A 57,671-nucleotide genomic window follows, 5' to 3' on the forward strand; every position below is an offset into this window, starting at 1 on the left:
CGAAATCCGCACATACCGCGCCCTCGGGTGGGGTGAGTCCATAGCGGCCGCTCATCTCGGCGAAGTCGTAGACGGCGGCGACCACCCGCTCGGTCTCTGTGACATTTTTCTCAACGGGTGACCGGACGGCGGCGAGCACGATGCCACCCAATACGAGAATCGCGACCACCGCTGCCAGTACGAACGGCATCACCGACCGGGTCGGGTCACCGGCCGCGCGCTCGATGGGTCCGGTCGGGTCGGCGGCCTCCCCGGACGGTATCTCGGGTTGCGCATCGTTCATGACGACGATGATCCATGGTGCCCACGACGGACGGATTCGCCACCCCGATAGAATCGGTCCTGATCGCGGCCCTGCTCCGAGGCAGAGCGCCGTGATGGCACGGGAGTGCGGCGCCGCCATACCGATGGCCGGCCGTAGTGGCCGCGCCCGCGTGGCACCGCAAAGGTGCGTATCAGCCGCGCGTCAACTTAGCCTAAGCTAATAAAAGACTGCTCGTGCTGAGCCAGCTCATCAGATCCTTTCGACCGACAAGGGTGCGCGTAACAGATGACCGAACAGATTGAGGCGACCCGCCCGCTCCGGATCGCGATAGTGGGTGCCGGCCCCGCCGGGATCTACGCCGCCGACGCGTTGATGAAATCCGATGCCGAGGTGAGCATTGATCTGTTCGAGCGGATGCCCGCCCCGTTCGGGCTGATCCGCTATGGCGTGGCCCCCGATCACCCCCGGATCAAGGGCATCGTCTCGGCCCTGCACAAGGTGCTGGACAAACCACAGGTGCGACTGCTGGGCAATATCGACTACGGCACCGATATCACTCTCGAAGATCTGCGCCACTTCTACGACGCGGTGATCTTCTCCACCGGCGCCAATGCCGACCGGGCGCTGCCCATCCCCGGTATCGATCTGGAGGGTTCGTTCGGCGCCGCCGATTTCGTGTCCTGGTACGACGGACACCCCGATGTGCCGCGTACCTGGCCGCTGGACGCGGAGAAGGTGGCGGTGCTCGGCGTCGGCAATGTCGCCCTGGACGTGGCGCGGGTGCTGGCCAAGACCGGTGACGAACTGCTGCCCACCGAGATCCCGCCGAACGTGTACGCGGGTCTGAAGGCCAACAAGGCCGTCGAGGTGCACGTATTCGGCCGCCGCGGCCCGGCCCAGGCCAAGTTCACCCCGCTGGAGCTGCGCGAATTGGATCATTCGCCGACCATCGAGGTGATCGTCGACCCGGAGGACATCGACTACGACGAGGGCTCCGAGGCGGCGCGGCGGCATTCCAAGCAGGTCGATATGGTCGCCAACACCCTCGAGCAGTGGGCTATCCGCGACCAGGGCAACCGCCCGCACAAGCTGTTTCTGCACTTCTTCGAATCCCCTGCCGAGATCCTCGGGGAAAACGGCAAGGTCGTCGGACTGCGCACCGAGCGCACCCAGTTGGACGGCACCGGCAATGTCAAGGGCACCGGGAAGTTCACGGACTGGGAGGTGCAGGCGGTCTACCGGGCCGTGGGCTACCTGTCGCAGAACATCTCCCAGCTGCCATTCGACGAGCAGGCCGGTGTGGTGCCCAATGAGGCCGGGCGCGTCCTGATCGATGAGAACGCCGACGGCTCGGCCCGCTATATGCCCGCCACCTACGTCACCGGTTGGATCAAACGCGGTCCCGTCGGCCTGATCGGCCACACCAAGGGCGATGCCAACGAAACCGTGGCCTGCCTGCTCGACGACAGCCCTCGCTTCACCCCTGCCACCGATCCCGACCCGGGCTCGGTCGTGGCGTTCCTGGAAGGCAAGGGTATCCCCTACACCACCTGGCAGGGCTGGTACCGCCTCGACGCCCACGAGCGTGCCCTCGGCGAGCCGGAAGGCCGCGAACGGGTCAAGGTCGTGGAGCGCGAGGACATGCTGCGGGCCAGCGAGCCGCACAAGGTCTAGACAGTTCCACGTCTCCGTCATGCGTGAGTCCGTCGGCGGTTCGCCCATCACCCGGGACGGGGACGGTGGGCGAACCGCACCGGTGGGGGCCGGTCACGCCGGCCCCGACCGCGCCACCGCTGGTGGTGTCATCAAACGCTGAGGCATCCTGTACCCGTGTTCGACGCCCATGTGCACATCATCGATCCGCGGTTCCCGCTGATCGAGAACGAGGGCTACCTCCCCAAGCCGTACACCATCGCGAACTACCGGCGGCGTATGTCCCGCTTCGAGTTGAGTGGCGGCGCCGTGGTCAGCGCCTCCTTCCAGGGCAACGACCAGAGCTATCTGCGAGCCGCGCTCGCCGAATTGGGGCCCGGTTGGGTGGGGGTGACCCGGCTCGACCTGGACGCCACGGATGAGGAGATCCTCGACCTGCACCGGGCCGGAGTGCGCGCGGTACGTTTCAATCTCAAGCGCGCCGCCACCGATATCGCGACCATGACCCGGCAGGCTTTGCGTGCCTACGATCTGGCGGGCTGGCATGTGGAGATCTACGTCGACGGGCAGATGCTCGCCTCACTACAGCCGGTGATCATGAAACTGCCCAAGGTGTCGATCGACCACCTCGGCATGTCGGACGAGGGTCTGCCGTATCTCCTCGATCTGGTGGACCGCGGCGCACGGGTGAAGGCGACCGGCTTCGGCCGGGTCGAGATGGATGTGGCCACCACCTTGAGCCGTATCCACGCCGTGAACCCGGAAGCCCTCATGTTCGGCACCGACCTCCCCGGTACCCGCGCCCACCGGCCGTTCCGCGACCGGGATGTACAACTGATCTGCGATGTCGTGGGCAGCGATATGCACGCCGTCCTGGAGGACAACGCCCGTGCCTTCTACGGTCTGCCCGCGATCGAGCGGCCCATCGAAGATCCGAACCCTACGCTGCCGCTGCTGCTTCCACCGATCCCCGACGAGGGACCGAGCCCGAACGACGGCAATACCCGGCCCCTGCCGATCGTGGAATAACGACCGCCGGCACCGGATATCGGGCGGCTATGCGGCGATTGCCCCCACCAGCCATACGCCGCCGGCCAGCAATGCCCCCAGCAGCTCGACCAGCATGGACAATCCCACACCCTTGATGGCCTGCTTGCTCGACTCCCAGGCCTGCCGCTGCTCGGGCAGCCGCTGCAATTCCGAAAGATAAACCCCCACCACGAATCCCACGAACAAACCGACAACCGGGATCAGGAAGAACCCGACTATCCCGGCGATCCCACCGAGCAGCAGTGTCCGATTCGGCACCCCCGCCTCTTTCAATTTCCGCCCCGGCCAGGTGTATTTGACCACCCCCGACACGGTCAGCAGCACGGTGGCTATGGCGAACACCGTCCACGCCACGGCCCCACCGGTGAGAAAAGCCCATACCGCGATCGCCCCGAAGATCAGGATCACACCCGGCAGAATCGGTACCACGATCCCGGTCAACCCGACCAGAATCACCAGGCCGACGACGACCTCACCCCATACGCTCACGTTTCCTCCACAGTCGACGCTGCCCGCATTCTTCCGTATGTGGATGAGCGAAGGCGAGTTTCGGACCGAACCCTGGATCGCCAATAGAGTGACGTCATATTTCTGGCAGTAGGGATCTCGGGTGACCGGTGTGAGGCCTTCCGGCCTGGCCTGCGCACCCGGCATGCCCCCTCCTCGATCGAGAAGTTGTTCCACTCGAGCCCATTTCTCAGCATTCACGATCCAGAAGCAGCCGAGCCACCAGGGCTCGGTGATCGGAGCCCGGCAGGTCCACCGTTTCCGTGGTGATCGCGCAGGCACCAGCGGTGAGAATGTGGTCGATGCCGACCACGGGCACCGGCCACTTGCCGGTCGGATAGGTGGGCAGGTGTCCGGCACCCGCCTGTTCGGCCGCATCGTCGAAACGCCCGGACAACAGGGCCCGGAACTGCGAATGATCGTAGGTGGCATTGAAGTCGCCGCCGACGATCGCCGGTCGATCCGCCGGGGTCCGTTCGAGAATGTCGTGCAACCGGGACAACTCGTCGGCCCAGACACGGGGGCGAGCGATCGGTGGGACCGGATGAAAGGCGTATATCGCGACCGGCCCGATATCGGGGATATCGGCCGTGGCCGATATCTGGTTGAGAACGAAGCCGTCGTATTCGACGGTGTCGGACAGCGGGTAGCTGCTCCAGATCCCCGTCCCGGTCGCGGTTCTCCCGGGGCGCAGATACCGGTGGGGCAACAAGCGATCGAGTCCCGCCCGGTCGAGGGCCTCGACCGTCGCCGGGGTGAGTTCGTTGACGGTGAGCACCGTAATATTCCGGGCCCGTACCTCCGCGACGAGCGCCGCTGGATCGGCCCCGTCGAACAGGAGGTTGGCCTGCATCACCGTCACCGCGTTCCCGTCGTCGCCGGCCGCACGGCCGAGGTAGAGCGGGGCCTGGGTCCAGAACGCGGCGACGAATACGGCGCTCGCCACACCCACACCGACCCATCGACGCAGCACGGCGAAGATCGCCGTGCCGGCGAGTGCGGCACTCATCAGATACGGAGCGACCGAGGTGGCGGAGACCACAATGGGAAACAACCACGGGACCGCGGTGGGAAGCCATTGCGGACCGAAGTGCAAAACGATTCCCACGACTCCGGCCAAGGTGGCGATCCGGGCAAGTACGACGACCACTTCGGGCCGAATCACCGTCCACTTCACATCCGACAGCCAAACACGGCCGCGCGCCGATCGTGGGTTCCGGGTTCCCGCCGGTGGATAGGGAAACTCGTGTCGAGAGTTCGGCTTTCCGACCGTCAGAACAGGGTCGGCTCACCGAAACCGGGGGTGCGTTCGATGACCAGTAGCCGCAGTTTGGTATCGACACCGCCCGGCGCCGAGAAACCGTGCAGGGCGTGATCGGCCGACAGTACCCGGTGGCACGGGATGATGAGGGGGATGGGGTTACGCCCCAGTGCCTGCCCGACCGCCTGGGCCGCGCCCGGTGCGCCGACCCCTTCGGCCACGGCGCCGTAACTGAGGGTACGTCCGGGGTCGATGGCGCGCGTGACGGTGTACACCGCGCGATGGAATTCGGGCACACCCGCCAGGTCCACCGGGATCCAGCGCAGATCGTCCAGGTCGCCGGCCAAGTGGGCCCGGACACCCGCGATCGCCTCCGCGCGCGATCCGGTCGCGGGTTCCGGACACAACCGAACGCCACCCTGGGCCGCAGGTGTGTCCGGATTGCTACCGGGGAGATGAAATCGCACGACGATTTCGTCGCGCCAGGCCATGGCACAGCGACCGATAGCGGTGTCGAACGATGTCAGATCAATGGGAGTGCCCGCCCTACCCGGCATATCGACAGTCTGCCGCCGAGCACCGACAATCCGAACAGGAGCCCCCGTCCCTCGCGGACGCCGTGGTTATTGTCGTACTGTCAATATGTTCGCAACAGGATCGACGACGAACCGAGGTAAGGCGTGAGCACACCATCCACCGCCACCAAGCAGGGCCCGCTCGCGGGCATTCGGGTTATCGAACTGGCCGGGATCGGGCCGGGGCCGCACGCCGCGCTGCTGCTCGCCGACCTCGGCGCCGATGTCGTCCGCGTCCAGCGGGCCGGACAGCTTCCCGGTGGTATCGATCGGCCCCAGCTGCGCGGACGCACGATCGTCGAGGCCAATCTGAAGGACCCGGCCGATGTGGAGAAGGTACTCGGCCTGGTGGAGAAGGCCGATGTGTTCATCGAAGGCTTCCGGCCCGGCGTCACCGAACGGATGGGTCTGGGTCCCGACGCCGCATTGGAACGCAACCCGCGTCTGGTCTACGGACGGATGACCGGTTGGGGTCAGCACGGCCCGCTGGCCGATCGCGCCGGCCACGACATCAACTACATCAGCATCACCGGCGTCCTGCACGCCATCGGCCGCAAGGGCGAGCGTCCGGTGCCGCCGCTGAACATGGTCGGCGATTTCGGTGGCGGTTCGATGTTTTTGGTGTTCGGCATCCTCGCCGCCCTGGTCGAACGCCAGACCTCCGGTAAGGGCCAGGTCATCGACTCCGCCATGGTGGACGGCGCACTCGCCCTCTCGCACATGATCTGGGGTATGCGCGGTATGGGCGCCTGGTCGGAGGAACGCGGGGTGAATCTCCTCGACACCGGTATGGCCTTCTACGACACCTACGAGACCGCCGACGGCAAATACATGGCCGTCGGCGCCATCGAACCGCAGTTCTACGCCCAGCTGCTCGCCGGGCTGGAAATCGACCCCGAAGGTCTACCCCACCAGCTCGACCCGGCCGCTCAGGACAGCCTGAAGAAACTGTTCGCCGAGAAGTTCCGCAGCAAAACCCGGGACGAGTGGACCGAGATCTTCGCCGGAACCGACGCCTGTGTCAGCCCGGTGCTGACCTTCGAGGAGGCCACCCACAACGAACACATCGCTGCCCGCGGCTCGCTGCTCGAACTGGAGAACGTCACTCAGCACGCCCCGGCGCCTCGGTTCTCCCGCACCCCGAGCGGCACACCCACCCCGCCTCCGACGGAAGCGACCCCGATCGAGAACGTCTGGGCGGACTGAGCCATACCCGAACGGATATACGTCACACCGTCTGCACGACCGGGGCGGGTTTGCTGTCCAGGGCATCGATCAGTGTGCGGATATCGTTCGGATCCGAAGTCCGGACGATGGCCCCGAGACTTGCCGCCATAACAACGACAGTGGCGTCCACCATATCCGCGGTCCCGGCCTTATCGCAGTGCTCAATAGCAGGTAAGCGGCTGTAACGGCTCGGCGGCGCGCGGGCCGAGGCCGGCATAGGCGGCGGCGATGGCGGTGACCGCGCGCCGGAGATCGGCCTCGGGATGGGTGTAGGGAATGCGGAGGAACCGCTCGAAGGAACCCTGGACCCCGAAACGCGGTCCGGCCGCCAACAACACACCGTGATTGGGGGCCGTGGCGGCCAGAGAGGTGGAAACCGGGGCGGGCAATTGCACCCAGACCGACATCCCACCCTCACCGGGACAGACCCACCAGTCGGGGAGCTCGGTGGCCAGCGCGTCGAGGAGAGCGGTGCGTTGGGCACCCAACTGCTCACGACGGCGAGCGAGTATGGGTTCGGCGTTCTCGAACAGATGGGTGGCCGCCAGTTGATCCATGAGCGGGGTGCCCAGATCGACAGTGGAGCGGATACCGAGCAGCCGGGTGATCAACGAGCGCCCGGCACGTATCCAACCCACTCGCAGACCACCCCAGAACGATTTGGAGGCCGAACCGATGGTGATCACCTCATTGCCCTGGGCGAAGGACGCCACGGGGGGCGGCGGGGGCGCGTCGGTGAGACTCAGATCCGCCATGGATTCGTCGACGATGAGCGTCATGCGGGTCTCGCGGGCGATGGCGACCAGTTCGGTGCGGTCGGCGGCCCCCATGAGCAGACCGGTGGGGTTGTTGTGGTCGGGTATCAGATAGGCCAGGGTGGCCGCCGTCTGCCGGGCGGCGCTTCGAATACCGTCGAGATCCCAACCGGCGTCGGGATACTCCGGACGCAACGGCACCGGAATCGGGCGGGCCCCCACATCCCGGATGGCCTCGATGGCATTGGGGTAGGTGGGGTGATCGATCAGCACCCGGGACATCGGAGGGGCCAGGGCATTGAGCAGCAGGCGCAGACCGTGCTGGGCACCGAGAGTCACCACGATCTGGTCCGGGTCGGTGGGTAGTCCGCGACGGGTGTAGCGGCGGGCGAGCGCCTCCCGTAGGGCGAGCACACCGACCGGATCCATACCGTGACTGCCCAGATAGGAACGAAGTCCTTGCAACGCATACGAATACGCGTCCGACATCTCCGGCGGGGCGGTCATGGCGGCATAGGTGAGGTCCACAGCCGGCTGCTCCGGTTCGCCTATGCCGACCAGGAGACTGCGGGTGGCCTTGCGGCCGTCGTGCTGCACCGCCGGAGGCAGAGCGACCGTACTGCGCGAGCCCTGACGGGTGATGAGATAGCCGTGCTCCCGCAGTAGCGCGTAACCGGCCGTCACGGTCGTACGGCTCACGCCGAGAACGCCCGCCAGCTCGCGTTCGCTCGGCAGCGCCACTCCCAGGGGCGCGCGACCGTCGTGGATCAGTAGCCGGATACCTTCGGCCAAGGCCAGATAGGCGGGGCGTCCGGCCTTACGGCCGACGCCGTTGGCCGAGGGTTCGTCGAGATTCCGCCAGTGGCCCAGATCGCGGGCCAGTCCGGTTGCGCTGATCGCTCGCAATGCCATCGGTCCAGTATTGGGCCAGTGGCTATTCAAAAACAAGTCCAGTTGTCGCATGCTGAGGATATGACTTTCCTCGTGACCCTGGTGGCATTGGCCGTATTCACCACTTTCGCCTATTACTACCTGCGGGAATCGCGGATCCCCGAACTCATCGAGCGTTACCGGCCCCGGGAACCGATTGAGGCGGCAGCCGAGTCGTACTACGACGAAATACGCCGGTACCGCGATCTGAGCGCGGCGAAGCGGTATGCCGAATCCCGGCGCTACGACACATCCGCAGCGCCCGCAGTCGAAGAACCCTCCCAACAGGCGAGCTGATACCAGTCCAATTTCTACAACTGGACCGGTATCGAATTCACCCGGTCACTCCAATGGGTGTTTCCGATAGAAGTCACACGCCTCACCCGAGAGGTATCCGTCGCGGCAGGCGAAGTAGGCCTGAATACAAGAATTCGTATCGCAGCCGAGTTCGACCAGCTCGTCCCGGATACGGCGATCACGATCCTGCGGGCTCTCGGTAGGCGAGAGGGCCGCGGCGACCGTGACGGATACCGGTTCGGTTCGATCCGACCCGCCACAGCCGGCAAGTACGGCGGAAAAGGTCAGTAACGCGGCGGAAAGGGTCGTTGCCGCGGTTCGGCGGGCGGAATGGACCATGGTCACCTCCTGAACCAGGTGTTCGACGCCGGGCCGGTGTATCCGATACCCCGCCCGACGACGGTACCGCGGCCCTCGCGCCGACCACCCGCCCGGCCGCCGACCGGCTCAGGCGAGAACGTCGTGCCGAACGATGGTCTGGTCCCGACCCGGACCGACCCCGATACAGGAGATCCGAGCCCCCGAAAGCTCTTCCAGGCGACGCACGTACGCCTGCGCATTGGCCGGCAGATCCTCGAAACTGCGTGCCCCGGAAATATCCTCCCACCAGCCGGGCATCTCCTCGTAGATCGGCTTGGCGTGATGAAACTCGGTCTGGGTGGTCGGCATGTGCTCCACCCGCCGGCCGTCGATCTCGTAGGCCACGCAGATCGGTACCCGGTCCAGGCTCGACAGCACATCGAGCTTGGTGAGGAAATAATCGGTGATCCCGTTGACCCGGGTGGCGTAGCGGGCGATCACCGCGTCGAACCAGCCGCAGCGCCGGGCGCGTCCGGTGGTGACACCCACCTCCCCGCCGGCCTTGGCCAGGTAGGCGCCGTGCTCGTCGAACAGTTCGGTGGGGAACGGGCCCGAACCCACGCGGGTGGTGTAGCACTTGAGAATGCCCAGAACCGCATTGATCCGGTTGGGGCCGATACCCGCGCCGACCGCGGCCCCGCCAGAGGTCGGATTCGAGGAGGTCACATACGGGTAGGTGCCGTGGTCCACATCGAGCAAGGTGCCCTGCGAACCCTCCAGCAGCACGGTCTCCCCACGTTCCAGCGCCTCGTTCAGCTGCAACCGGGTATCTGCGATCCGATGCGCGAACTTCTCGGCCTGACCGAGGACCTCGTCGACGACCTGCTGCGGGTCCAATGCCCGCCGGTTGTAGATCTTCACCAACACCTGGTTCTTGAACTCCAGGGCGGCCTCCACCTTCTGGGTGAGGATCTTCTCGTCCAATACATCGGCCACCCGAACTCCGACCCGGGCCACCTTGTCCTGATAACAGGGTCCGATGCCGCGTCCGGTGGTGCCGATCTTCTTGTTGCCCAGGAAGCGTTCGGTGACCTTATCGATGGCCACGTGGTACGGCATGATCAGATGCGCGTCGGCCGACAACAGCAACCGCGAGGTGTCGACGCCGCGTTCGTCCAGTCCGGCCAACTCCGTGAGCAGCACACCCGGATCGACCACCACACCATTACCGATGACATTGGTGACGCCCGGGGTGAGTATGCCGGAAGGGATGAGGTGCAGCGCGAAATTCTCGCCATTGGGCAGCACCACCGTGTGGCCGGCATTGTTACCGCCCTGGTACCGCACCACCCATTGGACGCGGCCACCGAGCAGGTCGGTCGCTTTGCCCTTGCCCTCGTCGCCCCACTGGGCGCCGATGAGGACGATTGCCGGCATGGTCGTGTCTCCTACGGTTCGACGCGCAACACCTCCCGTGCTGCAGCTACCTGCCGTAACGGGGAGGAAGCCGGAAGCACAGTCTAGCCCACCCTCCGGACCGGGCCCGGTTACGGTGTTCCGGTGAGCCCACTGCGGGTGATGCCTCGGCATGCCCTTTAGACTGGAGGTCCACAGGCTAGGAGGGTATGCGGCAGGTTGAGTAACCATGTTCTCCGCTGTGCCGATGCCCCGGTACCCATCGCCCTCGCGGCACAGTCGGCCACTCAAACGGATGCGATCCCGAACACCGACCAGATCGACGAACTGCTGCCGGTGCTGTCCGCCGACAGCCTGCCCCGGTTGATCGTCCTCGGCTCCGATGCCGCGCTGGCGGCCGTGTTGACCCATCTCATGCGCACCGAACGGCTGCACGTCGAGGTCGGCTATGTACCACTGGAGAAGACCTACGCGTCGCGGGCGTATCAGCTCGCCACCGGCAATACCGCGGCCAAGCGGGCCCTACAGGGTAAAGCCGTGCAGGCGCCACTGATCCGCGACGACACCGGACGGGTACTGGTGGGCCGGGCCAAGATCACCGGTCCCGACGGCGGCCCGTTGGAAGGCGAGGCGTACGTGGACGACACACGGCTGTTCTCCGGTCGGGTTCCCGCCATGCTGGTCTCTCCGTCCCTGGAGCAACCCGGGGTGCGGGCGGCCATACCCCGGCGGTTCCGGCGGCGGCGGTGGATCGCGGGACGGGCGGCGCAGCTGGGCACCCCCGGCGCAGTGATCACCCGGGACGGAATCACCGCCGAGCGGCCGGTGCCACGGTCGAGTTTCTATCGACACCACGAGCCCTGGCTGCTGGTCCGATGAGTTTTCCGGGGGCGGCGTCACGGCGTGGGGCGGTGCGGCCGAGCCCGGTCTTCCTGCTGGTGCTCGCCGTGACGGTCGCGGGTGGGGTGGCGGCCTGGGATGCCGAAATCGATTCGATCCGGGCCAAGGCGGCGGTATTCGTCCTGGTGGTCGCCGGCTGGATCGTCACCTTGTGCCTGCACGAGTTCGCGCATGCCTATACGGCGTGGCGGGCCGGGGACCGCGAGGTGGAGTTACGCGGATATCTGACCTTGAATCCGCTGAAGTACAGCCACCCCCTGCTGTCGATCGTCCTGCCGATGGTGTTCATCGCCCTCGGCGGGATCGGGTTGCCGGGCGGCGCGGTGTACGTGCACGCACATCTGGTGCCGGCCCGAACACAGCGTCTGATCAGCGGGGCGGGTCCGGCGGTGAACGCACTGTGCGCGGTGGCGTTGCTGCTGGTGGTGCGGATGTTCGGTAGCGCCGCGGAACATCCGGTGTTCTGGTTCGGCTTGAGCTTTTTGGCATTTCTGCAGATCACCGCGACGCTGCTGAACCTGTTGCCCATTCCCGGATTGGACGGGTACGGGATCGTGGAACCATCGCTGAGCTACCCGACCCGGCGTGGGCTGGAGCAGTTCAAACCGTTCGGCATGCTGATCCTGTTCGCCCTGCTGCTCACCCCCGCGATCAACCAGGTGTTCTTCGATGCCGTCTACACGCTCTACGAGCTGTCGGGGGTACCGGCGAACTGGTCGCGCTACGGCAGTTACCTGACCCGATTCTGGGCCTGACGCCACGGCAACGGGCACCGCGCGCCCGCCCCGATGGCGCTCACTTCTGCGGGGTGACGTAAGGGGTGGGGACCGTCGGCGGCAACAGCGCGAGCGCCGAAATCCGCTGCACCCCGCAGACCTGCATGAGATCCACCAGGGTGGAACGGATCTGGGCGAACACCACATGCGCGGAAAGTCCGGCACCCTCCACCAATTCCGGTCGCGCCTGCTTCGCCACCGAACGCAACACCCGCGCGGCCTCGGCGCGGTCGGGTTGCTCACCAGGGTCGGCGAGCACCATTTTGCGAACCACCCCGACGGCGTGGGACAGCTGCTTCACCTCCTCTATCAGCCGCGGATCGAGGATTTCGTCATCACGCACCAGAGTGAGCGAACGCCGCAAAAGCACCCTGACATTGCGGACGGCATTGTCGAGCGGATCCGCGGCCGAACGCAACGTCTCGAGGCGGCCCCGGGAATTCCAGTACAGCGGGGCGATCCGGCTGATCTCCCGACCGCCATCCAGGGTTTTGCGCAAGGAGTCCAGCTGCGACTGGGTACCGCGGGCTGCGGTCAGGGCCTGGTGGATCTTGCTCGGATCCTGTTCGAGCAGGCCGTCGGCACAGTCGGAGAGCGCCGTGGACATGGTCTGGAGAATGGCGCCGGCCTGGTCACGGGCACGGCGCACGGGGTGCAGCGGGATCGCGGCAACCACAACCACCCCCACCAGTCCGCCGATGAGGGCGTCGATCATTCGGCTGAAGCTGCCACCCGTCTCCGGTGGCATGAGCGTGGCGACCAGGACGGCCGAGCCCGAGGCCTGCATAGTGATGACGCTGCCGCCGTCCAGGAACACCGCCAGCGCCGTGGCCACCGCGACGACCAGCGCGATCTGCCAGGTCCCGGTTCCGGCGTAGGTGATGAACACATCACCGATGCCGATCCCCACCGCGACACCGACCACCAACTCCACCGAGCGCCGCAACCGCGCACCGAACGAGATTCCGATCGAGACCACCGCCGCGGTGGGCGCGAAGAACGGCAACTCGTGGCCGACAACATGTCGGGCCAGGAACCAGGCCAACGCGGCGGCGATCGAACACTGCAGAATCGGCAGCGCCGACAACCGTAATCGGGTCCAGGAGCGCCGCAACCGAGTGGCACTCCAGGTCCCGGTGAAAGCTGAACGGGATTTCGGAGTGGTCAAGTGAAACGTTTATCGGGTCAGTCCAGGCCGAGCTCGCTCGCGGCTCGGGGATCGCAGTCTTCCAGCAAATCCAAGCAGCGAGCATATTCGTCGGACTCGCCGATCGCACGGGCAGCCTTGGCCAGCGCCGCCACACTGCGCAGGAAGCCCCGATTGGGTTCGTGGTTCCACGGCACCGGGCCGAACCCCTTCCACCCGTTACGCCGCAGCAGATCGAGACCACGGTGATAGCCGGTGCGGGCGAAGGCGTAGGCGGCGATGCTATCGGAATTGACCGGGTCGTCGGCCTGTTCGGCCCGGGCCAGAGCATCCTCGGCCAGTTGCGCCCAGGCGATCGAGGCCGCGGGATGGTCGGCCGCGACCCGCACCGGATCGGTGCCGTCGTGCAGTGCTTCTTCCACGTCCTGAAGTTCTGGCAGGAGTACCGGTTGAGGGCCGAGCAGGTCACCGAACGAGGTCATGCGGTTCATTGTGCACCGCCGATCCGGATGCTCGATAGGCTGGCTGTCTACGTGATCCGTGAACTGCCGAACGAGGGGTTGTGGTGTCCCACCCGAACGACGACAAGAACCCGAAGCGTGCCTCGACCGATCGAGAACCGTCCACGCCCGACGACCAGCGCAGGGTCCCGTCCACCGAGCAGGAATCGGCCATCGACACCCCCGAATCCGCTGCCGAGAAGCCGGATACGGACACATCCCCTTCGGATCGCGTGAGTGGAAGAACCGAGGGCGAGACCCCCGTTCCGCCCACGGCCGGCACGGCGAACGACGACACCGCATCCGCACCGACTCCGGAACCGAAGTCGAGCGATGACGTCGATACGGAACCCAGCGCGGGCTCCGACGAAAGTCACGACGCCGCGGACGGGCACGCGGGCGAGACAGGGCCCGGGACCGAGACCGGGTCCGAAACCTCGACCGAAACCGAGGCCGAGCGGGAGGGCAGGTCCGCGACCGAGACCGGGTCCGTCGCCCCCGGCGTGGGAGACGATACGGAGGCCAGGGAGCAGGGCGGTGATGTGGGTGTTGTGCAGGACGCCGAGACCGGCTCCCGCACCGGAAAGTCGGCCCCGGAGTCCGAGGAACGTCCCGCGTCGGGGGACAGTGCCGATAGCGACGGTCCCGACAGCAGTGCCTCCCCCGCCGCCGAGAAGAGCGACTCCGACGATCCCGTTACCGACGGGGAGCCGAAGGCCGAGCCCGGGCCTGTGACGGACACCTCCGATACCGAGACCGCCGGCGAGAACGGTATCGAGACCTCGGACGCGGAGAAGAAGCCCGATACCGCGGAGAGGGGGTCCACCGGCGGGAACGAACAGGACGGCACCGCCGCCACCCCGACGGCCGAGGAGACCACCGAGCCCACCGAGGACGCCACAACCACCAAGGCCACCGAGGACGGCCCGGATGTGGAAACCGCGCCGAGCTCCGATACGCCGGAGAACGAGGACGCGGCCGAGGCATCGGAGTCGACGAGAGCGATATCCGCCCCCGTCGAGTCGGGGACGCAAACCGCTGTCGCGGCCGAACCGGAGAAGACATCCGCCACGGCCGGACCGGACGAAAAGACCCCCGCCGCACCGCCCGCCCAGGTGGCCGACGAAACACCCACCGAACGCGTCGACCTGGCCGAGGTCGCGAAAGCCGGTAATCGGCGCGCCGGCGATCAGGGCACGGCCGCCGACAAGGCTCGCTCCTCCGGTACCGCGCCCGATCCCGTCCATCCCGCTGCCACCGGACCGGATGCGAAGACCGAACGTATCTCTCTCGCGCAGGGGCCGGGCGGCGTCGCACCGGGCCGGAGTCCGGAGAACTCGCCCACCGAACGCATCAATATGGCCGATCTGAAGAAGACCGCGCCGAAACCGGGCCGGCAGCAACCGGCGGGAGCCCCCCGCCCGGCCGATACGTCCGGCCGAGGAGATGCCGGGCCGGATGCGAAAACGGTGAAGATCCCCGCCCCGCAGCCCTCGGATGACCAGCCGACCACGGCCCTGCCCACGCAGAAACCCGAGAACTCACCCACCGAACGCATCAACTTGGCCGATTTGAAGAAGTCCGCGCCACCCGCTGCGAAGGCTCCGGACGGCACCGACCGGGTGGATGCGAGCACGCGCCGGCCATTGGCCAAACCACCGAGCACCCCCCGTTCGGCGACGGGACCGAAGCAGCCCGGCGCTCAGGGGCCGGATCAGCGAGGGCCGCGTCCGGGTGGCGGACAGCCACCGGCGCGTCAGCCTGCTCCCCCGCGGCCCGTGGGTGGGGCGCCCTCGCCCGCCGATACGAAACGAACCGTCGCCGATCGGCGGGTCGAGGCGCCGGGACTCGCCGCGCCGCAGCGCGTGGAACCCGCCACGACGCCGGCGGCTCCGGGACAGCCCAAGAGGTGGCTGATCGCGGTGGGTGTGGCCGCGGCGCTGGTCCTCGTCCTGATCGTGGTGGCCGTCCTGGTGGGGTCCGGGGACAATTCGCCACAGGCGCAGATCAGGGCGGCGATCGGTGACTACACCCGCGCGTTGACCAATGGTGATCTGGCGGCATTGCAAACGAGCACCTGCGGTGCGCTGCACGAGTACTACCAGGGCATGTCGGAAGAACAGTTCGAGGGTGTGCACCGGCAGGCCAAGGACGAGGGTTCCCTTCCGGTGGTGACCGGTGTCGACGCCATTCAGATCACCGGGGACACGGCTTTGGCCCAGGCCACCGTGAAAGGTGAGAACGGTCAGGAGGACTCGGCGCGGACCTTCGATCTGCAGCGGACCGAGGACGGCTGGAAGGTGTGCGAACCGGCCGGCGCCACCCGGTAACGAGCGGTGCCTCTCGTTCCGGTTCGATCAGGGTGACGCCACTCACCTGGTCACCGGTCCGAGAGGCCAGTACGATTGCGGCTGATCATGGGCTCCGAACAAGCATCTCCATCGTCGACCGACAAGACAGTGGCGCGGTCGGCGACGCTGCCCGGGCGCCGCTTCCGGGTTCGTGACCATTACGAGGTCGGCCGCGAGAAAATCCGCGAATTCGCTCGGGCGGTGCGCAACGACCACCCCGCGCACCGCTACGAGGATGCCGCCCAGCGGCTCGGCCATCCGTCCCTCATCGCCCCGCCGACCTTCGCGGCGGTGATCGGAATGACCGGTACCCGGTCACTGCTGGACACCGTACTCACCGAGTACGACCTGGCCCAGATGGTGCAGACCGATCAGGTTTTCCATGTGCATCGGCCGATCGTGGCGGGCGATGCGATAGTCAGCGAGATCTCGATCGAGTCCATCCGCCAATTCGGCGAGGGTGATTTCATCCACGCCCCGTTCGTCCTGCGCAATCAGCGCGACGAAGTGACCGTGGCCGGTTCGACAACCCTGGTGGCCCGGCGAAACGCACGGGTCGATCCGGAGCTGGCGGCCGCCATCGAAAATGTTTCGATGCCGGGCCGTCCCATCGAAGAACGGGTGCGGCTCGACGAGGTCGCCCTCTTGGAGGAACTGGAGCCGCTACCGGCCGGCACACCGCTGCCGGTGCCACCACGTCTGCCCGTGCGGACCATTCCCGTATTCGACTCCCTGGCGGTCGGTGACCGGCTCCCGGTGCGCACGGTGCGCTTGACCCGCGGAGATCTGGTGAACTACGCGGGCGTTTCCGGCGATACCAATCCGATCCATTTCAGCGATCACGTGGCGCGGCCGGCCGGCCTGCCGGGAGTGGTCGCGCACGGGCTGCTGACCATGGGGTTGGCCGCCGGCACGCTGACCGACTGGTTGGGCGATCCCACCGCAATCGAGAAGTTCAGCGTGCGCTTCGCGGGCTTCGTTCCCGTCCCGGCCAACGAGGCGGGCATCATCGAATTGTCCGGACGAATCAAATCGCTCGATCCCGAGCACCGAATGGCGACGATCCTGCTGGACGGCAGGTCCGCCGGTCGCAAATTGTTCGGTCGGGCCATCGCCGAGGTGCGACTGAGCTGAATCCCGCGATACCGCCCGACCGTATCGGTCCGATTCGTCAGAGCAGTTCGGCGCGCATCAGATAGACGTTGTAGTCACTCCAGGTACTGATCGTGAAGTAGAGCTCCCGGTCCGAGGACCACGGGTGGATGAAACCGCCGTACAGTTCCGGGTAGTCGAGCACACTCACCGTCGGTGTACCCGGGGACCACACTCCCTGCGGAGTGTCGGACTCGCGGAGCACGATCGCGGCCTTGGCGGTGTCGAGATAGCTCATCTGCCACACTCCACGACTCGCGTCGTAACGAACCGAGAGTTCACCGGCGGGCCCGTCGACGATCGGTGTCGCGGCGGCGGCTCCCCCGACCGGGGTCCACATGCCGTCGCGCCAATACTGGTAGGCCCTGGGATCGAGAATCTCGTCCTTGGCCACCCGGGCCAGGGCGACCGAACCCAGCCGGGTATTGGGGGTTCCGAACAGGTACACGTGGTCACCGTGCGGCACCATGGCGCCGACCTGGAAATTCGCCAGGCCGAAGATATTGTCCCAGCGGGCGTACGGGTCCTTGACCCAGGTCTGCCCACCGTCGTCGGAATAGGCGATACCACCGTAATTGGTGTAGAAAGTGCCGGGGATGCTCTGCCAGGTGCGGATCGACATATAGCTCAGATACTGCCGCCCGTCGAGCGCGAAACCCGAGGTGGGGATGGTGGTGATCTCGATATTGTCGAGTTTGCGGCTACGTAGTATCTCGGCGGCGTGACAGGGGCCGTCGGTGACCATCCGGTCGTAGTTCATCCCGTCGGCGAGTTCCCGATCGGTGCTGAAAGCGAGCACATTGCTGCGCCAATCCCCACCCATACCGCCCGGCGGATGAAAACCGCGACCGACGGTATCGCCGAATGCGATCGCGATCTCACCCGGCGCGCTCTCCCACATGATGCCCAGGTCGGTGCCGTACACCTGCCAGCGTTTATCGGTTCGGTTCACCGAATGCGCCCCCGTCTGTTTGGCGACCTCCCGCACCGCGCCGATCCGGGGTGCGGGACGCGGCGCGGCCGGGGGCGCCGCTTCGACATCAGGTGCGACCCGCGGCGGCAGAGGCGGCATCGGGTCGGGATTCGGCCCCGGCAGTGCAAAATAGAAAGGCTTGGGGTTCAATACGATTTCGGGCAGACCGAGACGATTGGCCAGGCTCGGCGCGGGCGGCGCCTCGGTGGTGAGCTCCGGGCAGGGGTCGACACACGGATCCGCCGGCAGAGTCATCGTCGTGCGCACCGGTTTCGGTTCGGGTGGTTCCGGTGGGGCAATCGTGACAACGGGATACGGGATCGGCACCTCGAGTGTTTTCGGAATCAACGACTCGTGCGTGGGTTTCGGGTCGGTCGGGCACGGCCCGATGCCCACGGTCCCGGCCGGCGGCGGAACCGCATCGGCCCGCACCGGTACCACTTGATGAATGCCACCGGCCCCCAACACCACCGCGCCCAGCGCGGCCACCACCCGCCTCACCGTCATTGTGCCCCTCGGTATTTCGTAATACCCGGTACAGCCCTGCACGGCGCAGGTTCACGCCGAGGACAAACCCTACCCGAACGCCCCCACCGCGCCGGGGTTTTCCCGCCGTACGCGCGGCGCGATATCAGTGCGCGGCTCGGAACTCGAGTATCGTCGCGCCGATCCGGATCGAATCACCATCGACGAGAACGGCGGGTTCGTCGATGGGCCGCTCGTTGACATAGACGCCGTTGGCCGAATGCAGATCCTTGATCATCAGGCCGACCCGGCCGGGAACGATCTGCGCGTGATAGCGACTGACCTTGGGGTCCTCGAGCACCAGATCGTTATCGGTCATCCGGCCGATCCGGATACCGGTGGGCGCGACCACGACCACCCGGCCGTCCGGTAGCAGCAATCGCCCACTGCGGACCACCCGTGGTTCCTCGGTGACGGTCTCGTCCATTGCCGCGGCGGTGCGCCCGATGCGCCGCAATTCGCCGGTGTCGAGCGGTTCCTGCCGCAGCACCCGCTGTTCCAACTCGATGAGGTCGGGGCCCGGATCGATACCGAGTTGATCGGCCAGGACCGTACGCACCCGGCGGCAGGCGTCGAGGGCGTCGGCCTGCCGCCCGGACAAGTACAGCGCGGTGATGAGCTGCCCCCACAGCGGTTCCCGCAAGGGGTGCTCGGTGGTCATCGCGACCAGTTCGCCGATTACCGAAGCCGGCCGACCACAGGCGATTTCGGCATCGATCCGGGCAGACGCGGCGAGCAACCGCTCCTCGTCCATGGCGGTGGCGAAAGCATCCGCGAAGCCGAACCCGGCCAGATCGGCCAGGGCTCGACCATCCCATTCGCGTAACGCGACGGCGAACAGCTGCGCGGCGTAGACGTGATCACCCGCCTCGGCCGCCCGGATACCCGCATCCCGGGCGGCGCGGAACCGGCCCAGGTCGCAGGCATCGTCGTCGATCTCCAGCCGGTAGCCCGACGACTCGGTGCGCAGTACCGCCGCCGCGTCCACACCCGCATTGCGCAGCGCCTTGCGGATATTCGAGACGAACACCTGCAGACTGGCGGCATAGGAATCGGGCGGGTCCTCGTTCCAGACCATATCGGCCAGCGCAACCGAAGACACGGCGCGCCGCCGGTTCACCGCCAATGCCGCTATCAGGGCCCGTGGCTTCGGTCCGCCGATCGCGATCGGCAGACCGTCGACGAACAGCCGAACGGGCCCGAGCACCCGCACCTCGAGACGCATTCAGGTACCGCGGAGAGAACTTATCGATCAGGCGCTGATCGAACGCCCCGCCGATTTCAGGTCGTTGCACGCCTGCACGACCCGCTCGGCCATCGACAACTCGGCCTTCTTCAGGTAGCTGCGCGGGTCGTAGGTCTTCTTGTTGCCGACCTCACCGTCCACCTTCAACACACCGTCGTAATTGGTGAACATGTGGGCGGCGACCGGGCGGGTGAACGCGTACTGGGTGTCGGTGTCGACGTTCATCTTCACCACGCCGTAGCGCACCGCATCATCGATCTCCGACTTCAGCGAGCCCGAACCGCCGTGGAAGACGAAATCGAACGGTTTGGCGTCGTCGGACAAACCGAGCTTGGCAGCGGCCACCCGCTGGCCCTCGGCCAGCACCTCGGGGCGCAGCACCACATTGCCGGGCTTGTACACACCGTGCACATTGCCGAAGGTGGCAGCGAGCAGGTACTTGCCGTTCTCGCCGGTGCCGAGCGCGTCGACGGTCTTCTCGAAGTCCTGCGGCGAGGTGTAGAGCTTCTCGTTGATCTCCGCCTCGACACCGTCCTCCTCACCGCCGACGACGCCGATCTCGACCTCGAGGATGATGTCGGCCGACTTGGCCAGCTTCAGCAGTTCCTGGGCGATCTGCAGGTTCTCGTCGATCGGGATGGCCGAACCGTCCCACATATGCGACTGGAACAGCGGGTTCTTACCGGCGTTGACCCGCTCCTGGGAGATCGCCAGCAGTGGACGCACGAAACCGTCCAGCTTGTCCTTGGGGCAGTGGTCGGTGTGCAGGGCGATGGTGACGTCGTATTTGGCGGCCACCACGTGCGCGAACTCCGCCAGCGCCACCGCGCCGGTCACCATGTCCTTGACACCCTGACCGGAACCGAATTCCGCGCCACCGGTCGAGAACTGGATGATGCCATCGCTGCCCGCGTCGGCGAAGCCTTTGATTGCCGCGTTGATCGTCTCCGACGAGGTGCAGTTGATGGCCGGGTAGGCGAAGGAGTTCGCCTTGGCCCGCCCGAGCATCTCGGCGTAGACCTCCGGAGTCGCGATCGGCACTGTGAAGACCTCCGTGTAGTGCTGCAGTGTTGTCCGTGCGGTCGAGCGACGCCACTGGTCACAATGCGCTCCCTCTTCGGCGCGACGCTCGGCTGCGGTGTTGTCCGTGCGGTCGAGTCACGCCTGCGTGGTCACGCTGCGCTTCCTCCTTCGGCACCGACGCTCGGACACGGACAAATGTCTGTTTCCGCACTTACCCTAAGGCAGGCCGCTTCCATCCGGTACCAGGGGCGCGACCGCGTCGGTCGAGAGTGTCCGGAGGATGGGATGAATCCGGTGCCGCGCCGGGCCGGACGAACGATGAACCGGTACTGTGGGCCGGGTGATTGCGCTGGCAGCCTCCGACGCGGTGACGAGCAATCTGGCTCTGACCGAACTGCTCGACCCTATGCACCTGCTCACCGAGACCTGGCTTAAGAATGCCGTGCTTCCGGCCATTCTGGTGATCGTCTTCATCGAGACCGGTCTGTTGTTCCCCCTGCTCCCCGGTGACTCGCTGCTGTTCACCGGCGGTCTGCTGTCGGCCCAGCCGAATCCCCCGGTGTCGGCGTGGGTGCTGGTGCCCGCGGTCGCCGTCGTGGCGTTCGCCGGCGACCAGTGCGCCTACTGGATCGGCCGGTCGATCGGGCCGCGGCTGTTCCACAAGGAAGACACCCGCTTCTTCAAGAAGCACTACATCACCGAGACCCACGAGTTCTTCGAAAAGCACGGGCCGAAGGCCATCATCCTGGCCCGGTTCGTGCCGATCGCCCGCACCTTCATGCCGGTGCTGGCGGGGGTCTCGCAGATGAGCTACCGCCGCTATATCGCCTTCGACATCGTGGGTGCGGTGTTGTGGGGCGGTGGCGTGACCGTGCTCGGCTACTTCCTGGGCAATGTCGCGTTCATCCGCGATCATGTGGAAGGGATCTTCCTGCTCATCGTGTTCGTCTCGCTCCTGCCCGCGATCAGTGCCGTCGCGCGCAAACTGTTGCGGCGAGACGGCGCGAAGGGCCCCGACGCCGCATCCGATGTCAACCAGGATCTGATCACGACCGCCGAGCTGCCGATGGTGGGTGACGCGAGAGAACCGCTGCCCAATACTCGGCCGTTGCCGGCGGTGAACGCCGAGCAGCCCGGGATGACCACCAGTGAGACCTCTACCCGGTAGTGCTGGCATCGACGATATCCTCGCTCCACTGCATGGCAAGTTCCGAGATCCGGACCATGGGGAGTTTCGAACCACTGCTCTCCGCGGGGCCCGCACTGATCTGGACGGTAGTACTGACCTTCGTCTTCCTCGAGTGCGCGTTCATCATCGGGCTGTTCCTGCCCGGTGATTCGATGCTGCTCACCGCGGGAGTCGTGATGGCCTCACACAGCACCGGCGAAACCCAGGTTTGGCTGCTGTCGGTGGGGACCATGCTCGCGGCCATCGCGGGCAATCAGGTCGGCTATGCCGTGGGACAACGCACTGGTCACCGTCTGGCGGCCCGGCGTAACGGGCGCATTGTCAATACCCACAATCTGGCCCGGGTGAGCGAATTACTGCAACGGCACGGTTTCGTCGCCGTACTGATCTCCCGCTGGATTCCGTGGGTGCGGACCCTGTGCCCCATGGTGGCGGGTGCGGCCGATATGAACCATCGCCGGTACACCGTGGCCAGCGCCATCGGGGCGATCATCTGGGCACCGGTTCTCCTGCTGGTCGGGTACTACGCGGGCAACTTCATCCAGCGCGTGTCGTGGCTGATGCCGGTGGTGATGGGGCTGATGGTGCTCGGCCTGGTGGTCGGTACGGTGATCGGGATCCGGCGGTATCGGCAGGAGATGTCGCAACCGACCGAGGACTTCGATCTCGACTCGCCTCAACTGGCCGAACGCTGACGCTGGGCGGCGCGGATCACAACCCCGCCGCGTCGACCAGTTGGGCGGCCTCCATGAGCATCCACCCCGACAGCTGCACCGACAGATCGCGGGCCGGCGATCGTGAGGAGGTGACCGACCCGCCCGGGGACAGCTCGCCCGCTCCCGCACTCCCGGTGGGCAGTGTGGCCGGACGGGACCAGTCGTGGCCGAACAGCGGCTCGCCGTCCACCTCCAGGCGGTTCGCCCAGGCGGCGGCCGCCGATTCCAGGACGATCCGGGCCGCGATCCGTCGGTCGCCCACCCGATCGTGGCCGTCACCGGGAAGCATGAGCGCGACCTGCGCGAGATAGCGGATCAGGATTCCGTTGAACAAACCGCCGTCGCCACCGCCACCGCCACGCACCACACCGTCGACGGTCAGGTGCTCTTCCACGGCGTGGAGCAATCGGTGTACCCGGTCGGCGTGCCGGGGCTCCCCGGTACGCACCGCCAATTCGGTTTCCAGCCCCAGCACCACCCCCTGGCAGTAGCTGTAGATCGGGCGTTCGACCACACCGGAGGGCAGGTGGATACCGTCGAAGATCAGGCCGGTATCGGGATCGCGCAGCGTCTCATCGATCCAGTCGGCCATTTCGACGGCTCGTTCGCGGCGGCCGAGCCGGGCCAGGGCAATACCGGCGGGACCGTTGGCGGGCGCGTTGTAGAAGTCCGCACCGACGCGCCACGGGATACCACCGCCCTGGGCGGGGGCCCAGGCGTGGTACAGGGCGCGCTCCAACGGTCCCAGCCCGCCACGCGCCGCATCGGCCCCCTGGATGCGCAAGACGCGTTCCAGCGCCAGGGCCAGCCAGGCCATATCGTCGTAGTACCGATTGGTCCAACCCGTGAGGTTGCGAATGCGGTGGCCGCGGACGATGGCGGCGATACGCCGCCGCCGCGCCGGTGTCGGCACCCGGATCGCGGCGTCGACGGCGCAGTCGATCAGATGTGCCTGCCACCAGTAGTGCCAGGTCAGGAAGAATCGTTCGCGCCGGGTCGGCGGCCAACCCACCACCGCCAGCGCGGTGCCCGGCAGACCCCACAGGGCTCGCAGATGCCGGGACAGTACCGCGGCTTCGGCCATATCGGCGCGTTCGGACCATACCGCCGGGGTCTCGGCCGACGGTTTCGGCTGTCGCGACGTGGGATCGGACCGCGGTATGTCGAGGTCGTCGCTCCGCGAGGTCATAGGGTTATGGTGCCAGGAAAGTCCGGTTCCATGCCGCTCGATTGTTACGAACTCGACGCGGAATCGTTCGCTTGCCGGCCATCGTGTCCTCGGCCACGCGAAAAGGGAGCCAACCGGCCGGGGAGGTCACGAATAAATTGTCAATATGGGTTAACACAGGGCGCGCCCGTTGTGTCGCGGACCGGACCCCGTTCGACAACCGTTCACCACGCGGTGGTCAGATCGGCATGTTGGCGAATCCAGGTGTGCATGGCGATGCCTGCGGCCACCCCGGCATTGATACTGCGAGTGGACCCGAACTGGGCGATGGACACCGTGAGCACGGCCGCTTCCCGGGCGGCCGCCGTGACGCCCGGGCCCTCCTGGCCGAAGAGCAGCAGACAACTACGCGGCAGTCGAACGGTTTCCAAAGGGACCGAACCGGGGACATTGTCCACCGCGACCACCGTCAAATCGCGCGCCCGGGCGAAGTCGAGCAGGGCATCGATATCGGGATGGTGGACTATGTGCTGGTACCGATCGGTGACCATGGCGCCGCGACGGTTCCAGCGCCGTCGACCGACGATATGCACCGCGGCCGCGGCAAAGGCATTCGCCGTACGCACCACGGTGCCGATATTGGCGTCGTGACCGAAATTCTCGATGGCGACGTGGAAGGGATGTCGGCGTCGGTCGATATCCGCGACGATCGCCTCACGAGTCCAGTAGCGGTAGGCATCCACCACATTGCGGCGGTCGCCCTCGGCGAGCAGTACCGGGTCCAGGCGATCGTCGTCCGGGGGTTCGGTGCCGTATTCCTGCACCCACGGACCCACCCCATGGGGATGCTCCCCCCATTCGGTGGGTCCGGGCCCAGGTTCGACGGGGTCATCCGGTTCCGGCCGTTGTTCCGCGTCGGCGGGCGGTCCCGCCTCCGCCGGTACTGATCTGCTCACTCCGACGATGCTAAAACGTGTTCGGTGCCCAACCGGCGGCGGACGTCGCTCCCACCGGCCCGATTCACCAGCTGGGGTCGGCGCTGGGGGAATCCAAACTTCCCAGGGCAGGGAAGAGGAACACCAACCAGACGACCATAGCGATAACGGTCAGGATCAGGAAAAACGAGCCGATGATCCCGCAGACATACCCCACCATGGCCAAGTTACGGCCCCCGACCGTACCGCCGGATGAGTCGATCTCGCCGAGCACCCGCTTACCCATCACCCAGGCGAACGGCGCGACCACCTGACAGAACGCCATACCGAGCACACCGAGAATCAGGACGGTAGTGGCCTGCGGATGGTCGGGCGGCGGGCCATAGGGAAGATGACCGTACTGGGGCGGAGGGTAATTCATTCGACGATAGTAGGTCAGCGCGGCTCGGCCGCTCGATCCTTGCCGCGAACGTGCGCAGCCGGATCGGCGAGCAGGTACTGCGCCGCGCCGTAGGTGCCCAGAATGACGGCTTCGGCCACTCGGCGGGTCCGGGCGCCCCGAAGGAACAGTCGACGCATCACGATCAATCCATCCGAAACCGTGAACAGCAGCGAGCCCAACCCCACCCGACTTCGCGGATCGGCGCTCGGCAGATTCACCCCGGCGACCCGACGCGCCCCAGGAGCCAGATCCGGATCGCCGGCCAGCACACCTGCCGTTCCCAAGGCGGCGCCGTAAGCGGTGAGCGGCGCGGCGAGCGCGGGGGCCCGGGTCCGCAACAGCGCGCCCGCGCCGAGCCAGGCCAGCACCCGGGGAAGGGCGACCGCCGCCCGAGGCCGGCCACCATGCCGGGACCACAGCACGCCGTAGCCAACCTGCATCACCGCGAAGGACGACGCGCCCGCAACCAACCGACGATCGTTGTCCGGCTCGATCAGCAGCACATCACCAACGGTGGCGGCGCCGAGCGAACCCAGCAGCAGCGTCCGGTCGGTGGGCTCGAGCTCGCGGCCGGCGGTGGCGACATCGGCCGCCAGCAGCGGCATCATCAGCGGTTTGGACACCCACTGGATCCGGTTACGACCGGTGAGCGCCGCCAGTACGGTCACCGCGGTGGCCACCAGGAAACCGACACGGAACGGGCGCATATCAGAAACTCGGCTCGGCGGGGGCGGGCGGCAGCGTCACCACCTGCCCGGCGTAGCTCAGACCGGCGCCGAAACCGAGCAGCAACGCCAGCTGACCGCCCTTGGCCTTACCGGTGACCAGCATTTCTTCCATGGCCAACGGGATCGATGCGGCGGAAGTGTTGCCCGTGTTCTCGATATCGTTCGCCATCGGGATATCGTCGGCCAACCCGAGATTCTTCTTCATCAGCTCGTTGATCCGGGCATTGGCCTGATGCGGGATGAATACCTCGATCTCATCCTTGGAGACACCGGAAACCTCGAGGGTGCTCGACAGCGCCCGGGGCAGTGTGACCGCCGCCCACCGGAAGACCCGGGGACCTTCCATTCGCAGCGCCATCCGCCCCACCGGTTCCACCTCGGGATCGGTGCCCTGGAGTTCCTGGGCCCGGTGCATGTATTCGAGGAAGTCGATGTCCTGGGCGATGGCCTCGGCGTTCTCACCGTCGCTGCCCCACACCGTCGGAGAGATACCGTTCTCCTCGCTGGGGCCGACCACGACCGCACCCGCACCGTCGCCGAAGATCATGGCGGTGCCGCGGTCGGTGGGGTCGAGACCGATGGTCATGGTTTCGGCGCCGATCACCAGGACGTACTCGGCCGAGCCCGCGCGGATCAGATCGGCGGCCACACCGAGGCCGTAGCCGAAACCGCCGCACCCGGAGGTGAGATCGAAGGCCGGGATACCGTTCATCCCGAGGTCGGAGGCAATAATGGGCGCACCGTGCGGGGTCAGCTTGAGCCAGCTGGAGGTACACAGGAGCAGCATGCCGATCCGGGACCGGTCGATACCGCTGTTGGCCAGGGCCCGTTTCCCCGCGGCCGCCGCGATCGACCGCAGCGTCTCGTCGCCGCTGATCCAGCGCCGGTTACGGATACCGGTTCGCTCGTAGATCCATTCGGCGGTGGAATCCAGCACCTGGCACACCTCGTCGTTACTCACGACGCGCCGCGGCCGGTAGGCCCCGATACCGAGCATTGCGACGTTGTCATGCCCCTTTTTGCCGGCAATGCTCACCATGAGCCCACGACCCTTCACAAACCTGAAACAAACAGCCACCAGGCTACCGAGGACGAAAAACTCGACCAAACCTCAGCCCAGAGCCAAATCCTTCAACCCGAGGATAGAGCGGTATTCCAATCCTTCCGCCGCGATGACCTGGTCGGCGCCTGTTTCCCGGTCGACCACCGTCGCCACCCCGACCACCGTCGCGCCCGCGGCCCGCAACGCACGCACCGCCGTGAGCGGAGAGTTACCGGTGGTGGTGGTGTCCTCGACGACGAGCACCCGTCTACCCGCCACATCGGGCCCCTCGATCTGCCGCTGCATACCGTGCGTTTTGGCGGCTTTACGCACTACGAAGGCATCGATCGGACGTCCGGGCGCGTGCATCATGGCCAGTGCGACCGGATCGGCGCCCATGGTCAACCCGCCCACCGCGGCGAAGTCCCAGTCCGCGACCAGTTCGCGCAGCAGCCTTCCGATCAGCGGACCTGCCCGGTGATGCAGGGTCGCGCGACGCAGGTCGACGTAGTAGTCGGCCTCCTTACCGGACGAGAGAGTCACCTTGCCGTGTATCACGGCGAGTTCGCGCACCAGCGCGGCCAAGCTGTCCCGATCGGTTGCTGCCTGGTCGATCATCCGTGTCCTTTCAAGCATGAGCCCGCCTCGCTCGCGCCGGGGTTCCGACGAGCCGTCACCGCCCCTCACCAGCAGAATACGGTGTGCGGCGCAATGGGCACGGCTTGCCCCACGGGCGTCGAGTTCGGCGCTCGGTCGATATGGAAGCGCAGGTGGATCGGCCGCGCGGATAGGGCGGAACTACCTCGGCACCGGCCCCTGGTACGGCCGGAAACCGGGGTGGAAGGGGCCACCCGGCCGGCGCCGGTCCTCGTCTCGGGGACGCTCGGACGCGGTGGAGTCGTCGTCGGACGAACCCATACGGTCCGCGCCGGAGGCGGGACGGTCGCTCAACCGTGAGGAGGGTCGGTCCTCGGCGCGAATATCGGGAACCAGCGCCAGGTTGGGCCGACGAGGCTGCCCGGCATCACCCCGACCGTCACCGCCGACGGAATCGTCCTCACCGCGGAATCGCAGACTCGGAGTGGGCGGCGCGGGCCGCTTCTCCACGAGCCCCTGGTCCTCGTCGGAGTCGCGCTCCCGGGCGGGCAGGGGCTTGTCACCACGCCGCGGCGGGGGTGCATCCCGCTCGTCGTGCTCGGCGGAGCGGACGCGGGCCCGCGGATGCGGTCGAGGCGGCTCACGGTCGGCCGGCGGATCGGCGACGGGCGGCAGTACGTGCAGCAACCCGGACAGCCGCAGGACGATATCGATCCCGGTCTCCCAATCCTTGGCCGCACTACCGACCGGGAGCATGCCCAGCGTCCAGTTGCCCTCGCTCCAGAGCATCTGCACGGTATCGGGCAAGGATTCGATGAATGCGACCATCCGCTGGTCCACGGCGTGCCGCGCGATCTCCGGATTGGTGGCGAAGACGACCCGGTCGCCGATGGCGCCGAGCAGTTCCAGATCGGCGTCCTTGGGCGGGGATGCGGTCTTCAACCGCATATCCACGTCGATATCCGACCCGATCTGCCTGCGCACGGCGACCAGCGTCGCGGAATCCTCCAGATCCAGCAGGACGAACTTCTCGCCCTTGCGGATACCGGTCACCACGTCGACCGCCGTCAGATAGCCCAACTTGGCCAGCGCTCCACGCCGCCACGTCGAGGCCAGTGCCGGTTCCACCGACACGTAGGTGTATCCCTGGGCTTTCGCCCACACCTGGCGCGCATGACCGGTCCGCTGCCGCTGGCGCCGGTCGAAGTACAGCAGGACAATCGCACCCACCAGGGTGATTGCCGCCAGCCCGAACCACATTGCCGTCATCGTCGCCTAGCCTAACGGTGCAACCGGGCATCGGCCGTCATTAGCCCGCGCATGGCCGGAGCGAATACGGAGCCAAGGGTGGACGGGGCCCGTGTCATCGTTCCCCTCCGGGCACGGCGGTACTGATGATCACCTTCGCGGTGATCGAACCGTCAGGAGCCTTGTCCCCCTGGACGAGGATCAGATCCCCCTCGGGGAGGTCGGAAACAGCGGTGCCCGACAACGAGATCACCTGGGTGTCGGAGTCGGTGTGCACGACGACATCCGATCCGCCGAGCGAGCTGATGGTCAAGGTGACCCCGTCGTTGGCGGTGATGGTGCCCATCGTGGTGCCGGAGGGGACGGGCTCGTCCAGACCGGGCACACCCGGAAATCCCGGCGCGGTCGGTTGCCGCCCACCCGGGTCCAGCGGACCGGTCGGCACCCGACGGGTGGGTACGGTGCTGGTCCCCCGGCCGCTCGCCACCGTGGCGGAATCGTCGCCGCCGAACAGAAGACCGGCGGCCACCCCCGCCAGTCCGATCAGCACCACGGCCGCGAGCCCGAGCCCGATCCACATCCCGGTCCGGCGCCGGGGTGGTCGGGGCGGTTCTCCCTGCGGCTGCCCCGACCAGGCGCCGTCGGGGTAGCCGGTCGGGTACGACGGCTGCCCGTAAACGCCATAGGTGTCCCATCGGCCGTCGTAGGGCGGTAGCTCCCGGGTCGGGTTCGGCCCCTGCGCCCAGGCGTCGTAGGGGCCGTCGATGGGATAGGCGGTGGTCGGCGCCCCGTATGCCATCGTGGGGTCGTCGGTGTGCGACGGTTCGGCGTCCCATTTCCCCGGCCGACCCAGGTGTTCGGTCGGGGTCTCGTCCGGCCGGGCCCAGGGATCGTTCGGGTTGGTCATATCTCCCACAGTAGGTCGTCACCGGGCACGGAGTGCGGAACCCGGCCACTCCGTACCCGAGCGACGAGACCTCGGGAGAACTTCCCGGGTTCGGAATTCACTTTCCGACCTTCAGACTGTCCCCATCCGGGGTTACGGTGACCTTCACCGTGTCGCCATCGGTGATATTGCCCGCCAGCAACTCCTTGGCGAGCGTATCGCCGATGGACTGCTGGATAAGCCGACGCAGTGGACGGGCACCGTAAACGGGGTCGTACCCGCGCACCGCCAGCCAGAACCGGGCCGAAGAGCTGACATCCAACCGCAGTCGCCGCTGCGCCAACCGCTGCTGCAACTGCTCCAGCTGAATATCGACGATCTGTTCGAGCTGCTCCTCGTTGAGGGCGTGGAACATGACCACATCGTCGAGGCGGTTCAAAAACTCCGGTTTGAAGGCCGCCCGCACCGCATTCATCACGAACTCGTCGTCGCCACCCGCGCCCAGGTTCGACGTGAGGATGAGGATGGTGTTGCGGAAGTCGACCGTGCGACCCTGGCCGTCGGTGAGCCGACCCTCGTCGAGAACGGCGAGCAGGATGTCGAACACGTCCGGGTGCGCCTTCTCGATCTCGTCGAACAGCACCACCGTGTACGGCCTGCGCCGGACCGCCTCGGTGAGCTGACCACCCTGGTCGTAGCCGACATAGCCGGGCGGGGCGCCGACCAGCCGGGCCACCGAGTGCTTCTCGCTGTATTCGCTCATATCGATGCGCACCATGGCGCGCTCGTCGTCGAACAGGAAGTCCGCGAGCGCCTTGGCCAGCTCGGTCTTACCCACACCGGTGGGTCCGACGAACATGAACGATCCGGTCGGCCGGTTGGGGTCGGCGACCCCGGCACGCGCCCGACGCACCGCGTCCGATACCGCCTGCACGGCCGCGGTCTGCCCGACCACCCGGCGGCCGAGTTCGGTCTCCATCCGCAGCAATTTCTGCGTCTCGCCCTCCAACAGCCGGCCCACCGGGATACCGGTCCATGCGGAGATCACCTCGGCGATATCGTCGGGGCCGACCTCCTCCTTGAGCATCACCTCACCGTCGGAGGCCGCACCGGACGCCCGCTCTGCCTCGGCGAGCTGCTTCTCCAGCGCCGGGATACGGCCATAGCGCAGTTCGGCCGCTTTGCCCAGGTCGCCGTCGCGTTCGGCCCGCTCCGACTCGCCGCGCAGCGATTCCAGTTCCTCTTTGAGAACCCGAATCTGGTCGATGGCCTTCTTCTCGTTCTGCCAACGAGTCGTCAGCTGGTTCAGCTTCTCCCGGCTATCGGCCAGTTCGGCGCGCAGTTTCTCCAGCCGCTGTTTGGACCCCTCATCGGTTTCCTTGCTCAGCGCCACCTCTTCGATCTCGAGTCGACGCACCGCCCGCTCCACTTCATCGATCTCGACCGGGCGGGAGTCGATCTCCATCCGCAGTCGGGACGCGGCCTCGTCGACCAGGTCGATCGCTTTGTCCGGCAGGAACCGGGAGGTGATGTAGCGGTCGCTCAGACTCGCCGCGGCGACCAGGGCGGAGTCGGTGATGCGCACACCGTGGTGCACCTCGTAACGCTCCTTGATCCCGCGCAGGATGCCGATGGTGTCCTCCACCGACGGTTCGCCCACCAGCACCTGCTGGAAGCGGCGTTCCAGGGCCGCGTCCTTCTCGATGTGCTTGCGGTACTCCTCGAGGGTGGTGGCGCCGACCAGACGCAACTCGCCGCGGGCCAGCATCGGCTTGATCATATTGCCCGCGTCCATGGCGGATTCGCCGGTCGCGCCCGCGCCGACAATGGTGTGCAGCTCGTCGATGAACGTGATGATCTGGCCGGCACCGGATTTGATCTCCTCCAGTACGGCCTTGAGTCGCTCCTCGAATTCACCGCGGTACTTCGCGCCCGCAACCATGGCGCCCAGGTCGAGGGTGATCACGGTTTTGCCGCGCAGCGATTCGGGGACGTCGCCGGCGACGATGCGCTGGGCCAGGCCCTCCACGATGGCGGTCTTACCGACACCGGGCTCGCCGATCAGCACCGGGTTGTTCTTGGTGCGCCGGCTGAGCACCTGCACCACCCGACGGATCTCGGTATCGCGTCCGATCACCGGATCCAGTTTCCCGGCGCGCGCGGCGGCGGTGAGGTCGGTGGAGTACTTTTCCAACGCCTGGTAGGTGCCTTCCGGGTCCGGATTGGTGACCCGGGCACTACCGCGCACCACGGTGAACGCCTCCCGCAGCGTCGTGGCCGTGGCGCCGTGCCGGGCGAGCAGCTTGGCCACGTCCGTATCGCCGTCGGCCAGTCCGACCATGACGTGCTCGGTCGAGACGTACGCGTCACCGAGCTCGGTGGCCAGTCGCTGCGCCGCGGTGATCGCGGCGAGCGCTTCCCGTCCCAGCTGCGGGGCGGTGGTGGCGCCGGTGGCCCGGGGCAGCCGGTCGATGAGCTCTTGCGCCTCCCGCCGGACAACGGTGGGGTCGGTGCCGACGGCCTTCAGCAACGGACCGGCGATACCTTCGGTCTGGTCCAGTAATGCCACCAGTAGATGTTCCGGGCGGATCTCCGGGTTACCCGCGGTCGAGGCGGCCTGCAGAGCGGCGGTGAGCGCCGCCTGGGTTTTGGTGGTGGGATTGAAAGAGTCCACGGAGCACCTTCCTGCTAGTCGATGTCGGGTCGGCACGGTGGCGGCTGTGCGACCGAGCGCACGAGGTGGCTCGTGCCGTTCTCATCTGTCCAACGTTCGAAAGGTTGAGTCTGTTCCACTCAAGTTTGCCATTTCGGTCCGCATATCGGGCATCGCGGTCCCGAACGAACGCCATCTCCGCTACGGTGGCCGGACCCGATCACACCAACCGGTCGCCGCCTATACCCTCAATGAGGCCGATCCAAACCCAACACCTGCACATATCACGATTTTCGGCAATACTTATCAGCGGAGGACGACCGGTAACGGATACGCCCTTCGGGCAGATTCGAGGGAAAGGAAGCTCCACGCCGTGGATGCGCGTTCGGCAGCGCTGGTCCGCGCCAATTTCCAGTCGGTACTCGATGCACCGAATGGACCCGAGCGGTTGGTCAGTGCGTTTTATGGCTACCTGTTCGCCGAGCATCCCTACCTGCGGGAGCTGTTCCCACCCGCCATGGATATGCAGCCCAAGCGGGTGGTCACCGCCATCCAGTACATGCTCGACCACCTCGAGGACTGGGAGCGGGCGCAGAAATTCCTCGAACAACTGGCCCGTGACCACCGCAAATTCGGGGTCGAGGCCGCGCACTACGATATGGCCGGCCGGGCGCTCTACGCCGCCTTCCAGACCTACAACGGCTCCGACTGGACCAGTGAACTCGCCGAGGGCTGGCGCGATATCTGCCTGCTGATCTCCGCCGCCATGGCCATCGGCGCCAATTCCGACGACTCCCCGCCCTATTGGGAGGCGACCGTGGTCGGGCATCGGCACGTGCTGGAGGATCTGGCCATCGTCCGCCTGCAATCCGACGAACCGATCCCCTACCTGGCCGGTCAGTACGTACCGGTCAGCGTGCCCCAGCGGCCGAAGATGTGGCGATACCTCTCCCCGGCCATCCCCTCCAATCCATACGGGGAGATCGAATTCCATGTGCGCAAGATCCGCGGCGGGTGGGTGAGCCCGGCCATCGTCAACGAGACCAAGGTCGGTGACCGCTGGTTGATCGGCGGCCCCCTCGGCGGACTGCAGGTGGACCACGAAAGCGGACGCGATGTGCTGATGATCGGATCGGGCACCGGAATCGCCCCGCTGCGTGCGCAACTCATCGAGATGGGGCGACGCGGTATCAACCCCCGGGTGCATTTCTTCATCGGGGGTGTCTACCCCTGCGACCTGTACGACGTGGAGAACATGTGGCAGCTCTCGCAGAGCAACCCTTGGCTCACCGTTGTCCCGGTCTGCGAGCACAAGACCAACCCGTGGTGGTATCCGCATCCGACCACCGATGCTCCCTACGGCATGCACCGCCGGCTGGTCGGTAATCTCGGTGCGGTCGTGGCCAGTTTCGGCGCCTGGGCGGACCGGCAGATCCAGATCGCCGGTTCGCCGAAGATGATCGCCGATACCCGGCGTGCCCTCCTCGCGGTCGGCACCCCGGAATCGATCATCAGCTCCGATCCGGTCTGACACCGGACCGAAAACCACGGCCGCCCTGGGAATCCGACCCTGTGAGAGAGGTATGAGCATCGACCCGCACACCTTCGGCGACGGAGCGCCACCACAGGAATGGACCTCCACCGTCGTGGGACACCACCGGTTGCGACACGATCTCGCGGTGATCCGCCTGATCGGTGAATTCGTCCCCTTCGTGGCGGGACAGTCCGTCGAGGTTCGGGTGCCGCAGTTCCCGGAGCTGCGCCGCCGGTTCTCCCCCGCACTTCCACCCTCGTTGGACGGGAAATTGGAATTTCACGTGCGAACGGTGCCGGGCGGCTGGTGCAGCGGCGCCATTGTCGCCGATACCGCCCCGGGGGACGAGTGGATCATCAGCGCGCCGGCCGGCATGTTCAACATTGATCCCGCGGGTGACGAAGTGGTGATGGTCGCGGGCGGAACCGGTCTGGCGCCAATGCGTTCGCAGATCCTGGAACTGGCCCGTCACGAATCCCCGCCGAAGACATATCTGTTCGTCGGCGGCTCCTCACCGCGGGATCTGTACGCCGGCGATATGCTCACCCTCCTGGCCGCCGAATTGCCCTGGCTCACCGTGGTTCCAGTGGTGGAGCACCTCGAGGACCCCGATTGGACCGACGAGTGGTATGAACTCTCCCGAGTGGATATCGGCTTCGAACCCGATGATCTGCTCCAGGGCACCCTGGCCGAAGTGGTCGGCTCCTACGGCGCGTTCGACCGGCATCAGGTCCTGGTCTGCGGCTCCCCGGCCATGACCCGGGCCACCGTCGAACGACTGCTCGACACCGGCACCCCACCCGAACGCATCCAGTTCGAAGGCGGCTGAGCGCCGGCCCGCGGCGCGGCTAACCTCGCCGATGCCTCGGCTGCCACACCACGAGCGCGGTACTGCGCTGGGGCACCGGTGCGAGATCGGCGCGGTAGGCCGTCGCCTGCACCCTCTCCAACTCGGCGGTCAGCTCGGCCACCCGTCGCTGTAGCTCCTCCACCTGATTGGTGAGCTCGATGATGCGCTTGATCCCGGCCAGATTGACGCCCTCGTCCTGGGACAGCCGCTGCACCTCGCGCAGCAGCTCCACATCCCGCGTCGAGTAACGGCGGCCCCCACCCGAAGTGCGTTGCGGCGTAACCAGTCCCAACCGGTCATAGGTGCGCAGGGTCTGCGCGTGCATACCGGCGAGCTGCGCCGCCACCGAGATCATGAAGTACTCGGTGCGCGACGCACCGCCGGACGCCTGCTTCGGATCGTTGGACATTACGCACCTGCCCATCCTGCTCGTGGATCGAAGCCACTGGCCTTCTCGGCCTCCTGATAGGCACGTAGTGCCTCGATGGCCTTCTCGTCCAGTTTCTGTGGCACGGCGACCTTCACGGTGACGAGCAGATCACCGGCCCCACCCCCACGTTTGGGTACCCCACGCCCGCGCACCCGCAGGGTGCGACCATCCGCGGTCCCCGGAGGCACCTTCACTCCGACCCGGCCCTGCAACGTCGGCACCGATACGGTCGTACCGAGCACCAACTCACTGTAACTGACCGGCAAGACCAAGGTCAGGTCGTCGCCGACCCGACCGAAAACCTTGTCCTGGCCGACGTGCACGGTGACATAGAGGTCGCCCGAGGGCGCGCCCCGCAGACCGGCCTCGCCCTGGCCGGCCAACCGGATCCGTTGCCCATCTGCGACTCCGGGCGGAATCCGGACGGTAATGGTGCGGGTGCGGTTCTGGGTACCGCTGCCGTGGCAGTCCACGCACGGAGTGTCGATGATCGACCCGGTGCCACGGCACTCGTCGCACGGTTCGCTGAAACCGAACGCGCCCTGGTTCCGGCTCACCACGCCGGCGCCGTTGCATATAGGGCAGATCCGGGGGCTGGTCCCCGGTTTGGCGCCGCTACCGTGACAGGTGGTGCACGGCGACGGGCTGGTCAGACGCAGCGGTACCGTCGCGCCCTGGGCGGCCTCCCGGAAACCGAGCGTGGTCTCGGTTTCCACATCGGCCCCGCGCCGAGGACGAGGTGCCGTCCGGGTCGAACCACGGTTGAACAGGCCGCCGAACAGGTCGCCGAGGCCACCGTCGCCACCCGTCGCGCCGAAGATATCGCCGAGATCGAACCCGGCCGAGAATCCACCGCCCGCACCGGGGGAGAATCCTCCGCGACCGTACCCGCCGGATGCGAACAGCCGGCGGGTCTCGTCGTACTCCTTGCGCTTGACCGGATCGGACAGCACGGCATGCGCCTCGCTGACGGCCTTGAACCGTTCCTCGGCCTTGGGGTCACCCGGATTGGCATCCGGGTGCAGATCACGGGCGAGCTTGCGGTACGCCTTCTTGATCTCGTCCGTCGAGGCGCTGGAGGAAACGCCCAGCTCCTTGTAGAAGTCCTTCTCGATCCACTCCCGTTGGCTCACCGGGCATCTCCTCCTTTCGCCGTATCCGATATTCGAAGCCCACCGGCTCCTCCGGAGGCCATCGGGCTAACTGCCGTCCGTGCCGCTACCGGTATCCGAGGTCCCCGAGGCCTTGGCATCCGCCGTGGAATCCGCCTCGGAATCACTCGCCGCGTCCACCTGCTCGGCGGACGCTTCCGCGGCGCTCGCCGCGTCGGAAGTGTCGGTTTCCCCGGCATTGTCCGACGGACCGTCGGTCACCCCGACCAGCGCGTGCCGCAATACCCGATCGCCGAGACGGTAGCCCTTGCGCATGACGACACCGATCACCGATTCGTGACCGGAGCCCTCGTGCTGCACCGCCTCGTGCAAGGTGGGATCGAACGGCTCACCCTCGACACCGAACTCCTCCAACCCCTGCTTGCGCAGGGCGGCGATGAGTTTGTCGGCCACCGAACGCAGGGGACCGGATTCCAGGTCGCCGTGCGCCCGAGCGCGGTCGAGATCGTCGAGAACACCGAGCAGTTCGGTGACCACGGCGGCCTTGGCGGTATCGATCGCGGTTTTGCGATCGCGTTCCACCCGGCGCCGATAGTTGGCGTATTCCGCGGTCAACCGCTGCAGATCGGCGGTGCGCTCGGCCAGTTCCGCGGCCGGATCGCCGGGGGCGGTACCGGTTTCGGCCTCCCCGGCACTTCCCGGCGCGGCACCGTTCTCGGCCGCAGCGGCCGGCGCCGATCCCTCGACCGCGGTGCCGTCGGCCCCGGACGAGGCGGCACCGTTGTCCGCCGCGTCGGGCTGCCGGACCTCACCCGTCTCGGGATCGACCTTGCGCTTGTCCACGAAGCTGATCGGCTCTTCGGGCCGTTCCGGATTGCCGGTATTCGCGCTAGTCACTTCTTCTCCGTGTCGACCGGTTCGTCCACAACTTCGGCGTCGACCACCTGGTCGTCACCGGCGGTCGCGCTCGTTCCGTTGCCGGAGGCCGCAGCCTCCGCCGCGGAGGCCTCGTAGATCGCCTGGCCCAAGGCCTGCGATTCGGTGGCCAGTTTCTCCATGGCCGACTTCACCGCGGCGATATCGGTGCCCTCGAGCGCCTTCTTGGCGTCGGCAATGGCCGCCTCGACCTTGGACTTGACGTCCGCCGGCACCTTGTCCTCGTTCTCCTTGATGAACTTCTCGGTCTGGTGCACCAGCGATTCGGCCTGGTTGCGGGTCTCCGCCGCCTCGCGCCGGGCCTTGTCCTCGGCCGCGTGCTGCTCGGCATCCTTGATCATCCGCTCGATCTCTTCCTTGGACAGGCCGGAGCCGTCCTGGATCTTGATCGTGTTCTCCTTGCCGGTGCCCTTGTCCTTCGCGGTCACGTGGACGATGCCGTTGGCGTCGATATCGAAGGTGACCTCGATCTGCGGCACACCACGCGGAGCCGGCGGGATACCGGTCAGCTCGAACGAACCGAGCAGCTTGTTGTGCGCGGCGATTTCCCGCTCACCCTGGAAGACCTGGATCTGCACCGACGGCTGGTTGTCGTCGGCGGTGGTGAAGGTCTCCGAACGCTTGGTGGGAATGGTGGTGTTGCGTTCGATGAGCTTGGTCATCACACCACCCTTGGTCTCGATGCCCAGCGACAGCGGGGTCACATCGAGCAGCAGGACGTCCTTGACCTCACCCTTGAGCACACCGGCCTGCAGGGCGGCGCCGACGGCGACGACCTCGTCCGGGTTGACGCCCTTGTTCGGCTCCTTGCCGCCGGTCAGCTCGCGCACCAGGTCGGTCACCGCGGGCATACGGGTCGAACCACCGACCAGCACCACGTGGTCGATATCGGAGACCTTGATGCCGGCGTCCTTGACGACCTGTTGGAACGGCGCGCGGGTGCGGTCGAGCAGATCCGAGGTGATCCGCTGGAATTCGGCGCGCGACAGCTGCTCGTCGAGGAACAGCGGGTTCTTGTCCGCGTCGACGGTGATGTAGGGCAGGTTGATCGAGGTGCTCTGCGAGGAGCTCAACTCGATCTTGGCCTTCTCGGCCGCCTCACGCAGCCGCTGCATCGCCATCTTGTCCTTGGTGAGGTCGATGCCGGTGTTGCTCTTGAACTTCTCCACCAGCCAGTCCACGATGCGCTGGTCCCAGTCGTCACCACCGAGGTGGTTGTCACCGGAGGTGGCGCGAACCTCGACGACACCCTCGCCGATTTCCAGCAGCGAAACGTCGAAGGTACCGCCACCGAGGTCGAAGACCAGGATGGTCTGTTCCTTGTCGCCCTTGTCCAAACCGTAGGCCAGGGCGGCCGCGGTCGGCTCGTTGACGATGCGCAGCACGTTCAGGCCGGCGATCTGACCGGCTTCCTTGGTGGCCTGACGCTGGGCGTCCTCGAAGTAGGCGGGCACCGTGATGACCGCGTCGGTGATCTCCTCACCGAGATAGGCCTCGGCGTCGCGCTTCAGCTTCATCAGCGTGCGCGCGCTGATCTCCTGCGGGGTGTACTTCTTACCGTCGATTTCCACCGTCCAGTCGGTGCCGATGTGGCGCTTGACCGAGCGAATGGTGCGGTCGACGTTGGTGACCGCCTGGTTCTTGGCCGGCTGGCCGACCAGTACCTCACCGTTCTTGGCGAACGCGACAATTGAGGGAGTGGTACGCGATCCCTCGGAGTTGGCGACGACGACCGGCTCACCACCTTCGAGAACGGCGACGACCGAGTTCGTGGTCCCGAGGTCGATTCCGACCGCACGAGCCATTGGGGGTTCCTCCTCGTTTCGACTGCTTGTGTGATGTCAGGGCCGATGGGCCCGCTGCGCGCCGGGGCGCCGGACCAGGCCCCTGGACACTGCACGGAGCACGGTCCCAGCAACACTGAGCGTGGTCGACTCAATCCTGCATGCACCTCCGAAGGGAGTCAAGTCAAACTTGAGTCAACTTCGCTCAATGTTGTCGATCGACTCAACCGACGGCAAGGGCGATCTATTCCCGCCACCGATCCGATTTCCGATCTTCCGTCCCACCGGTAACACCACCTGCACAACCGCCGAAAGAACCGGTAATCGGTCTCCGACCGAGAGCATGTCGGAACGGGTGGCGGAAGCGCGGCCGAGGCCCATACGTGGCTCTGCCCCGGAGGCCCCACGGACCCAGCACAGTCTCGAACGGGGTTTACCAGATGCCACGAACACAGCACACGACACCACCGCGAACACCGCACACCACGCGCCGGAACCCCCACCCCCCGGCGTCGCATTCGGCTCCCTGGCCGGAGCCCGCGATATCTTCCTGGAACTGGACTCGCCCACCCCCCGCCCTTTCGTATACCTGATTCGCGGACGCTCGGGCACCGGAAAAACCGCTCTGCTCAACGCCGTCCGCCTCCGACTCGCCGACCGCGGTATCCGAACCCTCGACCGCCCGGAGGCACCGGCCGAACAACAGGTTCTCATCGTCGACGATGCTCATCTGCTGTCACCGCCCCACCTGGATCGATTGTGTGCGGCGACCGAAGAGCGCGGCCTCTCGATGATCGCCGCGACCCAGCCCCGACCGCACCATCCCGGTCTGCGCGAACTGACCGCGGCCGTGCACCGGCATGGTCGAGTCGTGGAACTACGACCCCTGGGCCCATCCGGTATGACACCGTTCGCCCGGGAGCTCGGCCTGCCGGTCCCGACCCGGGTGGCCGATCGGATCCACCGCCGAACCGGCGGTATCCGCGGCGGTGTGGTCGTCGCTCTGCTGGCGGCCTGCGCGGCCCGGCGCGACGAAATGGACAGCGCCGTCGATGCGGCGCTGTCCGACTGGATACACACCCAATTGACGGCGCTGGACCCGGCATTGTCGGATACCCTCGCCGTGGCCGCCGCCGGCGCCGGTTTCGACCCTGATGAACTGGGCGGAATACTCGGCCTCGAAGCCCACGCCGCCCAAGATCTCATCGACCGGGCCCGCGCCACCGCCCTGGTGACCGACGCCGACCTACTGCTCGCCGACGCCATCACCCCGCTCCGAGAAACGCTCGGCGAACAACGATTTCACGCCATCCTGCACCGCCTGTGCACCGCCCGGCTCGCGGCGGGGCGGCTGAGTGCGCATACCGCCTTGACGCTGGCCGAATTCGGGGTACGGGACAGTCGGCTCGCCGAACTTCTCGCCACTACCGCCGAACGCGCGGGCACCGAGGCGGCCCGCTATGCCGCGGCCGCCGTCGCCGGGGGCGCCGACCCCGGCCTCCTCGCACGTTGCGGCACCCCCACCGCGCCCTGCGCCGAACCGGCCGACCGCGGCGATTCCCAACGGCCCCGGCCGAATCCGGAGATCGAACCGGCCGGACGATTGACCGATCGAGAACAGGAGATCGCCGAATTGGTATTGCTCGGGCTCACATATCGAGAAATAGGGGCACGGCTCTACATTTCGGCCAAAACCGTGGAACATCACATTGCGCGCATTCGGCATCGAATCGGCGCCGGCTCACGTGCGGAGTTATTGTCAATGCTTCGCGCCATGGGACAAGGAATGCCATCTACCTGAATCATGACGCACGGAGCGCTGCAGATCGACAAGCGAGGAACGACGATGGCCACAGGGGTGGGCCTGCACATCGCCGAGAACGGATGCGCCGCGGCGATCGTGCGCGCCAACGGCAAGTCACATTTCGTTCTCCGGGAACCGGTTCTGCACATGTCCGACGAAGGCGACGCCGCACTGGGTGGCGAAGCGCCTCCGGGGCACAACCACACCATCACCGGTTTCGTGGCGGCCGTGGGGGACCCGGCCGGCATCACGGTCGACGACGGAGCGGCCTACCGAGCCGAGGATCTGTTCGCCACCGCCCTGTTCTGCCTGATCGATCTGTCGGCCGAATATCTGAGCGGCCCCACGGAGTTCTTCGCCACGCACCCCGCGCGGTGGCCCGAACAGCAGGTGCGGGCCCTGCGTGAGGCATTGGACTATCTGGGGCTGCGGTCGGTGGCGCTGATCGGGGAGAACGAGCTCCCCGATGTACCCGCGGACGATTCCGCCGATCGGGCCCGGGCCTGCGCGGAGAGCGCCGCACGCGCCGCATTGGCCACGGTCCTGGACACCCCGGCGGGCACGACACCACCGGATCCCATCACAACCGAGAACGCCACCCTCGACACCATCGTCATGCCGGCCGTTCCGGACCCCGCCACCCAGGTACAGGCGTATTCGGCGGTCCAATCCGCCGTCGAACCGGCCCTCACCGCATCGACTCCCGCCGGCTCGGAGACCACGCCGCCGGCCACGGTCGGCACCGCTGCGGGAATCCCGACGGCGACCGTCGAGGCCCCCGCGACCACCCGCTCCGCGGCCGCCGAGCACCGGAGCGGCCGGGCCCTGCCGACCGCTATCGCCGCGGCGCTGCTCGGTCTGCTGGTGGGCGCCATCGGCGTGGCCACGGTACTGCGGGGAACCACGAACACCGACCAGGCGACGGAAGGCGTCCCATCCCCGTCGTCGACCGCCGTCCCCGCGCCGCCACCGGCGCCGCCGATCGCTCCCGAACCACCGGCCCCGGTGGCGCCCGAGCCCACCGCGATACCGGAGATCACCGTGGAGCCGGAGCCCACGACAACCCCGGAATCCCCCGAACCCTCGGTCACCGAGTCCTCGTCCTCCGAGACGTCCCCCGAGACGTCCCCCGAGACCTCGACCACCGTCACACCCACGGGCCGACCCCTCGAACCGAGCACTTCCGATAGCCCGCCGACCACTGATGTGACAAGCACCACACCCAAGCCTGCCGAGACGACGATCTCACCGCTCGACTACATCCCCATACCATTACCGGTGCCTGCGATCGAATTACCCGGAACAGGATCACAAGATGAGACCAAACCTCGGTTCGTACCTTAAAGTATTCCGCTGACCGGTCTTGTTATTTCGGTCATAGTTCGGCCACAGCTGTGCGCCACGGGTAACCGTGGCCACGGACGACCCGGCACACCGTGCCTATGAAGGGACTCCATGCGCAAGTCGGTGGCGCGTCGCGCCGCGGTCAAGGCCGCCGTTCTGGCCTCGACCGTTCTTTTGGCTCCCGTGTTCAATTCAGCGCCCGCGGTGGCGGAACCGGCACCGCAGCAATTGGCACCGACCGATTTACCGGCCGAGTTGGTCGAGGCCATCTCCCGCGATCTCCAGATGACCCCGGCCGAATATCTGGATCGCGCCGCCCGCGCACAGCAGCTGAAAAGTTATGCCTCCGACTTTCGCGCCGAACACCCGGAGGCCTTCGCCGGCGCCTGGATGACGGCGGAGGGCAAATCCGTTATCGCCGTCACCTCCGACGAGGCGGCCCGGGTCGCGGAAGCCGCCGGATATCAGACGCACTTGGCCCCGGTCAACGCGAACAGCCTGGAATCATCGTTGGCCCAACTCAATCAGTGGATCACCGGGCTGCCACGGGATATCGCGCAGGCCATCAACTCGGTCGCCATCGACTTCCTCAACAGCCAGATCGTGCTCAATGTGGCGAACACTCCGGTCGGCCACGCATTGAACCTGCCGACCCTGATCGCCAATGTGAAGGTCGTGTTGTCGCCCGACGGCGGCGGGCCGGTCGAGAACCGCCCCATGGGCGGCGACACCTACATCAGCGCCCCCACCTCGCTCCACGACGCCTCCCTGCGCTCGGTCGACGTCTGCTCCTTCGGTTTCAACAGCACCGACGCGTCGGGCAACGCCCTCAATATCAGCGCCGGGCACTGCAACCCCAATCTCGGCAAAGGTGACCAGCGCGCCTCGGTCTATCTGCCCGATGTGCGCGATATTCCGTCCAGCCCCGAACTCGGCACCTTCATCAAGTCGAAACTGGGCGGCGAGAGCGCGCTGGACTACTCGGTGATCCAACTGAACGATCGGGCGGTGCGGGCCGGAATGGACCGGCCCCTGGTGCGCGGCGCCAATGGCACCACCCTCACGATCACCGGAACGGCCGACCCGGTGATCGGGGCACCGATCTGCAAATCCGGACAGTCGTCCACCTTCACCTGCGGATTCGTCATCGCCGACCGAGTGGAGACCCAGCTGTTCACCAGCGATGGCGATCCCAAGGTGATCCGCGGTTTCGCCAGCAGCGCGTGCACTCTCGGCGGGGACAGTGGTGGTGCGATCGTTACCGGAACGTTGGCACTCGGCATCACCAGTGGATCCAATGCCGCCGACGCGCCGGATTGCGCCGAAGCCAATATAGCCATGATCCAGTACGGCGGTACCGCCACTTTGGGAATTCCCATTCGCGCCATTCTGGCCGACGCCGGAAATGGCCTCACCGTACGAACCCGGCCGAATGCCGGCTGATCCCGATATAGTCTCTCCATGCTCCTGCCACGTATAGGTAAATCCCGGGCCCGGACGGCCCGGACCCGCACGGGAATCCGCTCCGCCGCGGTGGCCGCGTCGGCCGCATTCCTGCTGTTCGGCCCCACCACAGCGGTGACGGTGGCCGAACCCGATCTCGGCCTGCCCGCCGAGCTCATCGCCGCGGTGCAGCGCGATCTGCGAATCTCTCCGCAGGAGTATCTGCGGCGCGCGGATCTGGCCCAGCAGATCGCCGCGTTCGGTACCACCGCGCAACGGCAGTTCCCCCAGGTGTTCGCCGGTGCCTGGCTCGATGAGGCAGGTAAGGGCATCGTGGCGCTGGCCCCTGGGCCCGGAGCCGACGAGGCCCGCTCCGCCGCGGAATCCAATGGGTTCACCGTCCGCAACGTGGCCAAGAGCGAATCCGCCCTGCGCGGCGAGAAGAGCGCGTTCGAACGGTGGCTGGAAGGACAGCCCGAGGCGGTGTCGCGACTGGTGCGCGGCGTCGTGATCGATACCGTGAACAACAGCATCGCGGTGCGGGTGGACAAACCCGGTCTGCCGATGCCGAACTTCATCGATCCATCCCGGGTCATCGTGATGGCTCCCCCGGTTGCCGGCGAACAGCTTCCCGCGGGCGAGGACATTGCCGAGAACCAGGGCGGCGGCGCGCTGGCGGGCGGTGACGGATACGCCTCGGTCGCCGGCGACAGGTCGCTGCGCTGCTCGTTCGGTTTCAATGGTGTCGACCGCAACGGCAACACCGTCAACATCACCGCCGGACACTGTAACCCCGAGGTGGGCAGCGCCGGCACCGCGAACGCCGCGACCATTCGCGAACTGTTGCCCGGCGACAATCTCGGCGCCCGCCTCGGCACCTTCCAGAAGTCGGTACTCGGCAACCAGGACTACTCGATCATCCGCATCGCCGACGGCGCCGTGAACCGGTTCAACAACAACACCGTCCGGGTGCCCGGAGCCGCGCCGGTGGCGGTCGACGGCGTGGCCATCCCCGTGGTCGGCGCGCCGGTCTGCAAGTCCGGCACGCGCACCGGCTTCAGCTGCGGTGTGGTCAACGCCGTGGACCAGACCGTCCAGGTGGGCGAGCGCCAGCTCACCCAGAGCTTCTCCGCCAATATCTGCGCCCTGCCGGGTGACAGCGGCGGTCCGATTGTCACCGGACGACAGGCATTGGGTATCTCCAGCGCCTCCTCGGTGGCCGATTACCCCATCTGCGAGATCCCGCAACTGCTGGGTCTGCTCACCGGTAACGCTCCCCAGCTGTTCGCCCAGCCGGTGAGCGTGGTGCTGTCCGATAACCCCGGTCTGCGGATCCGGACCAGCTAGCGGTACAGATACCTACGGCAACGAGCAGAGAGAGGCCCGACAGCATGCATGCTGTCGGGCCTCTCTCCATATGTATCTCGGTAATGTCCCATCCCTGCGATGCCGGTACTGCCGTAGCGTCCATGTAGCCGTACAACCGACCATGAGCAGCCTCGGATGCGAGGAAGGCCTGTTTCCACTATCGGCCCTGGTATCCCTCGCTATAGAGCGTTGCCGCTCCTCACCGAGTGAGAGCGCCGAACAGGGACTATTCATAACGCCACAGTGAAATCACCGCGGGGACAGGCCTCCTGCTCCGCCGAGTCGAGAGCCGGCCGGCGGAAAAACAAATCGGCCCGCCCCTCGCGGGACGGGCCGATCGAGAAGAACGAGCGAGAACGGCTTACTTCGGCGCCTCGACGTTCGTCGGCTCCCCACCATTCGCCCACTTGGTGGTGCCTTCCGGAGCCTGCAGGGTGTTGATCAGCTCGATACCGGAAGCGAGGAGCGTCGGACCACCAACAGCGATGGTGCCCAGGACCCCTCCTACACCCGCACCGGTAACCAGTCCGGGAAAGCAGCCGACCGGAAGCGTCACGACACACCCGATGGCAGCGCCGATAGCGGTGCCGACCAAACCACCGATAGCGGTCGCGATACTGAGGTTGCTGGAGAACTCACCCTGCGCCCGCTGGTTCTCTATCGGCGAGGCAATCGGCTGCACGACCAGCGGCCGACTCTCGTCCAGACCGGCAGGCCGTTCCGGAGTGATCTCGAGGACGGCGCCGTCCTGCTTGACCTCGGACTTCACCGGAATCGGGAGCCCTTCGACCGTGAAGTCGAGGGGGAACGAAGCGACGAGACCACCTTTGTCGTCCTTGAGCTCGACGACCTTGGTCTTGTCCTTGATTTCTTCGGAGATCGGCTCGCCGACAGGAGCCCCTTCCGCCCCGGGCTCGCCTTCCTTGTCCTTCTCCACGATCGAGAAGGTGCCGCCCTTGATGGTTGTGACGACGGTCTTCTCCAACAACTGCACCGCGTAGTTGATGGTCTCCGCCGGGGCAGGAGCCGGCTCGGCGTGAGCGGTACCGGCGCCCAGTATCAGTGCCGCGGCGACCAACGCGGCACCCGCAGCGGATTTACGAAATCTCATTCAGGTGTCCAATCCGTCGATGTCAGGCGCCACGACGCACGCGAGCCCATGCTGCGGTCTCCGAAGACCGAAATCCTCCCCGAGCGTTGTGATTTCGCGGCGCGACCGATAGGTCCAAAGGATGTTAACCGAGACTCGGTCAGAAACCCATGGGATCGATTTCCCAACCTCGGAAAATAAGCCGGAAACGTCCCTGAAACGAACTAAGTCTGCCCTTAACGCAATCGACGCAAGGACGAGTTTTACGGTGTTTATCAGCTCGGTTACCCTCAGGGCGGTTCGATCAGAAAGGTGAGATACATCACAGTGATGTCAGCGATACACCAGGGCGGATATTCCGCCGGCAAACCGCTGATCGTACAGTGGACACCAATAGTTACCGACGGGTAACTTACTGGCAGTTAGGATACGAGCCGGGTGAGACGTTCACCGTCTCGCACCTCGTGTTGCCTCGAAAGGAAAGGTCGCGACATGAATGCCCTGACAGTGACGCTGGGCACCTTGGGAGCAGCGCTCAGCCTGCTGTGCTGGGCGTCGTTCTTCGGCGGCGTCCGGGATATTGTCCGAGCCATCATGCAGGGCCAGCCCGCCCCGGACCGCTGGCGGCCGTTCCTCCCGCGTTTCAAGCAGATGCTGGTGGAGTTCCTGGCGCACACCCGGATGAACAAGTTCCGCACGGTCGGCTGGGCGCACTGGCTCGTGATGATCGGCTTCCTGGGTGGTGCGGTCCTCTGGTTCGAGGCATACGGCCAGACCTTCGATCCGGCCTTCCACTGGCCGCTCGTCGGCAATACCGCGCTCTACCACCTATGGGACGAGATCCTCGGTATCGGCACGACCGTCGGCATCCTGACGCTGATCGTCATCCGGCAGCTGAACCACCCGCGGGTGCCGGAGCGCCTCTCCCGCTTCAGCGGCTCCAAATTCGGCCCGGCCTATGTGATCGAAGCGATCGTCCTGCTCGAGGGTCTGGGCATGATCTTCGTGAAGGCCGGCAAGATCGCGACCTACGGCCACGCGAACGCCGCAACCGACTTCTTCACCATGCGGGTGGCCGAACTGCTGCCCGCCAATGCCACCCTGGTCTCGCTCTTCGCCTTCATCAAGCTGATGTCCGGTATGGCCTTCCTCTACCTGGTCGGCCGCAATGTCACCTGGGGTGTGGCCTGGCACCGGTTCTCGGCCTTCCCGAACATCTACTTCAAGCGCGAGGACGACGGTGGCGTCGCCCTGGGTGCGGCCAAGCCGATGATGTCCAAGGGACGCGCGCTGGACATGGAGAACGTCGACCCGGATACCGACACCCTCGGCGCCGGCCGGATCGAGGACTTCTCGTGGAAGGGCTGGCTGGATTTCACCACCTGCACCGAATGTGGTCGCTGCCAGTCGCAGTGCCCTGCCTGGAACACCGGTAAACCGCTGTCGCCCAAGCTGCTGATCATGTCGCTGCGCGACCACGGTCGTGCCAAGGCGCCATATCTGCTGGCCGGTGGCCGCAAGGACGTGGGCGGGGACGAGATCGGCCTCGTCGACGCAGACGGCAAGCCGAACGAGGCGAAACTGGCCAAGATCCCCGAGGCCGCTCGCGCCGAGGCCGAGCGCCCGCTCGTGGGTGACGCCGAGGCCAACGGGATCATCGATCCGGAGGTGCTGTGGAGCTGCACCACCTGCGGTGCCTGCGTGGAACAGTGCCCGGTGGACATCGAGCACGTCGACCACATCATCGATATGCGCCGCTACCAGGTGCTGATCGAATCGGAGTTCCCTTCCGAGCTCGCCGGCCTGTTCAAGAACCTGGAGAACAAGGGCAACCCGTGGGGACAGAACGCCAAGGATCGGCTCAACTGGATCAACGAACTCGACTTCGATATCCCGGTGTTCGGTAAGGACGCCGACAGCTTCGACGGATACGAGTACCTGTTCTGGGTCGGCTGCGCCGGCGCCTACGAGGATCGGGCCAAGAAGACCACCAAGGCGGTCGCCGAACTGCTGGCCACCGCGGGCGTGAAATTCATGGTCCTGGGTCAGGAGGAGACCTGCACCGGTGACTCGGCGCGCCGCGCGGGCAACGAGTTCCTGTTCCAGCAGCTGGCCATGCAGAACATCGAAACGCTGAATTCGGTGTTCGAGGGCGTGGCGGACCACAAGAAGAAGATCGTCGTCACCTGCGCCCACTGCTTCAACGCGCTGAACAATGAATACCCGCAGGTCGGCGGCAACTACGAGGTGGTTCACCACACCCAGCTGCTGAACCGGCTGGTGCGCGCCAAGCAGCTGGTGCCGGTCTCGCCGGTCTCGCAGAACGTCACCTACCACGACCCCTGTTACCTGGGCCGGCACAACAAGGTCTACAACGCTCCGCGTGAGCTGATGGCCGCCTCCGGTTCGAAGCTGGTGGAGATGCCCCGGCACGGCGAACGGTCCATGTGCTGCGGCGCCGGCGGCGCCCGGATGTGGATGGAAGAACAGCTGGGCAAGCGCATCAATATCGACCGCGTGGACGAGGCGCTGACCACCTCCCCGGCCAAGATCGCCACCGGCTGCCCGTTCTGCCGTGTCATGCTCAACGACGGGGTGACCGCCCGACAGGAAAGCGGCCAGGGCGAGGGCGTCGAGGTCGTCGATGTCGCCCAGCTCATGCTCGACGCCATCGAGCGGGTCGAACCGGCCAAGCTGACCGAGAACCTGACGGTCGTCCAGGAACCCAAGGCCGAACCGGAACCGGAGTCCACCCCCGTAGCCGAACCGGAACCGGTCGCCGAAGCCGCGGCCCCCGCGGCCGCGAAACCCGCGCCGAAGGGTGGCGGCCTGGCCATGAAGGGCCCGGCCAAGGCACCCGGCAAGGGACTCGGCATGAAGGGCGCCGCCAAAGCACCCGGAGCCAAGGCACCCGCGGCCGAAACGGAAAAGGAGGCCCCGGCCGCACCGGCCAAGGGTCTGGCCATGAAGGGCGGCGGTAAGGCACCCGGCGGCAAAGGACTCGCAATGAAGGGCGCCGCCAAAGCACCCGGAGCCAAGGCCACGGCCGCACCCGCCGAAGCAGCCGCTTCTACCGAAACCGAGACACCGGCCGCTCCCCCCGCCAAGGGTTTGGCCATGAAGGGCGCCGCCAAAGCACCCGGCGGCAAAGGACTCGCAATGAAGGGCGCCGCCAAGGCACCCGGAGCCAAGGCCGAATCGAAGCAGGAAACCGCCGAGACCCCCGAGGCGTCCTCGGACGCCACCGAGACCAAACCTACGGTCCCGGCCAAGGGCCTGGCCATGAAGTCCGGCTTCAAACGCCCCGGCGCCAAGGCACCGGGAACCAAGACCGCTACGGCTCCTGCCGAACCCGCGTCCACGGAAGCGGCGACCGAATCCGCCGCGGAATCCGCGGCTCCGGCCGCCGAGGCGACCGCCGGTCCGACCGAGACCAAGCCCACGATCCCCGCCAAGGGCCTGGCCATGAAGTCCGGCTTCAAACGCCCCGGCGCCAAGGCACCGGGAACCAAAACCGCCGCGGCGGAACCTGCGCGGACCACCACCGAGACGGATGCGGTGAACACCTCCGACGCGACCGCGCCGGAGACCCCGGTGGCCGAGTCGGCCGGAGAACAGCCCGCGAACGGCACCTCCGGTAATGGCAGCGCGGCCACGCCGCAGGCCAAACCGGGTGCGCTCGGCTTCAAGGCCGGGGCCAAAGCTCCCGGTCGTAAGAGCTGACGAGCTCGACGAAATACAGCGGTGGCCCGGACCTCGAGGTCCGGGCCACCGCTGTATTCGACGCGGATTCCGAGCATAAACCGCTATACCGTTCCGGCCACGTTCGAAATCCGCCGACCTGTTCGCCGGCAGGCCTGGTCGGCAGTTACCTGCCGCGGAGCTACCCGGAAGGTTTCGTCGCCGGTGAGGGCACGGTTATCGCCGAACACGATCGTCACCGACCCCGACCCCGACCCCGACCCCGGCCCCGACCCCGGCCACGGCCACGGCCACGGCCACGGCCACGGAGTCGATCATCGCCCCGACCGGACCCGCGTCCTCTCGGCAGGCCCGCACCAATCGGCATCCGCGGCCGACCGCGCTGTGCTGTCCGGCCGGTGAACCCGCCGTGACACGCACCGCTGAACCACCGACCACCGATATCCCCGATGCCGATGCCGATGCCGATGCCGATGCCGATGCCGATGCCGATGCCGATGCCAGGTTATCGGTCGCAACCGGTTCGATCTCCGGTTCGATTCCGCACCCTGCGACGCGCAGGACCGAGCGGCGCCGTCCACCGCACCATGGCGTCCGGATACGGCTCAGCGAAGCTTGGCGCCATAGACGTGCTCAACCGTCATCCGCATGAGCACGCGGCGGTCGGACACCATAACGGATCGATACTCGTCCCAATCCGGATGTTCCCCGGCGGCCTTGCGGTAGTAGTCGACGAGCGCCTCGACCTCGGGCCCGTACGGATCGGTTCCGGGACCGATCAGCGTGACAGAGCCTTCGGCGGTGGCCCACGCCCAGCCGTCGGCGCTGGTCACCTCCAGCGCCGCCCGCGGATCGCGGCGCAGATTCACTGTTTTGGCCCGCCCTTCCGTCATCGATACGCAGAGGGTGTCGGCTTCGCGGTCATAGTAGGGGGTGACCGGCGAAAGCTGGGGCAGTCCATTCGCTTTGATCGTGGCCAATACGCCCAGTCGGCTTTCCGAGAGCAGATGGCGCGGATCGAACTCAGTGGTGGTCATACCCGCATCAAGTCGGGTTCGGCGGTGGCTATTCCGTCCGACGCGGGTCCGCACCTCACACACTCGGTCGGAAAATGGATGGCGCCCGGGTACTCCAACCGACCAGACTGACCCCATGCTCGACGAGACGCAGGTGAATTCGTTCATCGAGAACGGGTTCGTCCGACTGGAGAACGCTTTTCCCGCGCAACTCGCCGCGGAGTGCCGTGCGATCATCTGGAACGACCTCGACGCGAACCCCGACGATCCGGCCACCTGGCCCGGTCCCGTGGTGATGCGTCCCGACTATGCCGATGCTCCCTTCGCGGCCGCGGCCGGTACCGCTCGGTTGCACGAGGCACTCGACGACGTGGTGGGCCGGGGACGGTGGGTGCCGCGACGGAGTCTCGGCGCCTTCGTGATCCGCTTTCCCGACGACGAACCCTCCGCCGTGGACGGGTGGCATATCGATGTGAGTTTCGCCGGCCCGGAATCCGATCCGCACGACTACCTGACCTGGCGGGCCAATATCCATTCCACGGGCCGTGCGCTGCTGATGCTCTTTCTGTTCTCGGATACCGGGGAGCAGGACGCCCCCACCCGGCTGCGTATCGGCTCCCATCTGGATGTGGCCCGCCTGCTCGAGCCGGAGGGGGCAGCCGGTCTCGACGCACGGGAACTCTCCCGCCGGGCCGAGTCGGCGACCGCGCACCGACCCATTGCCCATGCCACCGGACGGGCCGGCGATGTCTATCTGTGTCACCCGTTCCTGGTACACGCCGGTCAACCGAACCGGGGAACGCGACCGCGTTTCATGGCCCAACCGAACCTCTACCCGAAAGGTCCGTTGCGGATCGACGGCACCGACGGCGAGTTCTCACCCGTCGAGATCGCGATCAGGAAAGCCCTCGGGCGTTGACCTCGGGCACCGGCCGGAGGGCCGCGGACTATCCGGCCGCAGCCCGGGCCACAGGTTCGACCGGGTGAGCGGCCCGTCGGGAACCGACGATCAGCAGCGTGGCCGCGGCCCGACACGACGGTGGTCATAGGAACCGCGAAGCGAGTCCCGGGTATCGGACCGGGCCGACACATCCCGGCCCGATACCGCGCATTCAGGATTTCGTCAGCGTGACATAGCGGGCGAGATGATCATCACTCGAACCGAATTCGTATTCGATCGCGGTGAGCCGCTTGAAGTAGTGGCCGATGGCCAATTCCTCGGTCATCCCCATGGCGCCGTGCAACTGCACGGCGTTCTGCCCGATGAAACGGGCGGCCCGGGCAATGGTGACCTTGGCCGCCGAAACCGCGCGGGCGCGTTCGGCGTCGTCGGCGTGCACCGCATAGGCCGCCAGATAGGCCGCGGCAATGCTCTGCTCCAATTCGATGTACATATCGACCATGCGGTGCTGCAACACCTGGAAGCTGCCGATCGGTACGCCGAATTGCTGTCGCTGTTTGGTGTATTCGACGGTGTCGTCGAGCACCTTGCGCATCAGACCCACCGCTTCGGAGGCGATCGCGGCGATACCGTCGTCGACCGTGGCCTCGATAATCGGCCAGGCCCGGCCCTCGGCGCCGAGCAGCGCGTCGGCGGGCATCCGGAAGCCGGTGAAGATCAGGTCGGCGCCGACCCGATCGTCGATGGTGCGGTAACCGTGCACCGCGACCCCGGAGGGTGGGGCGGACGGATCGAACTCCACCAGAAACAGCGAGATGCCCTCGGTATCGCGCTGTTGCCCGGAAGTGCGGGCGGAAACGATCAGATGCGTGGCCAACGGCACGCTGGTGACCGCGATCTTGGTGCCGTCGAGCACCCAGTCGTCGCCGTCCCGGCGCGCGGTGACCGAGACATCGTGGCGGTTCTCGCCCGAGGTCGGTTCCAAGGCGGCGAAGGCGATCCGCACCTCCCCGACGGGAATCTCGACCAATACCTGTTCGGCGCGTTCCCCACCGGATCGACGCAACAGACCGGCGCCGATCACCACGGTGTCCACATAGGGTTCGACGACCAATGCCCGACCCAGTTCCTCGGCGAGGATCATGCTCTCGACCGGCCCGCCGCCCATCCCGCCGAAGCGTTCCGGCAGGGTCACACCGAGCACATCAAGTTCGGCCAGGCCTCGCCAGATCTCCGGCTGCCGGCCGGGCCCTGTTTTCACGGCGCTGCGGCTTTTCTCCAGGTCGTAGCGGGCGGCGAGAAAACCGGCGACGGCCTCACGCAGCATCTGCTGTTCGTCGGTGAAGGTGAAGTCCATCTCTAGAGCCCCAATGCTGCCTTGGCGAGAATGTTTCGCTGGATTTCGTTGCTGCCCGCGTAGATCGAACCGGCGCGATCGTTGAAGTAGCGCAGCGGTGCGACCGCCTGCCAGTCCGCCCCACTGACGTATCCGTCGGGCGGCGGAAGGTAGTCGGAAATCGGGCCGCCGGGTGCGGTCGCATGCGGCTGGAAGATCCGCCCGCGCGGACCGGCCGCCTCCAGCGCCAGTTCGGTGAGTTTCTGGCTGAGCTCGGTGGACAGGATCTTCAACATCGATGACGACGGCCCGAGATCCCGGCCGGCCGCCATAGCGGCCAGGGTGCGGAATTCCAGTACCTCGAGCACTTCGGTGCGGATGCGCGCCTCGGCGAGTTTCGCCGCGAAGGCGGGGTCGTCGGCGAGCGACCCGCCATCGCGTCCCGGCTGCGTGGCCGCGGCCTCGGCGATCTGCTCGGCCATGGCCTGGAGCGCGGGGGCGGCCGCGCCGCCGCGCTCGTGCACCAGGAGGTATTTCGCCACGGTCCAGCCCTTATCGATCTCCCCGAGCACATTGCTCTTGGGGACCCGCACATTGTCGAAGAAGACCTGGTTTTGCACCTGCTCGCCGGAGCTCATCACCAGCGGCCGAATCTCGATCCCGCCCACGGTCATATCCACCAGCAGGAAGGTGATGCCCTGCTGTTTCTTACCCTCGCGCGAGGTGCGCACCAGGCAGAACATCCAGTTGGCCTCGGTGGCGTGGGTGGTCCAGATCTTGCTGCCGCTACAGACGAAATCGTCGCCGTCGTCGACCGCGGCCATACTCAACGCGGCCAGGTCCGAACCGGCCTCCGGTTCGGAGTAGCCCTGGCAGAAGAAGATCTCGCCGGTGAGTATCCGGGGCAGGAAGAAGTTCTTCTGTTCTTCGGTGCCGAAGGCGATGATGGCCGGGGCGACCATACGGATACCCATCGGGGACAGCGCGGGCGCGCCCGCCAAGGTCAGTTCCCGGTTGAAGATGTAGTGCTGGGTCAGCGTCCAGTCGCAGCCCCCGTACTCGACCGGCCAGTTCGGCGCGGCCCAACCGCGCTCGTGCAGAATCCGCTGCCATTCCATACTGGCCTCGTGGTCGGAGTAGACACTCGTCATCAGCCGGCCCGCCGTACGTAGTTCGGGGGTCAGCTTCTCGGCGAGGAATGCCCGAACCTCATCCCGGAAGGCCTTGTCGGCCTCCGACCAGTCGTAATCCATACACGCTCCCGAGGGCTTTCATACGGTCGACGGACTCGACCGCCGATACAGGGAGGGGACACAGCAGGCCCATACACCTCGAACCCAACTGACATCACCCGCCATCAAATCTATCAGCAGTGCTGAAAAAACGCCTTCACGAATGCGACGGACTGGTAGAGGTAGTCATAGGCCCACCGTGGCACCGACAATCTCGGCCGCGGATCGACGAACAGCGCCTCCCCGTCCCAACACTTGCCGAGAAGGTATCGGGCCCGCGTGATATGCGGGGTGAAGGTGACCACGATGACCCGCCGCCATCCGTGCGCGCGGGCCTGTTCGGCCAGGTAACCCACCTCGCCGGCCGTGGTCCGCGGCGCGGGGTCGAAACACACCACTTCGAAGTCGTAGGTATCGGCATAGGTATCGGCATAGGTATCGGCGCAGAGCCAGTTGATCAGTCCGCTCGCACCCTCGTAGGGATCGGAGAGGAGCACCCTGGGCGCGTATCCGGCCCGGGCCAGACGCAAGGCGAGTTGCTCCCGCCCGTCGTGCGCGCCACCGAGCACCAGAATGGCGTCGGCGGGCGCGGGCTCGTCCGTACGGGGCGTGACATACACCGGCCAGAGCGCGGCCCCCGCCACCGCGACAACGGCGGCGAGCCCGAGCACGATCCGGCGAACCATTGTGGGCAGATGCTACTTGCCGACCGGGAAAGTCCCGATCACGCCATTGGCGCACGGCCGGATGGGTGTACGCGGGCAGAGGCACGCCGTAGAGTTTTCGAGAAATGTGGCCGGACCCCCACTCGATCGGTCCTGCCGCTGGTATCGATGTATCGATCGGTACTGTCGATATGGATACCTGGTTCGGGGCCGAGCCGGCACCGCTCGGTGCTGCGCTCCCCCACCGTGCAGCGAAATATGAGATGGGCAGCTGATGAGTTCGGTACTGGGAGTGTCGGTGGGGGCGTGCTCCGTCCGACTGGCGCGCCCATACGACAATAGACCGCCCTCGTGGCGGCCCACTCCGGAATCGTTCGATCTGCAGAGCATACCGATTTCGCCCGATAAGCAGGTCGAGGAGCTGGTGGCCGAGACCATCGGCGTGACATTCGAGACCGCCCCCGAAATCGCCGCCACCGCCATCGCCTATCGCGGCGACCAGCGCGCCAAGGCACTGCGTACAGCAATGGCCCGGCAACAACTCACCAATTACGAGCTGGTTCCCGAAGTCGGCGCCGCCATGGAATTCGCCGCGTGCTCCGACGAGTTTCGAGGCGTATCGACCCTGGTGGTATACGACCTGGGCAGCACCGGACTGTCGATATCGGTGGCGGACCTGGTCTCCCGCACTATTCTGCACACCGAACGCACCAGCGATATCAGCGGCGACTACCTGGATTCCCTCATCCGGGAACAGCAGATCAATGCGGGCCGCATCGCCCATCCCCAGGACCCCGGCCAGTTGGAGCAATTGGACGCGCTGTGCCGCGCAGCCAAGGAGCGGCTCGCAACACATACCGCGGTGGCGCTGCCCAGCGAACACGGTCTGGTCCTGCTCTCCCGGGAGAATTTCGAAGCCCTGATCGGTCTGGCGATCGAATCCTCGGCCCGCAGAACCGCCGAGGCGATCCGGCACGCCGAGCGTCCGGTGCAGGCCGTGCTGGCGATCGGCGGCGGCGCGCGTATCCCCTTGATCGGCCAGATATTGGGCCATCATCTCGGTCTTCCGGTGATCGTGCCCGAAGAGCCGGAAACGGTGACCGCGCGCGGCGCGGCCCTGCTCGCCCGTCCGGCGCGGCCGGCCCGCCCGACGGTCGAATCGACGAGCCCCCCATACGACGAACGGCTGACCCCGTCATGGCTGTCGAGGCCGTCACCGAAGCGACAGGATCGCCGGGCGGTCAGTGGCGCGGTGCTCACCGTGACCGCGCTCGCCGCCGTGGCCGTGATCGGACTGGTTCTCGGTTACGGCTCCCAAGTTTTGGAGGAGGACTCCCACAGCAGCGGGGCAGACACCTCCGTACCGCCGACCACACCGGGCCCCACCACCACAACGGCCGGTCCGCAACCGGTTGCGGTGACACCGACGGCCGGTGAGCACGCCCCCCTCGCCGAACCGCCGCCCCCGGTGCGTGAAGCGGAGAAACCCACTCCACCGCCCCCGCCGGGACCGAACACCATTGTGGTACCCGGTCTGCCGCCGGTCGTGGTCCCGACCATCCCGCTTCCCCCGTTTCCGTTCCCGCCCCCGCCGCCGCGCTGACCGGGTTGCGTCAACGCGGGTGGTGCGGCCCCGGCTCCGTCGGTCCGGGCCATTGCGAGCGCCGCCGCACCGCCGGGTTCTCCCCCGTGCGCGGCCACGATGGGACCTCCCTGGGGCGCGCCCGCTGCACGCCCGGATTCTCCCCGGTCCGCGGCCACTGCCCCCCTGCGCCGCGTTCGCCCGCCGGCCGCTGTTCGCGAGCTCCTTGCGGCGCCGGCCGTCCGGCCCGGGAGGCCGGCGGTGCCGATTTCTGCCGCGCCGCGGCATCCGATTTCTGCCGCGCCGCGGGAACCGATTTCTGCCGCGCCACAGAACCCGACCCGCTGCGGCGACGCGCTCCGACGGGAGGGGCGGGCTCGGTTCGCCCGGCCCCGAAAGGACGCGCGAGCAGTACCGCGATACCCGTGGTCAACGGCACCGAAAGCGTCAGGCAGATACCGCCGACGGCGGAGCGCGCGATCTCGATGGCGACCGCGTCCCCGACCAGAACATCTCGGATCGAGCGGCCCGCCACGCTGAACAACAGCAACAACGGCAGTGCGCCACCGGCATAGGCGAGTACCAGCGTATAAACCGTGCTGGCGATATGGTCGCGGCCGACCCGCATCGCCGCCGCGAAGATCTCCGAACGGGATGCCTTCTCGTCCAGGGCGGCCAGCTCGAACGCCGCCGAGGCCTGGGTGATGGTCACATCGTTGAGCACACCCAGCGAGCCGATGATGAACCCGGCCAACAGCAGTCCGGTGATGCTGACATGCTCCAGATAGGTGGCCACATTGGTGTTCTGTTCCTCGGACAACCCGGTCAGGTGGGTCATCTCGATCGCCGCCCAGGACAGCACTGCCGCCACGACCATCGAGGTGAGCGTGCCGAGTAGAGCCGAACTGGTGCGCAGATTCACCCCGTGCGCCAAATACAGCACCGCGTACAGGATCAGCGAGCCGGACACCAGCGCCACCGGAACCGCCGGTTTACCGTCCAACAGCGCGGGCAGCAGGAACATCACCACCACCGCGAATGCGAATCCCAGCCCGATCAGCGCCCGTAGACCGCGCCAGCGAGCCACCACCACGATGACCAGGACGAAG

At 66.6% G+C, this 57,671-nt stretch carries 50 protein-coding genes and 2 pseudogenes (2 of these 52 cut by a window edge); 20 read left to right on the forward strand and 32 right to left on the reverse strand.

Going from position 1 to position 57,671, the window contains the following annotated elements; all coding sequences use genetic code 11:
* Nucleotides 1-283 carry the 5' portion of an Rv0361 family membrane protein gene (locus ON32_RS22120; RefSeq protein WP_040792897.1) on the reverse strand. It extends 212 nt beyond the left edge of the window, so 283 of the gene's 495 nt are visible here — the first part of the coding sequence; the start codon lies at nucleotides 281-283; its stop codon lies off the left edge, out of view.
* A gap of 267 nt (nucleotides 284-550) precedes the next feature.
* Between ON32_RS22120 and ON32_RS22125 the strand changes: the two genes are divergently transcribed.
* From ON32_RS22125 to ON32_RS22130, 3 genes are read left to right on the forward strand one after another with little or no spacing between them, the layout of a single operon-like run.
* Entirely contained in the window at nucleotides 551-1,939 is a 1,389-nt protein-coding gene (locus tag ON32_RS22125; protein WP_040792898.1) for an FAD-dependent oxidoreductase, read from the forward strand.
* 19 nt (nucleotides 1,940-1,958) lie between these two features.
* On the forward strand, nucleotides 1,959-2,081 hold the full coding sequence (locus ON32_RS30585) for a hypothetical protein (RefSeq protein WP_281032245.1): 123 nt from the start codon (nucleotides 1,959-1,961) through the stop codon (nucleotides 2,079-2,081).
* A 14-nt stretch (nucleotides 2,082-2,095) separates the two neighbouring features.
* On the forward strand, nucleotides 2,096-2,947 hold the full coding sequence (locus tag ON32_RS22130) for an amidohydrolase family protein (protein WP_040792899.1): 852 nt from the start codon (nucleotides 2,096-2,098) through the stop codon (nucleotides 2,945-2,947).
* A gap of 27 nt (nucleotides 2,948-2,974) precedes the next feature.
* On the opposite strand, the gene ON32_RS22135 is transcribed toward ON32_RS22130, so the two are convergent.
* From ON32_RS22135 to ON32_RS22145, 3 genes are all read right to left on the reverse strand, one after another.
* A complete protein-coding gene (locus ON32_RS22135) occupies nucleotides 2,975-3,457 on the reverse strand; it encodes a DUF456 domain-containing protein (RefSeq protein ID WP_040792973.1) in 483 nt (160 codons plus the stop codon).
* A 208-nt stretch (nucleotides 3,458-3,665) separates the two neighbouring features.
* Nucleotides 3,666-4,652 (reverse strand): endonuclease/exonuclease/phosphatase family protein, encoded by a 987-nt coding sequence (locus tag ON32_RS22140; protein ID WP_051133559.1) that lies wholly within the window; start codon nucleotides 4,650-4,652, stop codon nucleotides 3,666-3,668.
* Nucleotides 4,653-4,747: 95 nt separating this feature from the next.
* Nucleotides 4,748-5,293 carry a methylated-DNA--[protein]-cysteine S-methyltransferase gene (locus ON32_RS22145; RefSeq protein ID WP_051133560.1) on the reverse strand — a complete coding sequence of 182 codons (546 nt, stop codon included), beginning with the start codon at nucleotides 5,291-5,293 and terminating at the stop codon, nucleotides 4,748-4,750.
* Between the two features lie 123 nt (nucleotides 5,294-5,416).
* Between ON32_RS22145 and ON32_RS22150 the strand changes: the two genes are divergently transcribed.
* Nucleotides 5,417-6,517 (forward strand): CaiB/BaiF CoA transferase family protein, encoded by a 1,101-nt coding sequence (locus ON32_RS22150; protein ID WP_040792900.1) that lies wholly within the window; start codon nucleotides 5,417-5,419, stop codon nucleotides 6,515-6,517.
* 182 nt (nucleotides 6,518-6,699) lie between these two features.
* On the opposite strand, the gene yczR is transcribed toward ON32_RS22150, so the two are convergent.
* Complete coding sequence (yczR, locus tag ON32_RS22155; RefSeq protein ID WP_040792901.1) at nucleotides 6,700-8,205, reverse strand: MocR-like transcription factor YczR; 1,506 nt, start codon at nucleotides 8,203-8,205, stop codon at nucleotides 6,700-6,702.
* Between the two features lie 60 nt (nucleotides 8,206-8,265).
* Between yczR and ON32_RS22160 the strand changes: the two genes are divergently transcribed.
* On the forward strand, nucleotides 8,266-8,520 hold the full coding sequence (locus ON32_RS22160; RefSeq protein WP_040792902.1) for a hypothetical protein: 255 nt from the start codon (nucleotides 8,266-8,268) through the stop codon (nucleotides 8,518-8,520).
* 45 nt (nucleotides 8,521-8,565) lie between these two features.
* On the opposite strand, the gene ON32_RS22165 is transcribed toward ON32_RS22160, so the two are convergent.
* Together ON32_RS22165 and ON32_RS22170 are read right to left on the reverse strand one after the other, a co-directional pair.
* Nucleotides 8,566-8,859: a hypothetical protein gene (locus tag ON32_RS22165; RefSeq protein WP_157224290.1), complete on the reverse strand. Its 294-nt coding sequence runs from the start codon at nucleotides 8,857-8,859 to the stop codon at nucleotides 8,566-8,568.
* A 108-nt stretch (nucleotides 8,860-8,967) separates the two neighbouring features.
* A complete protein-coding gene (locus ON32_RS22170; RefSeq protein WP_040792904.1) occupies nucleotides 8,968-10,257 on the reverse strand; it encodes an adenylosuccinate synthase in 1,290 nt (429 codons plus the stop codon).
* Nucleotides 10,258-10,455: 198 nt separating this feature from the next.
* Between ON32_RS22170 and ON32_RS22175 the strand changes: the two genes are divergently transcribed.
* Complete coding sequence (locus ON32_RS22175; RefSeq protein ID WP_040792905.1) at nucleotides 10,456-11,115, forward strand: hypothetical protein; 660 nt, start codon at nucleotides 10,456-10,458, stop codon at nucleotides 11,113-11,115.
* The gene (locus tag ON32_RS22180) at nucleotides 11,112-11,891 is read left to right on the forward strand and encodes a site-2 protease family protein (RefSeq protein ID WP_040792906.1); all 780 of its coding nucleotides are present in this window, start codon (nucleotides 11,112-11,114) and stop codon (nucleotides 11,889-11,891) included. The genes ON32_RS22175 and ON32_RS22180 overlap by 4 nt, the downstream gene beginning before the upstream one ends.
* Nucleotides 11,892-11,931: 40 nt before the next feature.
* On the opposite strand, the gene ON32_RS22185 is transcribed toward ON32_RS22180, so the two are convergent.
* Together ON32_RS22185 and ON32_RS22190 are read right to left on the reverse strand one after the other, a co-directional pair.
* Nucleotides 11,932-13,080 carry an FUSC family protein gene (locus ON32_RS22185; RefSeq protein ID WP_174361662.1) on the reverse strand — a complete coding sequence of 383 codons (1,149 nt, stop codon included), beginning with the start codon at nucleotides 13,078-13,080 and terminating at the stop codon, nucleotides 11,932-11,934.
* A 17-nt stretch (nucleotides 13,081-13,097) separates the two neighbouring features.
* Nucleotides 13,098-13,541, reverse strand: a complete 444-nt coding sequence (locus ON32_RS22190) for a DUF3151 domain-containing protein (protein ID WP_040792976.1) — start codon at nucleotides 13,539-13,541, stop codon at nucleotides 13,098-13,100.
* 83 nt (nucleotides 13,542-13,624) lie between these two features.
* On the opposite strand from ON32_RS22190, the gene ON32_RS30300 reads away from it, so the two are divergent.
* Together ON32_RS30300 and ON32_RS22200 are read left to right on the forward strand one after the other, a co-directional pair.
* Complete coding sequence (locus ON32_RS30300; protein WP_245551231.1) at nucleotides 13,625-15,889, forward strand: Rv0361 family membrane protein; 2,265 nt, start codon at nucleotides 13,625-13,627, stop codon at nucleotides 15,887-15,889.
* Between the two features lie 87 nt (nucleotides 15,890-15,976).
* Nucleotides 15,977-17,044, forward strand: a complete 1,068-nt coding sequence (locus tag ON32_RS22200; protein WP_040792978.1) for a fused (3R)-hydroxyacyl-ACP dehydratase subunits HadA/HadB — start codon at nucleotides 15,977-15,979, stop codon at nucleotides 17,042-17,044.
* Nucleotides 17,045-17,081: 37 nt separating this feature from the next.
* Here ON32_RS22200 and ON32_RS22205 read toward each other — a convergent pair whose 3' ends face one another.
* The 3 genes from ON32_RS22205 to fbaA form a co-directional block, all read right to left on the reverse strand.
* Nucleotides 17,082-18,542: a glycoside hydrolase family 183 protein gene (locus ON32_RS22205; protein ID WP_040792908.1), complete on the reverse strand. Its 1,461-nt coding sequence runs from the start codon at nucleotides 18,540-18,542 to the stop codon at nucleotides 17,082-17,084.
* A gap of 124 nt (nucleotides 18,543-18,666) precedes the next feature.
* Nucleotides 18,667-19,785, reverse strand: a complete 1,119-nt coding sequence (locus ON32_RS22210) for a BTAD domain-containing putative transcriptional regulator (protein WP_040792909.1) — start codon at nucleotides 19,783-19,785, stop codon at nucleotides 18,667-18,669.
* Nucleotides 19,786-19,812: 27 nt separating this feature from the next.
* Entirely contained in the window at nucleotides 19,813-20,874 is a 1,062-nt protein-coding gene (gene fbaA, locus ON32_RS22215; protein WP_281032247.1) for a class II fructose-bisphosphate aldolase, read from the reverse strand.
* Nucleotides 20,875-21,235: 361 nt separating this feature from the next.
* Here fbaA and ON32_RS22220 point away from each other — a divergent pair, with 361 nt between their 5' ends.
* A complete protein-coding gene (locus ON32_RS22220; protein ID WP_083874716.1) occupies nucleotides 21,236-21,997 on the forward strand; it encodes a DedA family protein in 762 nt (253 codons plus the stop codon).
* A 32-nt stretch (nucleotides 21,998-22,029) separates the two neighbouring features.
* Nucleotides 22,030-22,713 carry a DedA family protein gene (locus ON32_RS22225; protein ID WP_245551224.1) on the forward strand — a complete coding sequence of 228 codons (684 nt, stop codon included), beginning with the start codon at nucleotides 22,030-22,032 and terminating at the stop codon, nucleotides 22,711-22,713.
* Between the two features lie 16 nt (nucleotides 22,714-22,729).
* Here ON32_RS22225 and ON32_RS22230 read toward each other — a convergent pair whose 3' ends face one another.
* The 9 genes from ON32_RS22230 to clpB all read right to left on the reverse strand — a co-directional run bounded on the left by ON32_RS22230 (nucleotide 22,730) and on the right by clpB (nucleotide 32,454).
* Entirely contained in the window at nucleotides 22,730-23,818 is a 1,089-nt protein-coding gene (locus ON32_RS22230) for a glycoside hydrolase family 76 protein (RefSeq protein WP_040792981.1), read from the reverse strand.
* Nucleotides 23,819-24,126: 308 nt separating this feature from the next.
* On the reverse strand, nucleotides 24,127-24,738 hold the full coding sequence (locus ON32_RS22235) for a TrmH family RNA methyltransferase (protein ID WP_051133562.1): 612 nt from the start codon (nucleotides 24,736-24,738) through the stop codon (nucleotides 24,127-24,129).
* Between the two features lie 184 nt (nucleotides 24,739-24,922).
* The gene (locus tag ON32_RS22240; protein WP_040792912.1) at nucleotides 24,923-25,258 is read right to left on the reverse strand and encodes a DUF4190 domain-containing protein; all 336 of its coding nucleotides are present in this window, start codon (nucleotides 25,256-25,258) and stop codon (nucleotides 24,923-24,925) included.
* A gap of 14 nt (nucleotides 25,259-25,272) precedes the next feature.
* On the reverse strand, nucleotides 25,273-25,986 hold the full coding sequence (locus ON32_RS22245) for a lysoplasmalogenase family protein (protein WP_040792913.1): 714 nt from the start codon (nucleotides 25,984-25,986) through the stop codon (nucleotides 25,273-25,275).
* 1 nt (nucleotide 25,987) lies between these two features.
* The gene (locus ON32_RS22250; RefSeq protein ID WP_040792982.1) at nucleotides 25,988-27,046 is read right to left on the reverse strand and encodes a beta-ketoacyl-ACP synthase 3; all 1,059 of its coding nucleotides are present in this window, start codon (nucleotides 27,044-27,046) and stop codon (nucleotides 25,988-25,990) included.
* A gap of 72 nt (nucleotides 27,047-27,118) precedes the next feature.
* The gene (gene pyrE, locus ON32_RS22255) at nucleotides 27,119-27,667 is read right to left on the reverse strand and encodes an orotate phosphoribosyltransferase (protein ID WP_040792914.1); all 549 of its coding nucleotides are present in this window, start codon (nucleotides 27,665-27,667) and stop codon (nucleotides 27,119-27,121) included.
* A gap of 180 nt (nucleotides 27,668-27,847) precedes the next feature.
* A complete protein-coding gene (locus ON32_RS22260) occupies nucleotides 27,848-28,915 on the reverse strand; it encodes a TtfA family protein (RefSeq protein ID WP_306307666.1) in 1,068 nt (355 codons plus the stop codon).
* A 94-nt stretch (nucleotides 28,916-29,009) separates the two neighbouring features.
* A complete protein-coding gene (locus ON32_RS22265) occupies nucleotides 29,010-29,801 on the reverse strand; it encodes a DUF5666 domain-containing protein (protein ID WP_040792916.1) in 792 nt (263 codons plus the stop codon).
* A 97-nt stretch (nucleotides 29,802-29,898) separates the two neighbouring features.
* A complete protein-coding gene (gene clpB, locus ON32_RS22270; protein WP_040792917.1) occupies nucleotides 29,899-32,454 on the reverse strand; it encodes an ATP-dependent chaperone ClpB in 2,556 nt (851 codons plus the stop codon).
* A gap of 352 nt (nucleotides 32,455-32,806) precedes the next feature.
* On the opposite strand from clpB, the gene ON32_RS22275 reads away from it, so the two are divergent.
* The gene (locus ON32_RS22275; RefSeq protein ID WP_040792918.1) at nucleotides 32,807-33,964 is read left to right on the forward strand and encodes a globin domain-containing protein; all 1,158 of its coding nucleotides are present in this window, start codon (nucleotides 32,807-32,809) and stop codon (nucleotides 33,962-33,964) included.
* Nucleotides 33,965-34,016: 52 nt separating this feature from the next.
* On the forward strand, nucleotides 34,017-34,796 hold the full coding sequence (locus ON32_RS22280) for an FAD-binding oxidoreductase (protein ID WP_040792919.1): 780 nt from the start codon (nucleotides 34,017-34,019) through the stop codon (nucleotides 34,794-34,796).
* A gap of 19 nt (nucleotides 34,797-34,815) precedes the next feature.
* On the opposite strand, the gene ON32_RS22285 is transcribed toward ON32_RS22280, so the two are convergent.
* The 4 genes from ON32_RS22285 to dnaK form a co-directional block, all read right to left on the reverse strand.
* Nucleotides 34,816-35,226, reverse strand: a complete 411-nt coding sequence (locus ON32_RS22285; protein WP_051133563.1) for a heat shock protein transcriptional repressor HspR — start codon at nucleotides 35,224-35,226, stop codon at nucleotides 34,816-34,818.
* Nucleotides 35,226-36,380 carry a molecular chaperone DnaJ gene (dnaJ, locus tag ON32_RS22290; RefSeq protein ID WP_040792921.1) on the reverse strand — a complete coding sequence of 385 codons (1,155 nt, stop codon included), beginning with the start codon at nucleotides 36,378-36,380 and terminating at the stop codon, nucleotides 35,226-35,228. Before dnaJ ends, ON32_RS22285 begins: the two co-directional genes overlap by 1 nt.
* A 66-nt stretch (nucleotides 36,381-36,446) precedes the next feature.
* Complete coding sequence (gene grpE / locus ON32_RS22295) at nucleotides 36,447-37,256, reverse strand: nucleotide exchange factor GrpE (RefSeq protein ID WP_051133564.1); 810 nt, start codon at nucleotides 37,254-37,256, stop codon at nucleotides 36,447-36,449.
* On the reverse strand, nucleotides 37,253-39,100 hold the full coding sequence (gene dnaK, locus ON32_RS22300; RefSeq protein WP_040792922.1) for a molecular chaperone DnaK: 1,848 nt from the start codon (nucleotides 39,098-39,100) through the stop codon (nucleotides 37,253-37,255). The genes grpE and dnaK overlap by 4 nt, the downstream gene beginning before the upstream one ends.
* A 1,576-nt stretch (nucleotides 39,101-40,676) precedes the next feature.
* Between dnaK and ON32_RS30905 the strand changes: the two are divergent.
* The 4 genes and pseudogenes from ON32_RS30905 to ON32_RS22320 all read left to right on the forward strand — a co-directional run.
* Nucleotides 40,677-40,880: pseudogene (locus ON32_RS30905) on the forward strand (response regulator transcription factor); the annotation flags it as partial.
* A 45-nt stretch (nucleotides 40,881-40,925) separates the two neighbouring features.
* Nucleotides 40,926-42,227: a hypothetical protein gene (locus ON32_RS22310; protein WP_051133566.1), complete on the forward strand. Its 1,302-nt coding sequence runs from the start codon at nucleotides 40,926-40,928 to the stop codon at nucleotides 42,225-42,227.
* Between the two features lie 111 nt (nucleotides 42,228-42,338).
* Complete coding sequence (locus tag ON32_RS22315; protein ID WP_040792923.1) at nucleotides 42,339-43,670, forward strand: S1 family peptidase; 1,332 nt, start codon at nucleotides 42,339-42,341, stop codon at nucleotides 43,668-43,670.
* Nucleotides 43,671-43,688: 18 nt separating this feature from the next.
* Nucleotides 43,689-45,017, forward strand: a complete 1,329-nt coding sequence (locus tag ON32_RS22320; RefSeq protein ID WP_051133567.1) for a S1 family peptidase — start codon at nucleotides 43,689-43,691, stop codon at nucleotides 45,015-45,017.
* Nucleotides 45,018-45,399: 382 nt separating this feature from the next.
* Here the strand turns inward: ON32_RS22320 and ON32_RS22325 are convergent, their stop codons facing one another.
* Nucleotides 45,400-46,149 carry a DUF8020 domain-containing protein gene (locus tag ON32_RS22325; protein ID WP_040792924.1) on the reverse strand — a complete coding sequence of 250 codons (750 nt, stop codon included), beginning with the start codon at nucleotides 46,147-46,149 and terminating at the stop codon, nucleotides 45,400-45,402.
* Between the two features lie 471 nt (nucleotides 46,150-46,620).
* On the opposite strand from ON32_RS22325, the gene ON32_RS22330 reads away from it, so the two are divergent.
* Nucleotides 46,621-49,851, forward strand: a complete 3,231-nt coding sequence (locus ON32_RS22330) for a heterodisulfide reductase-related iron-sulfur binding cluster (protein ID WP_040792925.1) — start codon at nucleotides 46,621-46,623, stop codon at nucleotides 49,849-49,851.
* Nucleotides 49,852-50,046: 195 nt separating this feature from the next.
* Here the strand turns inward: ON32_RS22330 and ON32_RS29690 are convergent, their stop codons facing one another.
* Together ON32_RS29690 and ON32_RS22340 are read right to left on the reverse strand one after the other, a co-directional pair.
* The gene (locus tag ON32_RS29690; protein WP_157224291.1) at nucleotides 50,047-50,250 is read right to left on the reverse strand and encodes a hypothetical protein; all 204 of its coding nucleotides are present in this window, start codon (nucleotides 50,248-50,250) and stop codon (nucleotides 50,047-50,049) included.
* Between the two features lie 185 nt (nucleotides 50,251-50,435).
* Complete coding sequence (locus ON32_RS22340) at nucleotides 50,436-50,867, reverse strand: PPOX class F420-dependent oxidoreductase (RefSeq protein ID WP_040792927.1); 432 nt, start codon at nucleotides 50,865-50,867, stop codon at nucleotides 50,436-50,438.
* Nucleotides 50,868-50,982: 115 nt separating this feature from the next.
* Here ON32_RS22340 and ON32_RS22345 point away from each other — a divergent pair, with 115 nt between their 5' ends.
* A complete protein-coding gene (locus tag ON32_RS22345; protein WP_040792928.1) occupies nucleotides 50,983-51,765 on the forward strand; it encodes a phytanoyl-CoA dioxygenase family protein in 783 nt (260 codons plus the stop codon).
* A 193-nt stretch (nucleotides 51,766-51,958) separates the two neighbouring features.
* Here the strand turns inward: ON32_RS22345 and ON32_RS22350 are convergent, their stop codons facing one another.
* From ON32_RS22350 to ON32_RS22360, 3 genes are all read right to left on the reverse strand, one after another.
* Entirely contained in the window at nucleotides 51,959-53,104 is a 1,146-nt protein-coding gene (locus ON32_RS22350; RefSeq protein ID WP_040792929.1) for an acyl-CoA dehydrogenase family protein, read from the reverse strand.
* 2 nt (nucleotides 53,105-53,106) lie between these two features.
* Nucleotides 53,107-54,336 carry an acyl-CoA dehydrogenase family protein gene (locus tag ON32_RS22355; protein WP_040792930.1) on the reverse strand — a complete coding sequence of 410 codons (1,230 nt, stop codon included), beginning with the start codon at nucleotides 54,334-54,336 and terminating at the stop codon, nucleotides 53,107-53,109.
* 113 nt (nucleotides 54,337-54,449) lie between these two features.
* Nucleotides 54,450-55,001, reverse strand: a complete 552-nt coding sequence (locus ON32_RS22360; protein WP_040792931.1) for a YdcF family protein — start codon at nucleotides 54,999-55,001, stop codon at nucleotides 54,450-54,452.
* Between the two features lie 253 nt (nucleotides 55,002-55,254).
* On the opposite strand from ON32_RS22360, the gene ON32_RS22365 reads away from it, so the two are divergent.
* Entirely contained in the window at nucleotides 55,255-56,583 is a 1,329-nt protein-coding gene (locus tag ON32_RS22365) for a DUF7159 family protein (protein WP_040792932.1), read from the forward strand.
* A gap of 325 nt (nucleotides 56,584-56,908) precedes the next feature.
* Here ON32_RS22365 and ON32_RS22370 read toward each other — a convergent pair.
* Nucleotides 56,909-57,671: pseudogene (locus ON32_RS22370) on the reverse strand (YibE/F family protein); its annotated part runs 533 nt beyond the window's last position; the annotation flags it as partial.

This window comes from Nocardia paucivorans NBRC 100373 (assembly GCF_000308675.1).
GTDB classification, from domain to species: domain Bacteria; phylum Actinomycetota; class Actinomycetes; order Mycobacteriales; family Mycobacteriaceae; genus Nocardia; species Nocardia paucivorans.

What these genes read in the sequence shown, in the direction of transcription:
- ON32_RS22245 (WP_040792913.1), bottom strand. Translation starts at nt 25,986, where the DNA reads ATGCGCCCGTTCCGTGTCGGTTTCCTGGTGGCCACCGCGGTGACCGTA.
- ON32_RS22200 (WP_040792978.1), top strand. Translation starts at nt 15,977, where the DNA reads ATGGGCTCCGAACAAGCATCTCCATCGTCGACCGACAAGACAGTGGCG.
- ON32_RS22210 (WP_040792909.1), bottom strand. Translation starts at nt 19,785, where the DNA reads ATGCGTCTCGAGGTGCGGGTGCTCGGGCCCGTTCGGCTGTTCGTCGAC.
- yczR (WP_040792901.1), bottom strand. Translation starts at nt 8,205, where the DNA reads ATGGCATTGCGAGCGATCAGCGCAACCGGACTGGCCCGCGATCTGGGC.
- dnaK (WP_040792922.1), bottom strand. Translation starts at nt 39,100, where the DNA reads ATGGCTCGTGCGGTCGGAATCGACCTCGGGACCACGAACTCGGTCGTC.
- ON32_RS30585 (WP_281032245.1), top strand. Translation starts at nt 1,959, where the DNA reads ATGCGTGAGTCCGTCGGCGGTTCGCCCATCACCCGGGACGGGGACGGT.
- ON32_RS22280 (WP_040792919.1), top strand. Translation starts at nt 34,017, where the DNA reads ATGAGCATCGACCCGCACACCTTCGGCGACGGAGCGCCACCACAGGAA.
- ON32_RS22250 (WP_040792982.1), bottom strand. Translation starts at nt 27,046, where the DNA reads ATGGTGAGCATTGCCGGCAAAAAGGGGCATGACAACGTCGCAATGCTC.
- pyrE (WP_040792914.1), bottom strand. Translation starts at nt 27,667, where the DNA reads ATGATCGACCAGGCAGCAACCGATCGGGACAGCTTGGCCGCGCTGGTG.
- ON32_RS22145 (WP_051133560.1), bottom strand. Translation starts at nt 5,293, where the DNA reads ATGCCGGGTAGGGCGGGCACTCCCATTGATCTGACATCGTTCGACACC.
- ON32_RS22310 (WP_051133566.1), top strand. Translation starts at nt 40,926, where the DNA reads ATGGCCACAGGGGTGGGCCTGCACATCGCCGAGAACGGATGCGCCGCG.
- ON32_RS22315 (WP_040792923.1), top strand. Translation starts at nt 42,339, where the DNA reads ATGCGCAAGTCGGTGGCGCGTCGCGCCGCGGTCAAGGCCGCCGTTCTG.
- ON32_RS22265 (WP_040792916.1), bottom strand. Translation starts at nt 29,801, where the DNA reads ATGACCAACCCGAACGATCCCTGGGCCCGGCCGGACGAGACCCCGACC.
- ON32_RS22320 (WP_051133567.1), top strand. Translation starts at nt 43,689, where the DNA reads ATGCTCCTGCCACGTATAGGTAAATCCCGGGCCCGGACGGCCCGGACC.
- ON32_RS22165 (WP_157224290.1), bottom strand. Translation starts at nt 8,859, where the DNA reads ATGGTCCATTCCGCCCGCCGAACCGCGGCAACGACCCTTTCCGCCGCG.
- ON32_RS22230 (WP_040792981.1), bottom strand. Translation starts at nt 23,818, where the DNA reads ATGGCCGAAGCCGCGGTACTGTCCCGGCATCTGCGAGCCCTGTGGGGT.
- ON32_RS22225 (WP_245551224.1), top strand. Translation starts at nt 22,030, where the DNA reads ATGGCAAGTTCCGAGATCCGGACCATGGGGAGTTTCGAACCACTGCTC.
- ON32_RS22190 (WP_040792976.1), bottom strand. Translation starts at nt 13,541, where the DNA reads ATGACCTCGTTCGGTGACCTGCTCGGCCCTCAACCGGTACTCCTGCCA.
- ON32_RS22170 (WP_040792904.1), bottom strand. Translation starts at nt 10,257, where the DNA reads ATGCCGGCAATCGTCCTCATCGGCGCCCAGTGGGGCGACGAGGGCAAG.
- ON32_RS22285 (WP_051133563.1), bottom strand. Translation starts at nt 35,226, where the DNA reads ATGTCCAACGATCCGAAGCAGGCGTCCGGCGGTGCGTCGCGCACCGAG.
- ON32_RS22365 (WP_040792932.1), top strand. Translation starts at nt 55,255, where the DNA reads ATGAGTTCGGTACTGGGAGTGTCGGTGGGGGCGTGCTCCGTCCGACTG.
- ON32_RS22360 (WP_040792931.1), bottom strand. Translation starts at nt 55,001, where the DNA reads ATGGTTCGCCGGATCGTGCTCGGGCTCGCCGCCGTTGTCGCGGTGGCG.
- ON32_RS22350 (WP_040792929.1), bottom strand. Translation starts at nt 53,104, where the DNA reads ATGGACTTCACCTTCACCGACGAACAGCAGATGCTGCGTGAGGCCGTC.
- ON32_RS22345 (WP_040792928.1), top strand. Translation starts at nt 50,983, where the DNA reads ATGCTCGACGAGACGCAGGTGAATTCGTTCATCGAGAACGGGTTCGTC.
- ON32_RS22340 (WP_040792927.1), bottom strand. Translation starts at nt 50,867, where the DNA reads ATGACCACCACTGAGTTCGATCCGCGCCATCTGCTCTCGGAAAGCCGA.
- ON32_RS22180 (WP_040792906.1), top strand. Translation starts at nt 11,112, where the DNA reads ATGAGTTTTCCGGGGGCGGCGTCACGGCGTGGGGCGGTGCGGCCGAGC.
- ON32_RS22240 (WP_040792912.1), bottom strand. Translation starts at nt 25,258, where the DNA reads ATGAATTACCCTCCGCCCCAGTACGGTCATCTTCCCTATGGCCCGCCG.
- ON32_RS22160 (WP_040792902.1), top strand. Translation starts at nt 8,266, where the DNA reads ATGACTTTCCTCGTGACCCTGGTGGCATTGGCCGTATTCACCACTTTC.
- ON32_RS22260 (WP_306307666.1), bottom strand. Translation starts at nt 28,915, where the DNA reads ATGACGGCAATGTGGTTCGGGCTGGCGGCAATCACCCTGGTGGGTGCG.
- ON32_RS22355 (WP_040792930.1), bottom strand. Translation starts at nt 54,336, where the DNA reads ATGGATTACGACTGGTCGGAGGCCGACAAGGCCTTCCGGGATGAGGTT.
- ON32_RS22205 (WP_040792908.1), bottom strand. Translation starts at nt 18,542, where the DNA reads ATGACGGTGAGGCGGGTGGTGGCCGCGCTGGGCGCGGTGGTGTTGGGG.
- ON32_RS22325 (WP_040792924.1), bottom strand. Translation starts at nt 46,149, where the DNA reads ATGAGATTTCGTAAATCCGCTGCGGGTGCCGCGTTGGTCGCCGCGGCA.
- ON32_RS22125 (WP_040792898.1), top strand. Translation starts at nt 551, where the DNA reads ATGACCGAACAGATTGAGGCGACCCGCCCGCTCCGGATCGCGATAGTG.
- ON32_RS22330 (WP_040792925.1), top strand. Translation starts at nt 46,621, where the DNA reads ATGAATGCCCTGACAGTGACGCTGGGCACCTTGGGAGCAGCGCTCAGC.
- ON32_RS22220 (WP_083874716.1), top strand. Translation starts at nt 21,236, where the DNA reads ATGCACCTGCTCACCGAGACCTGGCTTAAGAATGCCGTGCTTCCGGCC.